The 42889-nt window shown below is 39.6% G+C and carries 37 protein-coding genes; 34 read left to right on the top strand and 3 right to left on the bottom strand.

Translation table 11 applies throughout. The features are described from left to right. Positions 1-170: 170 nt before the first annotated feature. The 33 genes from BM294_RS13540 to BM294_RS13380 all read left to right on the top strand — a co-directional run bounded on the left by BM294_RS13540 (position 171) and on the right by BM294_RS13380 (position 39688). Complete coding sequence (locus BM294_RS13540; RefSeq protein ID WP_091209360.1) at positions 171-365, top strand: hypothetical protein; 195 nt, start codon at positions 171-173, stop codon at positions 363-365. Between the two features lie 223 nt (positions 366-588). Next, positions 589-1125, top strand: coding sequence for a hypothetical protein (locus tag BM294_RS13535; protein ID WP_091209358.1), 537 nt, complete (start codon positions 589-591; stop codon positions 1123-1125). A gap of 105 nt (positions 1126-1230) precedes the next feature. Further along, on the top strand, positions 1231-2616 hold the full coding sequence (locus tag BM294_RS13530) for a S1C family serine protease (RefSeq protein WP_091209356.1): 1386 nt from the start codon (positions 1231-1233) through the stop codon (positions 2614-2616). A 404-nt stretch (positions 2617-3020) separates the two neighbouring features. Then, positions 3021-4517 (top strand): transglutaminase domain-containing protein, encoded by a 1497-nt coding sequence (locus tag BM294_RS13525; protein WP_091209354.1) that lies wholly within the window; start codon positions 3021-3023, stop codon positions 4515-4517. A gap of 48 nt (positions 4518-4565) precedes the next feature. Then, positions 4566-5162, top strand: a complete 597-nt coding sequence (locus tag BM294_RS13520; RefSeq protein ID WP_091209352.1) for a hypothetical protein — start codon at positions 4566-4568, stop codon at positions 5160-5162. A gap of 95 nt (positions 5163-5257) precedes the next feature. Further along, on the top strand, positions 5258-5890 hold the full coding sequence (locus BM294_RS13515; RefSeq protein WP_175494693.1) for a rhomboid family intramembrane serine protease: 633 nt from the start codon (positions 5258-5260) through the stop codon (positions 5888-5890). Positions 5891-6313: 423 nt separating this feature from the next. Next, a complete protein-coding gene (locus tag BM294_RS13510; protein WP_242944541.1) occupies positions 6314-7399 on the top strand; it encodes a sigma-70 family RNA polymerase sigma factor in 1086 nt (361 codons plus the stop codon). Between the two features lie 110 nt (positions 7400-7509). Next, positions 7510-7935 (top strand): hypothetical protein, encoded by a 426-nt coding sequence (locus BM294_RS13505; protein WP_091209346.1) that lies wholly within the window; start codon positions 7510-7512, stop codon positions 7933-7935. 166 nt (positions 7936-8101) lie between these two features. Further along, positions 8102-9586 carry a hypothetical protein gene (locus tag BM294_RS13500; protein WP_091209344.1) on the top strand — a complete coding sequence of 495 codons (1485 nt, stop codon included), beginning with the start codon at positions 8102-8104 and terminating at the stop codon, positions 9584-9586. A 1294-nt stretch (positions 9587-10880) separates the two neighbouring features. After that, positions 10881-11732, top strand: coding sequence for a replication initiation protein (locus BM294_RS13495; RefSeq protein ID WP_175494692.1), 852 nt, complete (start codon positions 10881-10883; stop codon positions 11730-11732). Positions 11733-11986: 254 nt separating this feature from the next. Further along, positions 11987-12937, top strand: a complete 951-nt coding sequence (locus tag BM294_RS13490) for a DNA-directed RNA polymerase subunit alpha (RefSeq protein WP_091209339.1) — start codon at positions 11987-11989, stop codon at positions 12935-12937. Between the two features lie 51 nt (positions 12938-12988). Then, the gene (locus BM294_RS13485; RefSeq protein ID WP_139225895.1) at positions 12989-14116 is read left to right on the top strand and encodes an O-methyltransferase; all 1128 of its coding nucleotides are present in this window, start codon (positions 12989-12991) and stop codon (positions 14114-14116) included. A 28-nt stretch (positions 14117-14144) separates the two neighbouring features. Beyond that, entirely contained in the window at positions 14145-14621 is a 477-nt protein-coding gene (locus tag BM294_RS13480) for an NUDIX hydrolase (protein WP_091209335.1), read from the top strand. Positions 14622-14761: 140 nt separating this feature from the next. Then, positions 14762-15310, top strand: a complete 549-nt coding sequence (locus BM294_RS13475; protein WP_091209334.1) for a histidine phosphatase family protein — start codon at positions 14762-14764, stop codon at positions 15308-15310. Positions 15311-15370: 60 nt separating this feature from the next. Continuing rightward, a complete protein-coding gene (locus BM294_RS13470) occupies positions 15371-17008 on the top strand; it encodes a cobalt-precorrin-5B (C(1))-methyltransferase (RefSeq protein WP_175494691.1) in 1638 nt (545 codons plus the stop codon). Positions 17009-17147: 139 nt separating this feature from the next. Continuing rightward, positions 17148-17927: a precorrin-4 C(11)-methyltransferase gene (gene cobM, locus BM294_RS13465; protein WP_091209329.1), complete on the top strand. Its 780-nt coding sequence runs from the start codon at positions 17148-17150 to the stop codon at positions 17925-17927. Between the two features lie 157 nt (positions 17928-18084). Next, the gene (locus BM294_RS13460) at positions 18085-19305 is read left to right on the top strand and encodes a cobalt-precorrin 5A hydrolase (RefSeq protein ID WP_175494690.1); all 1221 of its coding nucleotides are present in this window, start codon (positions 18085-18087) and stop codon (positions 19303-19305) included. Positions 19306-19452: 147 nt separating this feature from the next. After that, positions 19453-21435, top strand: a complete 1983-nt coding sequence (locus tag BM294_RS13455; RefSeq protein WP_091209325.1) for a zinc ribbon domain-containing protein — start codon at positions 19453-19455, stop codon at positions 21433-21435. Positions 21436-21613: 178 nt separating this feature from the next. After that, positions 21614-22228, top strand: a complete 615-nt coding sequence (locus BM294_RS13450; RefSeq protein ID WP_091209323.1) for an ABC transporter ATP-binding protein — start codon at positions 21614-21616, stop codon at positions 22226-22228. Then, the gene (locus BM294_RS13445) at positions 22225-23433 is read left to right on the top strand and encodes an ABC transporter permease (protein ID WP_091209321.1); all 1209 of its coding nucleotides are present in this window, start codon (positions 22225-22227) and stop codon (positions 23431-23433) included. Before BM294_RS13450 ends, BM294_RS13445 begins: the two co-directional genes overlap by 4 nt. Continuing rightward, positions 23430-24554: an ABC transporter permease gene (locus BM294_RS13440; RefSeq protein WP_091209319.1), complete on the top strand. Its 1125-nt coding sequence runs from the start codon at positions 23430-23432 to the stop codon at positions 24552-24554. The genes BM294_RS13445 and BM294_RS13440 overlap by 4 nt, the downstream gene beginning before the upstream one ends. 115 nt (positions 24555-24669) lie before the next feature. Next, entirely contained in the window at positions 24670-25335 is a 666-nt protein-coding gene (locus BM294_RS13435) for a CPBP family intramembrane glutamic endopeptidase (protein ID WP_091209317.1), read from the top strand. 124 nt (positions 25336-25459) lie between these two features. Then, entirely contained in the window at positions 25460-26221 is a 762-nt protein-coding gene (locus BM294_RS13430) for a DUF2238 domain-containing protein (protein WP_091209315.1), read from the top strand. A 42-nt stretch (positions 26222-26263) separates the two neighbouring features. Further along, the gene (locus BM294_RS13425) at positions 26264-27451 is read left to right on the top strand and encodes a hypothetical protein (protein ID WP_091209313.1); all 1188 of its coding nucleotides are present in this window, start codon (positions 26264-26266) and stop codon (positions 27449-27451) included. A 652-nt stretch (positions 27452-28103) separates the two neighbouring features. Continuing rightward, positions 28104-28292 carry a MerR family transcriptional regulator gene (locus BM294_RS13420; RefSeq protein WP_091209311.1) on the top strand — a complete coding sequence of 63 codons (189 nt, stop codon included), beginning with the start codon at positions 28104-28106 and terminating at the stop codon, positions 28290-28292. 63 nt (positions 28293-28355) lie between these two features. Further along, positions 28356-30254 (top strand): class I SAM-dependent DNA methyltransferase, encoded by a 1899-nt coding sequence (locus tag BM294_RS13415; protein ID WP_091209309.1) that lies wholly within the window; start codon positions 28356-28358, stop codon positions 30252-30254. Next, positions 30251-31318, top strand: coding sequence for a PDDEXK nuclease domain-containing protein (locus BM294_RS13410; protein WP_091209307.1), 1068 nt, complete (start codon positions 30251-30253; stop codon positions 31316-31318). The genes BM294_RS13415 and BM294_RS13410 overlap by 4 nt, the downstream gene beginning before the upstream one ends. Beyond that, positions 31315-32514 (top strand): restriction endonuclease subunit S, encoded by a 1200-nt coding sequence (locus BM294_RS13405; RefSeq protein WP_091209305.1) that lies wholly within the window; start codon positions 31315-31317, stop codon positions 32512-32514. The genes BM294_RS13410 and BM294_RS13405 overlap by 4 nt, the downstream gene beginning before the upstream one ends. 1 nt (position 32515) lies before the next feature. Beyond that, the gene (locus BM294_RS13400; RefSeq protein ID WP_175494689.1) at positions 32516-32782 is read left to right on the top strand and encodes a hypothetical protein; all 267 of its coding nucleotides are present in this window, start codon (positions 32516-32518) and stop codon (positions 32780-32782) included. Next, positions 32709-33866, top strand: coding sequence for an LPO_1073/Vpar_1526 family protein (locus BM294_RS13395; protein ID WP_175494688.1), 1158 nt, complete (start codon positions 32709-32711; stop codon positions 33864-33866). The genes BM294_RS13400 and BM294_RS13395 overlap by 74 nt, the downstream gene beginning before the upstream one ends. An 11-nt stretch (positions 33867-33877) precedes the next feature. Beyond that, positions 33878-37021 (top strand): type I restriction endonuclease subunit R, encoded by a 3144-nt coding sequence (locus tag BM294_RS13390; protein ID WP_091209301.1) that lies wholly within the window; start codon positions 33878-33880, stop codon positions 37019-37021. A gap of 12 nt (positions 37022-37033) precedes the next feature. Beyond that, positions 37034-38842 (top strand): GmrSD restriction endonuclease domain-containing protein, encoded by a 1809-nt coding sequence (locus BM294_RS13385; RefSeq protein ID WP_091209300.1) that lies wholly within the window; start codon positions 37034-37036, stop codon positions 38840-38842. A gap of 27 nt (positions 38843-38869) precedes the next feature. Further along, entirely contained in the window at positions 38870-39688 is an 819-nt protein-coding gene (locus BM294_RS13380; RefSeq protein ID WP_091209298.1) for a DUF2971 domain-containing protein, read from the top strand. 94 nt (positions 39689-39782) lie between these two features. Here BM294_RS13380 and tnpC read toward each other — a convergent pair whose 3' ends face one another. From tnpC to tnpA, 3 genes are all read right to left on the bottom strand, one after another. After that, the gene (tnpC, locus tag BM294_RS13375) at positions 39783-41462 is read right to left on the bottom strand and encodes an IS66 family transposase (protein ID WP_091209295.1); all 1680 of its coding nucleotides are present in this window, start codon (positions 41460-41462) and stop codon (positions 39783-39785) included. A 128-nt stretch (positions 41463-41590) separates the two neighbouring features. Continuing rightward, positions 41591-41962, bottom strand: coding sequence for an IS66 family insertion sequence element accessory protein TnpB (gene tnpB, locus BM294_RS13370; protein ID WP_091209293.1), 372 nt, complete (start codon positions 41960-41962; stop codon positions 41591-41593). After that, entirely contained in the window at positions 41956-42363 is a 408-nt protein-coding gene (gene tnpA, locus BM294_RS16885) for an IS66 family insertion sequence element accessory protein TnpA (protein ID WP_091209291.1), read from the bottom strand. The genes tnpB and tnpA overlap by 7 nt, the downstream gene beginning before the upstream one ends. 329 nt (positions 42364-42692) lie before the next feature. On the opposite strand from tnpA, the gene BM294_RS13360 reads away from it, so the two are divergent. Beyond that, on the top strand, positions 42693-42889 hold a 197-nt coding region (locus BM294_RS13360; protein ID WP_442950786.1), incomplete at its 3' end, for a transposase.

The raw sequence follows: 42889 nt of genomic DNA, 5'->3' as shown, positions 1-42889 counted from the left end.
TAGAATATATGTACGTGACACCTGATGAATCGTTTAATCGCATAAATAAGCTGTATTCATGGCAAAATGATATTCAGGATACTCAATTCATGCTGTTTTGGATTGGCATCTGTATATCTTCGATAAATATGAACACTCAGAAATACACGTTTAGAAACGGGGAGGTATAAATGTTTATACTGACAAATTTCATAGGTTTTATACTCTGTGGAATCATGCTTGTTTTTATTGTTTCATTTATCTTTTTCGGTATCGCTCTTTTCAGAAACCAGACTGATGTCCTTGATATCTCGCGTAAGACCATGATATTCAGTTTCGTGGTATTCGCAATAACTGTAATGGCCCTGCAGTTTATTTTCAGATAAATGATGATTTAATGTAAATATCCAAAAGCAGCATAGTCGAACCTACTGAAAAGATAATGAACGACTTTGACTCATTGAAATTCCATTAAATACGTTGTTGTACGAACATTCTTGTACAAACGCTGTTGTACGAACATTCTTGTACGAACGCTGTTGTACGACGTCCGGACAGAACATAATTTACTGATCACTTACTATTCGGTTTACTAACAGGAGAATATTTATGTTTGACCCAAATTACAGATTAGGTCTTGATACAGACTATATAAAAAGAAAAGATCTGGTTCGATTTTTCGACATTGACGGAGTTCTTGCAGTTTACGGCTATGGCTCAGACGGCATCAACGTCTGCAGTGATAAAGAATTTGATGAATTCGTTGAAAAGCATGACATTTATGAAACTGCAATGGGCGCTGATTTCATCAAAGATTATATAAAGACTTTCTCGGATGTCTCAAAAAATTACGTACTAAGCCTGTCCAGCACATCTACACAGGACGCACAAAAGGTTAAGTTCATCAATCGTATGTATCCGGGAATGTTTCTTCCCGAAAATATACTTTTCACAAGAGAGTCTGACAAATCTATAATAACCACTGAAATTCTGACAAAAAAATACAACGGTTTGTCTACTCCTCATCTGTTTATCGATGACGATACAAGAGTACTTTACAAGCTGCAGGTTGCAGGAATAACTGCAGTACACATCTCAAGTCTGCTTTTGTTGGCTAAGCTTCAACATCAGGACACAATTTCTTGACATTTACGACACAAAAAAGCCACAGAATCAACAAAATTAAGTCACACTTTTTCCTTAATATGCGTAGTGTAAAGAGAATTTACCAACTCTTAAGGAGGTTCACATATGCATAGAAATAATTTAGGAAAAAATGTTGCAGTAATAGCATTAAGTGCACTTTTGTTTGGATCAATCTCAGGCGTAGCTATGGTGGGAGTCGGCAGAGCAGCTCAGTTTGTAGAGCAGCAGAGTGTGGCATCAGCCGAAAACACTACACCGGGAGCATCTGTAAACGGACAGTCCTCTGACAATGTATCAGGTGGATCTTCGACGGCAAACAATAATTCCGGCAGCAATACAAATGGTTCCGCCATCAAAACAGCAGCTACAACCGGAGCGACGAAAAGCGTTTCTGAAATTGCCCAGTCTTCAATGCCTCAGGTTGTTTCAATTACCAACACAATCAGATATAAGCAGTACGGATACTCAATGTTTGGTAACGGCGGTGAAACCGAAGCCGCAGCCAGTGGTTCAGGAGTTATTGTCGGAAAAACCGATAGTGAGATCATCATTGCTACAAATCATCATGTAATTGAGGATTCAACTTCATTAAGCGTTCAGTTTGTAGACGGTACTTCTGCTGATGCAGAAATAAAGGGAGAGGATGCCGATGCAGATATCGCAGTAATTGCAGTTAAACTGAGTGATGTTTCATCAGATACATTATCATCCATAGAGATCGCAGAATTCGGTGATTCAGATGCACTTCAGGTCGGCGATCAGGTTGTGGCCATCGGTAATGCTCTCGGCTATGGTCAGTCAGTAACAACAGGAATCATTTCTGCAAAAGACAGAGATGTAGAAACCAGCACCGGCACAGAGACAGGACTTCTTCAGACAGATGCAGCCATTAACCCCGGAAATTCAGGTGGTGCACTTCTCAACATGGAAGGTCAGCTCATCGGAATAAATGTTGCCAAGTATTCAAGCACAGATGTTGAAGGTATGGGCTACTCGATTCCAAGTAATAAAGCCAAGGAAATCATCAATACTCTCGCAAGTAAGACAACCAGAAGCAAGGTTTCCCAGGATGTCCGCGGATATCTCGGCATTCAGGCAAAAACCATTGATTCGGCGACAGCTGAAGCCTACGGTATGGTTCAGGGCGTGTATGTATATAAGATAGTTGAGGGGTCTGCAGCAGCAAACTCAGATCTTCAGGAAAAGGATATCATCGTTAAATTTGATGATCAGAGTGTAACAAGTCTTGATGATATGCAGGAGCTCCTGGACAGATATGCGGCAGGAGAGACTATCAAGCTCACTGTTAAGCGTCCAAACGGCAGCACCTACGATGAAAAGGAGATAAACATTACCCTTACTTCAAATCCTGATAATTCTTCAAAGTCCAATTCTTCAGATTCTGATGTATTCGGCAATCAGAACAAAGATCAGGGTGCCATAGATTTCCGTGATTTCATTCAGGGACTCCCTCAGTTCTATATGAATTGATGAGTTAAGGATATGGCATGTAGCACCGTTTCCCTGGCCGGATTTTCGATGCGAAGCTCAACTTCCTATGAAAATCCGTGCCCTGACACCGGAGGCTCTAAGAAAACACCGATATAATCAGTGTTTCCTTAGAAACGGCATTCAATAGACCGTTGTTCCATGAGAGTAAGTAAGGACGATCTTTGCGGCGGAAAAGTGCAGAACGAAAGTTATAAATACAAGTACCCAAAGAGATGCTTTGTTAACGTCTAAACTATTATCTTAATCGCGTTGTAATGATGCTTTAATAATAGTGCGTTATCACTGCATCTCTTTTTATGCTAAAATACTCTAAATTCATATAGGGCACGTGACTAAAGTTAAGTACATCATAAAAGGATATATGTACAGGAAATCATCCCAGAATGACAGATTATCTTGAAGTCACGTTAATTATATATGAACCAGGAAAGGAATACCTGCTGATGCAAAATCCCAACAGGAATTATGATGATTACTATAGCGACTACAGACCTCGAAAACGACGTAGCTCCGGAGGCGGATGCTTATCTACGGTAATAGTCATTGCACTGATAATCTTTGGCATTTCTTTTGCAAAGGATGCTTTAAAGCCTTACTACAATGACCTGATAAATGCTGCTGTTGATATATGTGAAGATTATGGCTTTGATACACTGCTACCTGACGGAATTCCCGGAATAATTGATAAACACACAACTGAAACCGGAGCAGATTCTTCAAAAGAAAGTACTGAGGAATCACGGATACCATCTTCATATGATGCAGCCAATGAAAAAGACAGATCCGAATCCGATGTTTCCGCTGACACAGATGCAGATAAAGACTCTATAAAAGAAGGCATTGATAAATTCACAGGCAATAACTGCGATATAACTGATGAAAGTCAGGCGGGATATTACTGCTATAATCTGTTAAATGACGATTCCAAAACCCTTTATCGCGAGATTCTGGACTCTCTTATAAATTGGAAGAAGAGAAACGTGTCCACTGTTGATTCTTCTGAGTTAAACACTGTTTATAATTATGTGATAGCTGACCATCCTGAGATATTTTACACATCAGGTCTTAACTACACGCAGCATTTGGTAAATGGAGTAACTACGGGAATTTCTATCGAGGGAAAGTACACAATGTCGCATGAGGATGCATTGTCCTATGAATCAAGTCTGATTCCGGCCATACAGAATATCCTTGCAACCGTTCCGGGTTACCTGGACGGTAAAGAAACCGACGACTTCACCAAGATCAAATATATCTATGACTATATCATCAGCAATACGGACTACGTACTTGGAGCAGACGAAAACCAGAATATCATATCGGTTCTTCTCAATCACAGGTCCGTCTGTAACGGTTATGCAAAAACATTTCAATATCTGTCGCAGCTCCTTGGCATACCTTCGGTGCTGGTGTGCGGATATGCAGACGGTGGTCTGCACGCCTGGAATGTGGTGCTGATGGACGGGGCATGGTACCAGATGGATGTAACATTCGGAGAATATCAGACAACAAACGGAGGCAATGACTCATCCATCATAAGCTATGCATATTTCGGACTTACAGATACGGAAATGTATGCCAACCATTCGCTGTATAACACCATTCCTGTCCCGACATGTTCAGCAGCAGCTGACAACTACTATGTAAAAACCGGCACATACTTCACCTCTGCGGATATTTCAGAGATAGGAGAGTTGATTCGTAAAGCACAGTCAAATGGTGAACATGTATTCCAGTTAAGAACAGATACAGATGAAACCATGCAGACCATCATAGATAAGCTGTTTTCACAGCAGCTCATATATAACTACCTGACTAATGTCCGCAGCTGCTCATATGCACCGGTGCCGTCACAGAATACACTGATCATCACATTTTGACACTTACATCATTTAAATCAAAAAATGAATCCGACAGGAGGAAATAAAATGAAATTAACAAAGAAACTTATTGCATTTCTTGCAACTGTCACCACCGTATCAGCCTTTGGTTTCACCGGAATGGCAGGCAGCTGGGCATGGATCGATACCAATGGAGACGGTCTCGCCGAATGTTATTACTTCAATGACGACGGAACTCTTCATTCCGGTGGCCTGACAGACGACGGCTATACTGTTGATTCAACCGGAGCCTGGACTGTTAACGGAGAAGTGTGCCGGCGTTCGGTTCTCACCGATAAGTCACACGAAAATATTGCATTTTCAGGAACCACAGATACTACCAGCAGCTTCAACGGACGTTATAAATTCAAGTCTGCAGAGTCAATGAATATGAGTGTACCTTTTTCCGGCGTTGACATACTGACCCTTCAGGTAAACATTGACACGGCACAAAACCTTAATCTCTCTATCGCATATGAAGATGGTCAGATTGGTACCATAACACTTCCGATAGAGCAGGACGGCAGCTACATCATGACAACAACAGGCGGAAATGTTAAGATCAGCTTCACTGAAGACACAATGACCTGGAGCGGAGAGTACTACGGAATTCCGACAGTACTTACTGCTGTTAAAGAGAAGTAACTGATTTTAATGATATATATTTTTCTTGGGAGGTATGCAGAAAGCTATAACAAATTTACGGTCGTTGATAATGTAAATATGTTATAATGCCCTTCATGAACATATTAGAAAAAATCAAGACAAAAAAATGGATTCCATACATCACCTATATTCTTACAGGTATAAATGTGGTGATTTTCTTAATCGAAGAACTTTACGGTGGAAGTGAAAATATAGAAACCGCTCTGTCATTTGGAGCATTTTTCACACCTTACATCATCTTAAACGGAGAGCTTTACCGCTTAGTTGCATCAATGTTCCTTCATTTCGGTGCGGAGCACCTCGGTGCCAATATGATTTCACTTTGTGCTCTCGGCCCATATGTAGAACATTACTTCGGACATTTATACTTTCTGATTCTGTATTTTTTTTCCGGAATATGCGGTAATCTGGCGACTATGTTCTATGAATATCTGACGGGTTCCTTCAACATTTCTGCCGGAGCAAGCGGAGCGGTATTCGGACTTCTGTCGGTATTTCTGCTGTTTGCATTCAATAAGCGGTTGAGAAGAGTATTTCCTGTAAGAAGGGTTATGCTTTCCATACTTCTTTCCATGGCCTCGGGACTCATGGACACTTCGGTAAACTTCATTGCTCATCTGGGAGGATTTACAGGCGGATTGATTCTTTCTTTGATAATGCAGGAGATCATAAGATTTAACATAAGACACGGCGGAAAACGAAAATAAAATACCGTATTTATGTTATATGTATGCCAGAAGCTCTAAAAAATCATCTTAAGAAATTCATAATCTCTGATTTCGAATTTCTTCAATCACTATTTGAGGGAATTGTGTATATTATAGATAGTTAAGAAATTTAAATAAATGCACACTCCTTTAAATTATTTTAACTTTATAAATCTTCAATCCTTTTTAATCCCGGTTCGCCTACCGGGATTTTTTTTGACTTAATATATCAGAAGTGGAAAGACATTGTTCAAATCATCTATAAATTCATTTTATATATACGTATTATAACTTTTATCATAAATCGACTTGATTTTTGATAAATACATCTTGTCATAAACTTGTTTTCAAAATAAAATAGGAAAGTTGTCTATATTTAATGATTGGAAACAGGATAGTATGTCACAGGAAAATAGAGATATAATGGAAGAGTTAGATGCCGGAACGATGGATTCCGCTGATTATGTAAGTCTGAGTACCATGGAAGATAAAGAATCAGATGAAACATATTCAGACTCTTTAGTTATCAATAAAGAAGTAAAATCTGATATTAATATCAGTATCAATACAAACGGCGATGATTTCGCTGATGAAGATATATCCGAAGATGATCTTTCTGAAGAAGATAAAGAGGCCAGATCTCTTGATATGGAGGCTCTTTCAAATCTCGAGAATATTTCAGCAGATGATCCTGTTCGTATATATCTGAAAGAGATCGGAAGTTACCCGCTTCTTACCCCGGAACGTGAGCATGATCTTGCTGTTCGCTGCAAAAACGGAGATAAGCTGGCCAAGCAGGAACTTGTTGAGTGCAATCTTCGTCTGGTTGTTTCAATTGCAAAGAGATATACCGGAAGAGGCATGAACTTCCTTGACCTGATTCAGGAAGGAAATATCGGTCTTATGCGTGGAGTCGAGAAGTTTGAGCCGGACAGAGGTTTCAAGCTTTCAACCTACGCCACATGGTGGATTCGTCAGTCAATAGCAAGAGCCCTTGCAGACCAGTCAAGAACCATCCGTGTTCCGGTTCATATGGTTGAGCTTATCAATAAGATCAAAAAGACATCCAGACAGCTTGCTCTGGAGCTCGGACACGAGCCTACAACTCAGGATCTCAGTGTAGCACTTGATATACCTGAAGAACGTATACAGGAAGTCGTTAACTACGATGCAGGCCCGGCATCTCTCGACAGCAAGGTGGGCGAAGATGAGGATTCTGATCTTGGATCATTCATCGCTGACGATAAGATCACTTCACCTGAACAGAATATCAATAATGTTATGATGAAGCAGCAGCTGGATAAGATTCTCGTTAATCTCAGCGACAGAGAACGAGAGGTTCTCGAAATGCGTTATGGTCTTGTTGACGGACGTGAAAGAACTCTTGAAGAGATCGGTACCATGTATCATGTAACAAGAGAACGTATCCGCCAGATTGAAAACAAAGCTTTACATAAGCTTCAGAATCCGAAGTACAAACGTGAGCTTGATGGATTCCTTGAATCCTGAATATTCTGATGTGAATGTCAAAAAATGATTTATATTTGGGCTTTCTGTTATAAAATAGCAGAAAGCCTTTCTTTGTATCGTGATGAACAATTTAGAAAAAGAGGTAAACAATGAACGAAAAACAAACTCGCAAATTTGGCAGTTCAGGAGAAAAGAGAAACTCCGGAAGAAAACCTGATTTCAATAAAAATGGCCATGGAAAATCTTCAGGAAAAACAAAGCCATCTTCAAGGAAGACCAACTCATCTTCAAAGGGCTCCGGTTTCGGAGATAAAAAACCAAAGCCTTTCTACAACACAAAACTAAAGGGTAAAAAAGGTGCACAGCAGGGAGACTATGTGATGATCTCAGACGGCAAGAAAAAGGTCACTACCCGTATAAATCTTCCGAACCACCCATTTGCCAGGAAAGAAGTGGGAGATATGGTAATCATCAAGGGTGTGGAATGGTATCTCATAAGAATCTTCCAGCAGGGAACTGCAGCATATAATAAGATTTACGACGAAGATACGCAGCGTGAACACTTTGGATATTGAGAGGCAGCGCTACAATAGCCCTTATTAACGACACCGCTATTCAATAAACTGAAATGCTGTATTTCTGCTGTTTATTGAATAGTTTATTATGATGTAAGGGGCAAAAGTATTTGCCACTCACTGATTAACGTGAATACGGAATGACTTTGCAATTCAGGGAGGATTAATGTCAACATCATTATTTGAACTTATCAGCGATAACATACAATCTAACGACATGCTTCCGGAGGGTTTCCGCCTCCAGACGGGAACATTATCACCTTCTATATCCAGGGTGCGTCTGGTAGACGGAAGTCTGGATGGCATGTACCTTTACCATAATATGCCCGGAAATGATGATATAGATTCTCTTACCAATGTTATCGAGGAAGCATCCCGGCATGACTTTGAGTCAGCTGAGTATGATCTCATCGACTTCTTTTCAGACAACGATGTCCGTATGCTTCCATTAGTAGAGAAGCTGGAGAAATGGGTGAATGGGAACACCGATACCATTGATGCCGAGGCACTGTTTGAATTTGCAGCCAATATCATCATAAGGACAGATAATACCGAGTGCCTGAAATTTGCTCTTACAGTCCTTGAAATGATGGATACCGATGATAATGACGCCGTAAAGGATGTGGTACGCACACTTGCACGCTCCGATGAACTGACTCTATTTTCCATTTTCATTGCAGAAACCTGGAAAGACTCAACAGAAGCTATCCTTGATTTTGCAAAGCATGTAAAAGGCTGGGGACGCATTCACTGTGTTGAACATATACCGGCAGAGTCAGGAAAGGTTAAAGACTGGCTTTTCCGCGAAGGGGTTAAAAACAACATCGGTGCAGCTTACTCTGCCCGAACAGTGGCAGAGAAGATAAATCTCGCCAGGGTATTTTCAAACCCGAAATTTAACTCAGGAGATTATTATCTTTCAAGACCAATCATAGACGGTCTCCTCAATGAGGGCACCATTCAGGGTATGTCCTCCATGACTGATCGAACAGAGATCATTTCCGGCTATCTGAAGCAGTCAGAAAATGTTGAGCATACAAGCGAAAGCATTGAAACTCTGCTTAATCTTCGTGATTACCTGAGTAACAATATATTTACAGAAAGCGGAAAATTGAGTGAAAGACTTGAAAAGCTTCTGAATTCAAAACCTATAACAGAATATGTTCAGCTCATGATCACCGAGAAGAGAGGTTTCAGAATCGCCCGCCGTATGAGTATCGACTGCACGAATGAGATACTTGATGCGATGGGATCTGATTTTGATGCCAATGTTTCCCTTATTGATATTCTTCCAAAGGATGATGAAACTCTGAATAAGCTGTTCGATATCTTCAGAACTAAGCTGCCACTTCAGATGATGGCCAGCGGACCTAAAGATAATCTCGGTGTGGGAGAGGAGTATCGACCATACCACCAGCTTAGTTTCCTTGTTCAAAATCTGGCTGATACAGCGGGCGCAGGAGAGGAATTTATAATCAGTTCACTTAACTGTCCGATAAATGCCAACCGTCAGATGGCACTCAGCACACTTGAAGAATGGCTTAAGGATGAATATGTTCCATCAACGGCTGTAAAGAATGCTGTATGGAAGTTAAAGGAGACAGAGCCGGTAGAAGACATACAGAATCTGCTGGAAAAGATAAAAATATAAAACTTATAACAGATTAACGGTTTGCCCCACGGACTTTATAACAAATTGATGGTCTGAACTTATATCATATTTACGGTATTTCCTGAAAAGGAGATACCGTATTTTTGTTATATCTCTTTTACCGTATATTTGTTATGTTTTGAAATATTTGAATATGAAACGACACATCTAATACGTTTTTATACCGTAATAATGTTATATACAGGCTGTTTTTGCCTTGTTTAGCACTAAAATCACCTTTTATAAGTGTCGCAGGGGTAGTGGCGAAGAATATATAACAAAATTACGGCTTACATTTTTCTTACAATTGAGATTTGATTCATTTTGATATCAGATTAACGTGATAAATCCCGTTTAAAAGTTATGTTTTTTGCGATTAAATGTTATATGATTCATTTCCATAGAAGAATAAATACCTGAAATTCTGTCATTATATAATGGTTATGAATTCTTTCATTAAATACACGCTGTCATGCGTGTCTACCGTAAATCTGTTATAACATGCCTTATCACTTAACTTTATAACAAAATTACGGCTTAAATATTCTTTACAGGTTCACCGTCATAGTGTTACAGGTCATAAATTTTCACCGTAATTCTGTTATAAGACGATTTTTACAAAAAATCAGATCAGAAATAGTGCTTTTTTTCCAAATACCTGGTGATGACCACTAAAAATACACTCAACTTTCGTAAGATCAGGGCTGAAAAGCGACTCAACTTTCAGAAAATCCCCGGAAAATCCGTGTTTTTACGCTGAAAACCCGCCAAAAACACAGGCCTTAACTACCTCACTCAACTCTCAGATTTTCACACCGTTTATTTGTTATATGTTACCGTCTATTTGTTAGACCTCGCCGTAAATCTGTTATACCTTACCGTTGATTTGTTATCTATGTGGATAAAAAATGGCGTAATTCCGTGCTATTTTGCTATTAAATAATATAAATATATATAATATTAAATAAATCAAATAAAAAATAACGCTTAAAAAATACAAACATGCGCGCGAAAAAATACAGCCCCTTAAAGAGGTCATAAAAGCAGAATATTCGGGTAGAAACAGGTGGAATCCGGGCAGTATTCTGCGATAATAATGCAACTTTTCCTGCCGGAATTTCAAAAATCGGGTCAGAATAGAGATATAACATAATTACGGTCATTGATTTTTAGGGTAATGAGTTTTACTATATTGACATGTGATCGAGGGTTCGATGAAGACACGGATTTTTTTATTCTGACCCTCATTTTTGCGAAATACAGGAAAGATGTTTCAGGAGAGGTTGTTTTACAGATGGCTGCATATAAAACCCAGAAAGAAAAAGTGGATGATCAGCGTACATATCTTGTTGTTAAAGATAATGCATTAATCCAGAAAGCCAAATACAACCTTACCGCAAACGAACAGAAGCTTGTAAATTACGTTATCACCATGATAAAACCCGGTGAGGAAGAGTTCAAAAAGTATGAGATACGTGCATTGGACTTTGCGAGACTTTGCGGTATAGATCCAAAGAATGTTTATCGTGATTTCAGAAATATGATCGATTCCATCGATGAGAAAGCATTCTGGGTAAATATCGACAATCGTGTTATTAAGCTCCGTTGGTTCAATGAGCCTGAGTATAATGAAAGAAAGGGAACTATAAGTCTCATTCTTGACAGCCGTATCAAGACTTATCTTCTTGGTATCCAGAACAATTTTACAGAGTATGAGCTTTATAATATCCTTTCCATGACAAGCAAGTATTCACCTCGCTTATACGAGCTTGCCAAGTCCTATGCCTACAAAGGACATGTAGACATTTCCATTGATGCATTGAGAGAGAATCTTATGGCAGATGTGTACAGTGCTTTCGGAAACTTCAAGCAGAGAGTCCTTTCTCCGGCCATCAAGGAAATCAATGAATACACAGACATCACAGTTTCCTATGATTGTATAACCGATAAGGGTGAACTTGTTAAAGGCAGACTTCAGGGAAAGCGAATCACTCATATCAGATTGTATATAGAAAACAAGGATACTCTGGATCGTTTCGCTACATATAATAAGACTGTAAGTAAGATAGAAAAGCGTAATCTTCAGTTCAAGGGGCAGCTTAGTCTTAACTTTGATGATTCCGGAAAACTTGTTGAGATAGCTTAAGACAGTGGCATTGAGAATATGCCCGGATAAAAAGCTTATAAGGATATTATTTTACTACAAAATTAAGTGGATGCAATAAAATGCACCCACTTTTTTATACTTTTTTCCAAAAAATACTAGACATGCAATAAAAAAACGCTATAATAGAATAGCTTAGTTCTAAAAATAGAGGTAGTCTGTAAATCGATGAATTTGGTTTTTAGAACATGTGCTACTATGTTGTTTCAGCGATTCTAATATAAAGAGGTAGGGTAATGGCAGTAGAAATCAAACCGGTTCTCGAAGTTGAGGAAATCTCAGATGATAAAAAGTTTGGACGTTTTGTATGTGCTCCGCTTGCAAAGGGTGAGGGTACTGTTATAGGAAATTCTTTAAGACGTATCCTTCTTTCATCAATGCCTGGTGCCGCAGTAAGCGAGGTAAAGATTGATGGAGTATATCATGAGTTTTCATCCATCCCTGGCGTTAAGGAAGATGTTAGTGATATCATCCTTAATTTGAAAAAGCTTGCAATTAAAAATACATCATCAAGTGACGATCCTGTTATGGCATACATTGATTATGCCGGTGAGGGAATCGTTCGTGGCTCAGATATCAAAGTTACATCAGAAGTAGAGATCGTAAATCAGGATCAGGTTATCGCTACACTTTCAGGTAAGGAAGCGAGACTTTATATGGAGATAAAGATGACAAAGGGACGTGGTTATGATGGTGCCAACACCCGTGACCGCAGTGATCTTCCTATCGGAGTTATCGCTGTTGACTCTATCTATTGCCCTGTTGTAAGAGTAAATATGGTCATCGATCCTATCGAGGGAACAAATGAAGAGAAGCTCACTCTCGATGTTACCACAAACGGTACTATGGCTCCTGATGATGCAGTTTCTCTTTCTGCACGTATACTTGATTCACATCTTAAGCTTTTTGCTGATATGGATATCAATGCAGAGAGTGAAGTTAAGGTCGAGGATGCAGGAAGCGGAGATTCTAACGATCTTATGAATATGAACATTGATGAGCTTGAGCTCAGTGTTCGTTCTTATAATTGTCTTAAGAGAGCAGGCATCAATACGGTTGGCGATCTTTGCAACAAGAATCTTGAGGATCTCTCAAAGGTTCGTAACATGGGTCGCAAGTCTATCGATGAGATTCTCGGTAAGCTTGAGTCTATGGGACTTTCACTCAGCAGCAGAGACGTTGAGTAATTGAATTTTGAAACTTTTCCAAAAGCGGTTTTCCATTTAGGAAGACCGCTTTTGTGCTATAGTCGTATATATCAGAACTATAGGGAAATGCTGATTAAAGCATTTCCCCGACCGGGCACCATGTGCTGTTGGGAACGCCGTCCCATTGAAAGGTCGTTTCGCGAGGGCGTGCCTGCATGGCAGATTTCTATAGGAATCTGCTACAAGTCATGTTGGGCGTGTCATATTAAAGAAAAGATGGAAAAAACAGAAAAAGAAAGACATTATTCTACAATTAATGAAAACCGTATGAGCCGTATGATGAAAGAAATGAGGGCTGAGATTGCAAGGCTTAGGCCCGTGATTCCTTTCTCCGAGGGCGATATATCAATGGTCAGAAATCAGGCTAAGAAGACTATGAATACGAAAATTCTTTCTGATCCTGAGGGATGGTATGTGGCTATGGTTCTAAGCGGCTATCTGAGTGATGACAGAAGTGAGAGACTTAGGCTGTCAGACATTCTTCATGCACATATGACCGGGATTTCAGCTTCTCTTGTTTATACCAATCCTTATTATGAAAACATTTTTATACCTGAGGAACTGACATTCGGAAGTCATCATTATGAAAGACTTGGATATGAGCAGGGGGAGATAATTGAGTTAAATCCTGATCTGGTAGATGGAATGTATGTTCCGCACTATGGTTACATGAGGGATTATCTGGAAGTGCCATGCATCACAGAGGATAAACCTGAGGAGTCAGTCTGGATGAGCCTGTCTCCCGGTGAAATCATTACCATGAAAGAAGATATTGAGGCAGCAAAAGGAAGTATACTGACACTTGGCCTTGGGCTCGGGTACTATGCCTATATGACGGCCAGGAAGCCTGAGGTTACAGAGGTGACAGTCATTGAGAGAGATGCTGAAACCATAACCCTGTTTGAAAACTATATACGGATGCAGCTTGGCAAGGATCCCGGCGGGAGAGATATTGCCGAAAAAATCAGGATAGTTCAGACCGATGCATTTACATATATGAATAATGTAAAGGACGGGGAATATGACATGATTTTCGCTGATCTTTGGGAGGGTCCTTTCGATGGGAAGCCAATGTATCAGGAACTTCATCGGATGACTCAAGGTTTCAGGAAAACCGAAATGAGGTACTGGATACTGCCGCAGATGTTGTCGATATAAAACAGATGAACATAGGGAAAGGGAGAAAATGGCGATTTTAACAACGCTTTGCTATATTGAGAAAGAAAATGAATATCTGATGCTTCACCGGACAAAGAAGCAGAATGACCTGAATCATGCTAAATGGATAGGGGTTGGCGGCAAGTTTGAAAAGGATGAAAGTCCTGAAGAATGTCTGCTTCGGGAGGTTAAAGAAGAAACGGGCTATACATTAACATCCTGGAGATACAGAGGGATAGTTACATTTATTTCAGGCAGAGCTGAGTCGGAGTACATGCATCTCTTTACGGCTGACGGATTTACAGGAGAGCAGATAGAGTGTAATGAAGGTGAGTTAAAGTGGGTTTTGAAATCGGATGTTCCGAAGCTCAATGTATGGCCGGGAGACAGAATATTTCTGAAGCTTCTTTTGGAAAGAGATGATTTCTTCTCTCTGAAACTGATCTATGATGCGGAAGATAATCTGATTGAAGCGATGCTGGACGGAAAGAAATATGATGTCTGATTTTGGAATTAACTTTAGGGAAATGTTGATTAAAGTGGTTATCTGTCCGGAATGAGCAATGAGGCAGGATTTATCCGGTCTGTGATTCCGGAAGATAGCCTGGAATATACATGAATGATTGAAGAGAAGGGTGAAATGATATGGGAAAGTTTTATTTTGTCCGTCATGGACAGACTGTATGGAATGTTGAAAACAAGATCTGCGGAGCAACTGACAGTCCGCTGACTGAGAAAGGACATGAGCAGGCGAGAGAGACTGCCATGGAACTTAAGAAAAAGATAGATGCGGGAGAAGTCCATGTTGATGAGATTCTGACGTCACCTCTTTCAAGAGCGCATGATACAGCGCTGGAAATATCGAAAATCACCGGAATCCCGGTAAGAGTTGAGCAGCGTCTCATTGAACAGAATTTCGGAAAGTGGGAGTCTACTCCAAGGGATGGAGCTGATTTCAAGCTTGCAAAGCAGAACTTCATCGACAGTTATGAGGGTGGTGAGTCAATGTTCCGTGTGGCTCAGAGAATTTACAACCTTCTCGATGATATAAAGAAGGAGCCGGATAAGGTTTACCTTCTGGTGGCTCATAACGGGATCGCGAGATTTATAATGTCTTATTTTGAAAATATGACCAATGAGGAATTTGCGGCTTTCGGTGTAAAGAATGCAGAGCTGAGAGAGTTCGATTTCTGATACCGTAAAAATGTTATGATGCAAGGGTCAAAAGTCGCAGTATCAGTGAGTTATAAAAAAATGTTTAAAGATAATTATGTATTTAAAAATCAGAAGAAAATGAGGTGTGGACTTACTACCGGAACCTGTGCTGCCGCGTGTACAAAGGCGGCTATGGAAATGCTTTTGACGGGTCATGTTTCAAAAGAAGTAAGTATCGTGCTGCCGGGCGGGGAGAGAGTCTCTCTGGAGGTACATATTGCATCAGATATCGATGATACTTCATTGGACTCTGCAAACATAGATAAGATAAATGCGGCTTTCGGTGAAAGCAGTTCTGCTGAGCATGATGAGACATGTAAAAGATCCTGCTGTGAGCACTATGAGATTGAAGAAAATCCGTTTGATAATTCAAATGTAAAAGCACATAAAAGTTCAGCGTTTTATACCATCAAGGATGCAGGTGACGATCCGGATGTCACAAATGGAACAGAGATACATGTGGAAATTAAAGAAATTTTCCTTGAGGAAGTTCCGGCGAAGGCATTTAAATGTGCGGAAAATCCAAGGCTTTTCCTTATCGGGGGAAGAGGCGTTGGGACGGTTACAAAGCAGGGGCTTCAACAGGAAACCGGTGAAAGTGCTATAAATCCCGTTCCCAGAATGATGATATTCAGGGCGGCAATGGACATACTTGAAATGATAGCTGATGACACTGAAAGCGTCGGTGTAACTGAATTTCAGCTACCGTATAATCTTACGACTTCAGATTTCTCAAATGCAGCAGGTGGTGTCCGGGATAAAAAGCCGGAGGAGACATTCAAAGCAGCAGATAATGGATCAGAATCTGACTGTAAATCTGAATCTCATGATAAAAGAGATGGTTCAGAGGTATTTCTCATTACCGTTTCAGTGCCGGATGGGGTGGAACTTGCGAAGAAAACATTTAACCCGATGCTTGGAATCGAGGGAGGAATATCTATTCTTGGAACCACGGGCATAGTGGAGCCGATGTCGGAAGCCTCCATAGTGGCCACCATTGAGACTGAGATTCGGCAGAAAATGTTTTATCAGAGATCCGGAATAAAATCAGAAGATGAAACAGAAAAGAACTGCAGGATAGAGATATCAGATATTTCTGCATATGGAAATATGGAGGATAATGGGAACAGTGAAGTCTGTGGAAATGAAGATGTTCAGGACAAAACATCAGGTATAATCGCGGTTCCGGGAAATTATGGAAAGCGTTATGCTGAGAAGCTTGGAATTGATACAGAGCAGGTTGTCATGGTTTCCAACTACATTGGAGAGGCTATAGATCTTGCGATTTCCTATGGGTGCGGAAGTTTTCTTCTTCTTGGAAATATAGGAAAGCTTGTTAAGCTTGCAGCGGGAATTATGAATACCCACAGTAAGGTTGCAGACGGCAGGTGGGAGATATTTGCAGCACACCTTGCAATATGCGGTGGTTCCATAGAACAGGTAAGAGCTATAAAAGAGGCAGCCACCACGGAAGAAATGCTTACGCTTCTTGAAGGAATGGGGCTGAGAAATGAAGTCATGACTTCCATCATGAAAGAAATTGCGTTTCATATGGAGCATAGAATAAAGGATAAAATGCGTTTTGGAGTCATAGTCTATTCCGAGAGATTCGGGATAGTGGGCAAATGTGGAGAAGCTGGCAGGGTGATGAAGAGGTTCGATGGGGGAAGAGTTTGAAGGAATTAATCTCTGTATCGATTCTTTCAAACACTGATTTTATGGTTACTGAGGAAACACTATAATCAGCATTTACCTAAATTGTTCCGGGAATCTGTGTCGGCTTTTGACACTAATGTTATTTAATATAAGGGAAAAAATGGTTCATTTTGTAGGTGCGGGTCCGGGAGATCCGGAGTTGATAACAGTAAAGGGTTTGAGGCTTCTTAAGGAAGCGGATATCGTGATTTTTGCGGGTTCTCTGGTTAATGCAGAACTCTTGAAGAATTGTAGAAGTGATGCAGAGATATATGACTCAAAGGATATGAATCTTCAGGAAGTTCTGAAGGTTTTTCTTGATGCGGAGAATGCAGGGAAGAACGTCGTGAGACTTCATACAGGAGACCCGTCGTTGTATGGTGCAATCCGTGAGCAGATGGACTGGCTTAGGGAGAAAGGAATCGAATATGACATTTGTCCCGGAGTCAGTTCATTTTCAGGTGCGGCAGCGGCTCTTAGAAAGGAATACACACTCCCGGGAGTGACCCAGACTGTCATCATCACAAGAGCTGAGGGGAGAACTTTGGTTCCGGAGAAGGAAAAACTCAGGTCTTTGGCGGCTCATCAGGCAACTATGGTACTGTTTCTTTCGGCGACATTATCAGAGAAAGTCCGTGATGAACTGATAGCCGGTGGTTATGCTGAAGACACTCCGGCGGCAGTGGTATTCAGAGCCACATGGCCCGATGAAGAAGTGGTATGGACAACATTGGATGAGATTCCAAAGGCATTTCAGAGAGATGAAGCCAGAAGAGCTGACGGAAATATGAAGCAGGCGCTGATTATCATTGGACGGGCGATTGACGATAAGACAGTATATGAATACTCAAAACTATATGACCGTAATTTTGTTACATGTTATAGAGGAAAGGAATCGTAGCATCTTATGCGGGTAATGAAACAATGCGCGGGATTTGTACAGTTGGTGTAGCCATTAAAAGCATAGGTGCTTATCAGAGAAGTACCCGGTAAGATGATAAATTACGATGACAGTTGTATTTATAAACAGGCTAAGGAGCATCGGAAAGGAGAGGCATTTGAAAGTTCAGGTCATAGCATTTACCGAAAAGGGATATCGGCTTTCGGAAGAGTTGAAAAGCAGATGGCTGTATGCGGAGAAGGAAGGTCAGGGACTTTTCAAAAGAAGCGGAAGGTGGAATGCCGGGAATGACGGGGCGTATGATGGAAAGACAGAGATATGCCTTCATGCCAAAACAAAGGCGCTTCCTGATATTTCTGACCAACGGGAGCTTGGAAGTATGGTGGCATCATGGTTCGGTGTGTCTGTGACAGATTCGGGTGAAAGCGTATGTAATGATGAAAATGATAGGGATAAGTCGAAAGATCAAACCGGTGATAAGGCTTCGGTTATCATTTTCATAGGTTCAACCGGCATAGCAGTTCGCGCCATAGCACCGTTTCTTATTCATAAGTCAGAGGATCCGGCAGTGCTTGTCATTGATGAAGCCGGCCACTTTGTCATATCACTTCTCAGCGGTCATATTGGGGGTGCCAATGAATTTACTGCTTTCATTTCAGAACTTATAAAGGCACAGCCTGTGATCACCACAGCTTCTGATATAGAGGGTGCCTTTTCTGTAGATGTTTTTGCAAAGGAAAATGGCTTTATCATTTCTGATTTCGGAAAGGCAAAGGAAGTTGCGGCGAAAGTGCTGAGAGGCGAGAAATTGCGGATATACAGTGATATCGGCATGGAAAATCTGGTGAAGAGACCGGGAATCGTGGAAGCCGAAATGCTTTCATCGAAAGAAATCGATAGGGCTGATATAGTCATCAGTTACCGTACTAAATATCTTCAATATGAGGAGCCGGTTATCAGACCTTTCGATGCCATCGGACTCAGACTTGCGGCGAAGCGGGTATACGTCGGAATAGGAGCAAGAAAGGGTGTTTCGGAAGAGGATGTGATGAAGGCTTATGATAACTGCCTTAAGTCTTCCGGTATCGATTCGTCATCGGTGGCGGCGCTTGTAAGCATTGACATAAAAAAGAATGAACAGGGCATACTGACTTTCAGTTATAAGAGAGAAATACCTTTCATCACTTATACCCCTGAGGAGCTTAGTTCGGTTATAGGTGACTTTGCGGCAAGTGCATTCGTTCAGAGTGTTACCGGTGTTTCCAATGTTTGTGAAAGGGCAGCAGCCTATGCTGCGTCAAGAAACGGTCGGGAAAAGGTTTTAGTGCATAAACAGATTTACGGAAATGTGACGCTGGCGGTGGCAGTGGCAATGTAAGCGGGAGAAATTAATAAAAGATTAGACTGTTGACGACATAAAAAATAGACACGGGTGATTGTACGGTTTAATTACATAAAATTGAGCTGTTTAGATAGACGTCTGTATCAGATGTAAAAGGAAGACGGCTTTTTAAAGGAGGATATTATGCAGATTACTTGTCCAAAATGCGGCACTGTTGTTGACAGTAGTAAGAAGTTTTGTCGTAAATGCGGTTTTCCTATTCATACTCTGATGCAGGAGCAAAACACAGAAAATGCTCAGCAGACTCAGAATCAGGAGGATATATCGAGTCAATCCAGTGCATACGGTCAGTCGAATATGCAAGGTCAGCCCAATGCATACGGCCAGCCCAATATGCAAGGTCAGCCCAATGCATACGGCCAGCCCAATATGGCGGGGCAGTCGAATGCATACGGCCAGCCTAATATGGCGGGGCAGTCGAATACATACGGCCAGCCTAATATGGCGGGGCAGTCGAATACATACGGCCAGCCTAATATGCCGGGGCAGCCGAATACATACGGTCAGCCCAATATGGCGGGGCAGCCGAATGCATACGGCCAGCCCAATATGGCGGGGCAGCCGAATACATACGGTCAGCCCAATATGTACGGTCAATCACAGATGCAGTACGGTAATGTTCTGCCGAAAAAGAAAGGCTCCCCCATAGTGGTAGTCGGAGCGGCTATTGCTGTGCTTGCTGTTTTGGGCGCAGGTGCATTTTTCGCAATCAGGTTACTGCCCGGGATGTTTAAAGATTCGAAGACATTGTTTGCAGAAAATACGGTTTCGGTTACCAGAAATTTCAGTGAAGAGTTTACAGATTTCGGATCAAAACCAATTGAAGCAATGGTACATCTCGGAATGGATGACACAAGAGATTCACATACTACAACCAAGATCACCACTATAGAATCGGATGCTTCCGGTAAAGATCAGGAATATTCTCTGGAGCAGTCATACAGTTATGATTCGGGAAGCGGAGATTCCGCATATACATTATCCGTAAATATGGGAGATACATCCCTTGGAACCGGGGGAGTATACTACAATGGAAATGAGTTTATTTATTCTCCCGCAAATACAACTTCTCCTATGGTCAGATACGAGTTGGATGAAAGCGCTGCAAAGTCACTGGGAGCTTATCAGGCAATCGACAGATATACGCTTATGTTGAAGGGAATGTCTTCGGAAAATGAAGTCGACTGGGACAGGCAGTTGGAAGATTTTCTTGAGGTTTCACTTGCAGGAATAGAAAAAGAAGAATTCGAAAAATCCAGGGAAGACTATACTGTTTTCGGGAAGACACAGAAATGTGATACAGTGAGCGTTACTGTATCGGGACAGGAAGCTATAGACCTTATGGAGGGGATGACAAAACTCATTACTGTCGGTATTTCTAACGGTGATGATATTGATATGAATGATGTTTTCGGAGAAAATGAAACGGATGACAGCATTAGTCTGACAGCAACTACGTATTCCTACAAGAACAGTCCTGTAGGAGTTGTTATAAGTTATACAAAAGATTCGGAGTCGTATAGTATCAATTTAAGCGGTTATAGTAACGGTAAGGAAAAGCAGACTATTCTAGATGTTCCGTCTGAGAAGGGAAAAGGCTTTTATTATGAGGATGGAGTTTATTCCATTGATTCGGGATATGAAGTTTTAAACAAAATAAATTTCGGTGAATTTTCAATTGTTGTTGATGAAACCGGAAAAATAAACGGTCTGGATCGTGATCTTAGCGGAAGCTTTACAATTAAAACAGGGAAAAAGACCGGAAAGATCCATCTTGAGGAAGACAGTTTCACAGGTTCCATCAGTCAGGTAATAACTGATGGAAAAGGTCAATTTGTGACTGAATTACAAACCAAGGAAGGGTATGCAAAAATAACTACAAACTATGAGAGAGGAAAACTTCAGGAAGACAAGATCAATGCACCTGTATTTCTTTCAGAATCGGGTATTGATTGCGGAAGTGATCTCGATATGCTGAAAGAAACCATTCATGCCAAAATGCTGGGAGATAAAGGTAAAACCGGTTCAGGTTTTGCAAACATGGGAAACAGTAATTCTGTTGTGCGTCTGGGATATATTATTTCACTGATGGTCAGAAACAGATAATGCGTCTCGTTTTGAACAGTAAGTAACTGGTGCTTTGTGTCAGGCTCAAGGGTCTGAAGTGTGGTATTAGTCCTTCGTGAAGCAGTCCGATATCAGATTTTATACTTGATAATGATACGAAGTGGGAACATTGGCACGTGTATATGTCGCGACATCAAACAGATAACAGGTATCATATATGATTGAAGCAAAAGGTCTCGTAAAAAGATATGGCAGGTATACGGCAGTGGATGATGCGTCATTATCCCTCGAAAAAGGAGAGATAATAGCATTACTTGGATCCAATGGAAGCGGTAAGAGCACACTTCTCTCTATGCTTGCCATGGTTCTCAAACCGGATTCCGGGGAAGTGACTGTGGACGGACTCAAAGGCAGACAGGCTAAGGAAAAGGTTGCTTATGTGCCTCAGGAAATCGTTCTTTTTGAGGAGTTGACCGTTATGGAAAATCTATATGCATGGTCATCTCTTAAAGGAAAAGAAAATATAGAACGTGCCGAATATCTTGTTAATGAACTTGAAATGGGGGATTTCAAAAGTAAACGTGTTGACAGACTTTCCGGCGGACAGAGAAGAAGAGTTAATCTGGCGGTTGCGTTGATGGGAAAATATGATTATCTGTTACTGGATGAGCCTCTTGCGGGAATAGATGCTCACGGTGGAGAATGCATCGAACATCTTTTAAGAAAAGAAAAAGACAAGGGATGCGCAATGATCATAACAGAGCATAATCCTACGATTCTTTTACCGCTTACGGATCGTTCATTGAGAATTGAAAGGGGACATATCGAATGAATCCTTTCATGTTCATACTTTATGATATCAAAAGACTGTTCGGTCGTGGAAAAACGGCCTATCTGGCTATGCTTTCACCCATCCCCGTCATTCTGATGTTTGCATTATTTCTGGCTCCTGTGCTTACTCAGGGAAACGGAGTTTTCTTTTCCGGTGCGATTCTGAATGAAGATAACAGCGAAAGCGTTGAGCAGTTGATGAATATAATCGTCAACTATGAGGTTAAGAAGGGAAATGTGGCTGTTTATCCCGTAAAGGAGAAAGAAACGGGAGAACGTATGGTGGACGAGGGAAAAGTTGCCGTGTTTATGTATATCCCTCCCGACACCTATACAGATTCCATGAGCGGGAAAAGAGCGGTTATGGAGTTTTATTATTCACCTTCCCGTGCATTTGATGCCCTGACTTTTTATACAGGAATAAAAAGCAGCTTATCGGTTTTCGGTCAGGGGATACGGCTTGTGAATATCGCTGTAGGCATTGCAGAGAAACTGGGATTAAGTGAGGAAGAGATATTCAGAATCTGGGATGAGGGAGTTATAGATTTACAGAATGTTTTCATTCACAGAGGCAGAGTCATAGGTAAAAACGGTATTTTTCTTTTTGGAGCCGATTATCATTTCAGATTTGCCATTGCGCTTCTTTTTGCCACATGTGCATATATGTCTTCATTTCCCATCATTTACCTCACCAGTCTCGATTTATCGGAAATCTTTAATAAGAGAAGTATTCCGAAGAGAAGGCTTTTTTGGTACTTTATGGCCAGAATTATTTCGGGAGCGATTCTGATACTGTCTTCATTTCTGATAATGTTTCCGGTTGCGCGCCTATTAAGACAGATACAGCTTGATTTTGCCTTGTCTGTTATTCCGGGAATTATACTAACTTCTCTGGTGTTTTCAGCTTTGGGAGTTCTGACAGGTTCAATGTTTAAACGCGGACAGTCTGCGCTTTGGGCCGGACTGTATTTCGGAACTGCATCCATAGCGGGGGTGGCATTTTTATCCGATAAGACAGAGCTTCCGGAAGCAATAGCTTTCCTGATGAGGATTTCTCCATTCAGAGCAAGTGTGAGTATCTTTTCCAATGGTATGTTTAACCTTCTGGTTGAACGTTATGCATTTGATATGTTTGTTTTGTTTTCGGCATTTGTGATTTTCTCTGTTGCCGGATTTGTTCTATACATGAAAAGGAGTGCCCTATGAATTATTATGCATTGCTTAAGGGCAGAGCAAGGGCACTGCTTATGGATTTTTCTTCATTGGCTGTGATCATCATAGCTGTGGCGGTTTCCATATATATTTCAAAATACAGTGGTAACGAAAATGCCAGGGGCATCATCATAGAAATCGTTAACGAAGATAAAGGTATGCTTGGCAGTCGTCTCATAGAGATTCTCTCTTTAGAAGAAACTTTTAAATATAATGTAACAACTTATGACGAAGCTATAAAAGAAGTTGCCGGCAATAAAGCTCAGGGTATAATTGAAATTGTTCCTGATTTTTCGGAAAAAATCGGGAGAGGTGAATATGAATCGCTGGTTCACATTACAGTTATGGCGGATTCATATGATATGACAACATTTACCGAAATGGTGATAAATGATGTCATTAAAGTCTGGTCGGAAAAGCTTGTTGAAAAGAGGATAGGAGAAATTGATGGTGTCGGGCAGGATGATCTTACGGAATTCAGAGAACAGATAAAGGATGTCTGGAACAGAGAGTCTCTCCTCGATGTAGAGAGCGTTATGGGTAAGGAAGAGAAAACAGAAGAGGAAGAAAACTATTTCGGCATACGGTGGTATGCGGTTTTGTCCATGTTTTATCTTTGTATAAGCGGTACATGGATGTGCAATTATTCAAGTACCGGACTTTTGAGAAGAGTTTCAGGGCAAGGAGGTAATATCGCATCACTCTTTATTTTTCAGTCCCTTCCCGGAATTGTTATATCATTTTTGGGATTTATTCCGGTCATTATAACAAGCGGTCACCCTGACCCGGTCAATGTTTTTATTTCTTTTGGAATTTATATATGCTCATCGGCAGCTATAGCCTTGATAATTTGTTGCATATCCGGAAAATTTTCAAATCTTGTTTTAATTTCTCCCGTCAGCACCATGGTTGTTTCACTTTTCTCGGGGCTTCTGTGCGAACTGCCTGATTGGGCAAGGCTATGGGACATAACATCCGTGATCATCCCGGGACACTGGTTGTACAATGCCATATTTGAAAAGAGATTTTTCTTAGGTTCCATACTGGTGCTTGCCGGGTGGTTTATGATTGGGATATGTATATCATGGATTTTCAGTAAAAAGAAAAATCATTAGGGAAATGTTCATTAAAGCGTTTTCCTGGCAGGATTTCAAAGACTAAAACTATCATAATACCACGACTGAGCAGGTGTGAGTTACCTGAAACTGGGGATTATAAAGGAAGACATAATTGGAAAAATTAGAGAACAAGAGCAGATCTGTTTTTGCATTAAGTCTCGTAAGTATTCTTATACTTATTGTTACGAATAAGATCTGCGAAAAGATTCTGCCCGGATATACGATACCGGGAAGTGAGAATTTACTTATCAAAATATTTATGGTCATCATATCCGTGATAGCGGTGATTCTGGTTTTATGCGGTAAACTGTCTTTTTCTTTTTCGTGTTTCAGAATCTCAAAGGACTGTAATTTCAAACGTGAGATGATGGAAGCGGTGACGATAATACTTATATATGCCGCAGTTTTGTTTGGTTACAGACTTTATAAGAATTCAACAGATCCCGTTTTTTCGGCACGACCACTGTTTGCTCTTTATCTGAATATCAATTTCAGGTGGTTTTATCCGTTAAGTGCATTGTGGCAGGAGCTTTTGATAAAGCCGCTGTGGCAGGATAATGTAAAACAGGCCATGGGAGGAAAAAAGTGGAGTACACTGATTTATATCGGATTATTGTTTTGCATCTATCACATGCATTTTCCGTTGTACTATTTATCGGCTGCCGGGGTTCTGTGCATGCTTACAGGAATTCTGTATGAAAGAGATAAGAATATCTGGGGAGTATGGGCGCTTCATTTCTGTTTGGGATTTTTACCGAGAGCCGTGGGGCTGGCCTGAAGTTTCGAAGACTTGAAGGTATGAGTATTTATCAGCATGTCTGCATATGACATTAAACTGAAGGAGCTGTGGGGCAGGATTTAAAGGAATACGAAGGGATTCCGGCTTTATATCAGGGGTGTTTATGGTGGAATATGTAATGTTCATGGAAAAACAAATGAGGAATACATTGTCTCAAAGGCTGAAAAAGAGAAGAGGTAAAACTATATTTCTGCTTTTTATTGAGGCGGTTTTGTCGTTTTTGATTATATATTATCTGACTCTTGGAAATGATACGGGAAATGCATTAAGAGTGGGCATTACTCTGTTTTTGGTCATGATTCCCATAGGAATGGAACTTCTTTTTAATATGACTATCCCATGGACTGTGTATGTTTTTTCTGTGTTCTACACATTGGGACATGCCATGGGTTATTGCTTCGGATTATATATGCGTTTTCCCTGGTGGGATAATATGATGCATTGTACCGAAGGATTTCTGTTTACACTGTTTGGATACTATTATCTGTCCATCGGAGATGAGGGGAGTAAAAAAGCGCGAATCAGAAATATTGTTTTTGCAATTTCCCTTTCGATTTTCATCGCGGTTCTTTGGGAAATAACAGAGTATATGGTTGATAAAGTATGGCTTCTCGATATGCAGAAAGATGTGTTTGTTTCCCGGATAGATTCATATCTTCTTGCGGGAAATACGGGAGCTATAGAATCCATAGAAAATATAGGTGAAGTTACGGTGGGAGGTCAGATTCTACCGGGATATATCGACATCGGACTTATCGATACTATGGATGATCTGATCATGGCTTTGGTTGGTTCAGTAGTATTTTCCGTATATGCACTTATCGATCAGGATAAACATCCGATATTGAAGTTTGGAATTGATTAGTGGGCAAAGTGATAAATCTATCAATGAGGGAGGAAGTCGTAAATGAAAAAGAAATTGATACTTATGGCAGCAGCCTGCATTTTGGCTTTTGGGATGATCGGTTGCGGAAATTCTTCAAATGATCCGGTTCCTGAGATTGAAACAAGCCCGGAAGCAGAATCAACGGTGGAGGAAAGCAAACAGACCATAGAAGAGAGTAAAGAGGATCCTCAGGAGTCTGAGGCGGAATCAAAAGATACTTCGGTGGATGAGGTAGATTATCCGAGGTTACCGCTGCCGGAATATCATTACTATGGAACGGAAGACTGGGCTGAGTATGCAGACAGTGTTTGTCATTTCCTTGTAGAAAACAGTTTTGGAGATGAAGCGGCGGATCTCAATATTTGCGTGCCAATCGTCCTTAAGATGGATGACAGTGATCCAAAGGATGTGAAGCTTTGGGGCGAATACATGATTTATAAGTATCAACTGATGAAGACTTCTCTTATCGAGGAAGGCGGAGGTTCCTTCGGTGGCGTGGCGCATCTTGATACAACAGGCGGTAGTCCTATCGTTAGTGACTTTGATTTCCTTGAGGACGGATCTGGATTTGATGCTTCTCTTGATAAGCTTTTCGGGAAAGAGGGGTTGAAGGATGCATATCTGAAAGCCTGCGATGACCGTGATAAGTATCTTGCTGAGTCATTGGCAAATTATATCAATACAAACGGGTTGTATATCACGCAGTATCAGGAGTTTGGATGGGCGCCTGTTCCTGTTCTGAATGCACCTCCTACAAGAGAGGAAGATCAGATAGTTGATTACGTAGGTAATTTCGCCTATACCACTCAGTTTGATATGAGAAAAATCTGCGCCTTTGAGACGGAAGATACAGATGCCTTCGGTAATGTTGACAGTGATGACTGGAATGAATTCCTGATCGAAATATATAGAAAAGAAGGTTCCGATATGGACAGCGTCATCAAGGATCTCCGTTCTAATCTGATTGATGAAGATGTAAAGCTCGAAAGGACAGAGGATGTGACATTTAAGGATATCGAAGGGTGCACAGTACTTATGAGTGAGGGGCCTTATGAAGATGATGATATGGTCTATGTGAACTACTTTGTTCCGAGAGATGACGGAATCTTTGTTGTAAAAATATGTTCAAATTACAGTACTGATGAGAAAAAGCAGATGGCTACCGATGCGATCATAGAGGACTTTTTGGGAAAGATGGAATTGAAGTAATCAATAGGCGATAAAGAATCAAAAACTAAAAATCCATTTCTTAAATCCGTAGAAGAAAATACCATTAGTATAGTAGAACATTTTAGGAAAAAGGGCATCGAAACAGCCTATGAGATTAATCCGGGTAATCATTTTAAAGATGCGGACTTAAGGATGGCTAAATGTACGAGGCGTATTATGGAGACAGATGTCGAAATTGTGGTATGCGGCCGGTATGCAATGGATGTTCGAGATACGGGAAGTGTGATTGATACAATAAGGCTGGCAAGAGATTGCCAGCCTCACTTTCAGTCATAGCTTATGATAAAAATTCTCTTCGTTTGTCACGGCATGGTATTAACCAATAGCTAGAAATCCTTTATTTTCAAGCATTTGATGGAATAAAGAAATGAATTTACAACTAGTTTACAATTTTTAAAATTGCTACGATACGAATTATAAAAGTGAATATGAAGGGCACTTAACCTTAAGTGGCCTTGGCTATAAATAAACGAACCCGTCCTAGGGTGTCAAAAGCAGAAAAATGATTCTGTTGATTGACACTCTGGGGCGGGTTTTTTATTGATTAGAAACTATGGGTTCGATTGAAACTATTCCTCGCAAGGAATATAATAAAAGAGCCAGTTTTTCGACTTTTTATGGAGGATTTGATATGGAGTATGTATCTACATCGGAAATTGCAAAAATCTGGGATATTTCACGTCGTCGAGTTACGACATTGTGCAGAGAAGGTAGGATTGAAGGCGCAGTTTTTGCTGCCAATACATGGCTCGTGCCTAAAGATGCAAAAAAACCGGAAGATCCAAGAAGAGTCCGTAAAATGGGACAGGATAAAGATTAAAATTGAAAATAGGATGGGACAATTATATGCCCACAGCAAAATATAGAAAGTTAGGATAATGATATGGATAACAGAAGTATAAAAAAACTTGAATCAGACTTATGGGAATCTGCAGACTTACTCCGTGCAGGTTCAAAATTAACATCAAATCAGTATTGCATGCCTGTGCTTGGATTGCTGTTCCTTAGATATGCATATAGCCGATTTAAGATGGTTGAAGAGGAAATATTAAAGACAAGACCCGTTAGAAACGGAAGACAAATGCCTGTTGAAGCTAGCGACTTTGTAGCCAAAAGCGCACTATATCTTCCTAAAGAGGCTCAGTTTAGTTATCTTGTTAATTTGCCTTCAAATGTTTCATCAATGGGATTAGTAAATGTTGATGGACAGCCTATGGCAAGTCTTGGTGAAGTAGTAAACAATGCAATGAATTTGGTTGAGCAGCAGAGTGAGCAACTTACAGGTGTTCTGCCAAAAAGCTATACAGATTTCTCAGATGAGTTGCTTGGAGAGCTTTTAAGAATATTCAATAACAATGCACTAGATGAGGTTGGTGGTGATGTTATTGGACGTATTTATGAGTATTTCCTAAATAAATTCGCTAAGAATATTGCATCTGATGACGGTGTTTTCTTTACACCAAAGTCACTTGTAAAAATGATTGTTAATATTCTTGAACCTAAGCAGGGTGTTCTTCTTGATCCGGCATGTGGTTCAGGTGGGATGTTTGTTCAGACTGGTGATTTTGTAAATGAAGCAGGATTACAGGCTAATTCAAGCATGACTTTTTATGGTCAGGAAAAGGTTAAGTATAATGCCCAGCTTTGCTTGATGAATATGGCTGTGCATGGACTTACGGGCGTGATTAAGTCTGGAGACGAAGCAAACAGTTTTTATCATGATGCACATAACCTAGAAGGACAGTGTAATTATGTCATGGCAAATCCACCGTTTAACGTTGATAAGGTTAAAGCAGAATCAGCTACAAATGCAGGAAGGTTACCATTTGGTGTTCCAAAAGAGAATAAAAAGAAAGAAATCGGAAATGCAAATTATCTATGGATTTCTTATTTCTATGCATATTTGAATGAAACGGGACGTGCCGGCTTTGTTATGGCTTCATCTGCTACAGATAGCCAGGGAAGTGACAAGGATATTAGAGAGAAACTTGTTAAGACCGGACATGTGGATGTCATGATTTCTGTTGGAAATAATTTCTTTTACACGAAGAGTTTGCCTTGCTCATTATGGTTCTATGATAAAGGCAAATCTGATGCTATTAAGGATAAGGTCTTATTTATTGATGCCAGAAATTATTATACAGTTGTCGATCGTACATTAAATGAATGGAGTGAATGGCAGCTTAAGAATCTAAATGCAATTGTATGGCTTTATAGGGGTGAGCCAGAGAAGTATCAGGCATTGCTTGAAGAATATAAAACTACAATTGCTACTTTGGTTTCTGAAACTGGAGAAGCCGGATTAAATGATGTCAATGATGATGTGTTTGGGGAGGGAATAGAGGTTGTAAAAAAGCAACTAAAAGCATTAAAAGAGAACTCTAAAAAAGCAGTCGAGGCTGCAGATAGAAAAGATAAGAAGCGTGTTCAGACAGAATGGGATGAAAAGATAGCAGACATTACAGAAATTGCAAAAATAGTAAAAGAGGCACATTGGCTTTATAGCAAATTTGGTGATGGCGAATATCAGGATATCCCAGGACTTTGTAAGATTGCATATACAACGAGTGATAAGAAAGCAGATGAAAATGATATCAGCATAGAAGATAAAGGCTGGTCATTAACTCCTGGAGCATATGTAGGTGTTGCGCCGGTAGAAGATGATGGGGTGGACTTTGAAGAAAGAATGGCAGAGATTCATCAGGAGTTACTTTCGCTTCAAGCTGAAAGTAATGAATTGATGGATGCCATCTCACAGAATATGAAGGAGATGGGACTATGAAAGATAGACAAGATTTAGAAGTAATCAAATACGAAAAAACAGCTGACATAGTCTCTGATGTAAAAAGTATTATTGATTCTGCTCAAAAGAGAGCTTTTCAATCAGTGAATGCTGTGTTGGTAATGAGAAACTGGTTCCTTGGTAAAAGAATAGTAGAAGAGGAATTAAGTGGTGAACGTACGGACAGATATGGTAAAGAAATCATTGCATCTTTGTCAGATGAATTGACAAAGGAATATGGAAAAGGGTTTGATAAGAGCTCTTTATATAAGTTTGCGAAATTTTATCAGAAGTATCCTCAGATTGTGGACTCAGTGAGTCCACAATCTAAGTTGCTGTCATGGACGCACTACAGAGTCCTGTTACAAGTAGAAGATACAGATGCCAGAGAATGGTATGAAAATGAAGCATACAATCAGGCTTGGAGTGTACGTACATTACAGAGAAATATTTCTACACAGTATTACTATAGAATGTTAAAAACACAAAATCCAATCGCAGTAGAGCAGGAAATGAAGGAGCTTACAAGTCAGTATCAGAATAAACTTGAATTTATAAAAAATCCGGTGATTGCAGAGTTCCTTGGTATGCAGGAAGATACGTCATATCTGGAATCGGATTTAGAACAGTGCATCATTGATAATCTTCAAAAGTTTCTTATGGAACTTGGCAAAGGCTATGCTTTTGTTGCGAGACAGCAGCATATCCATACAGAAAAAGAAGATTATTATATTGACTTAGTATTCTATAACTATATCCTGAAGTGTTTTGTGTTGATTGATTTGAAAACTAAGAAAATCACACATCAGGACGTAGGACAGATGGATATGTACATCCGTATGTATGATGAATTGAAGAAATCAGAAGATGATAATCCAACTCTTGGTATCGTTTTATGTTCTGATACAGATGAAGATATCGCAAGATATTCGGTTCTTCATGATAATGAACAGCTTTTTGCATCAAAATACAAGCTATATCTTCCATCAGAAGAAGAATTGAAAGCGGAAATAGAAGCACAGAAGGAGATGTTCTATCTCCAGAAGAAGGAGATGGAAGAATGAGTTGGGAATATAAAACACTAGATGAACTTGGTACAATATCAAGAGGAAAATCAAAACACAGGCCAAGGAATGATGCATCGTTGTTTGGTGGAAAATATCCTTTTGTTCAAACTGCTGATGTTAAAGCTGCTAATCTATATTTGACAGAGTATGAAAGTACATATAATGATAAGGGATTATCACAAAGTAAGCTATGGGAAGTGGGAACTTTATGTATAACCATAGCTGCCAATATTGCGGACACAGCAATATTAGGAATAGACGCTTGCTTTCCAGACAGTATTATGGGGTTTCAGCCATATGAGGGTATATCGAATGTTAAATTTATCAAATACTCTTTTGACATGTTACAGAAGGATTGTAAGCAGATCTCGCAGGGGGCAGCACAAGATAATCTGTCATGGAACAAACTATCAACAATAAAGTTTCCTGCACCTGATATAGCAATTCAAAATAAAATTGCGGATATGCTATCAGTATATGATGATCTCATTGAAAACAACCAAAAACAAATCAAACTATTAGAAGAGGCTGCACAGCGACTTTACAAGGAATGGTTTGTTGATATGAGATTTCCTGGGTATAAGGATTGTAAAATTGTTGATGGTGTTCCGGAAGGATGGGAAAGAAAAAAGATCTCTGATTTAGGAGAAATTGTAACGGGAAAAACGCCGTCCACATCGAAGGAGCAGTATTATGGAGGAGATATACCTTTTGTAAAAATACCAGATATGCATGGTTGTGTTTATCCGATAGCCACAGAATCAACACTAACAAAAGAAGGTGCCGATACCCAAAAGAATAAATTTATTCCTAAGAATGGAATAATGGTTTCCTGTATTGCAACAGTTGGTCTCGTGAATATAGCTGTTGAACCATGTCAGACGAACCAGCAGATAAATAGTATCATTTTGAGTAATGAGGATGATGTATATTATGTATATTCTACTATGAGAAGGTTGAAAACTATGTTAGATGGTGTTGGAAGTAATGGTGCTACTATGACAAATGTTAATAAGACAAAATTTGGAAATATAAAAATATTTTATCCGGATGAGCAGTTGAGAAAAGCATATTACGTTTTTTGTAAGCCTATTTTTGAGAAAATATTTGCTCTTAGTATGAGTAATAACAAGTTGGCTGGTGTTCGTGATAGACTTCTTCCAAAGCTTATGAACGGAGAAATAGAGGTGTGATATGTGGTATGAATGGTTTTTTCAAGGAATTGGTACTGAGATTGTAATGCTAATTGTGGGTATTATATTTGGCGGCTTTGTTGGTTATAAGATAGGTATAAAGAAGAATGGATTGCAAAAGCAGATTGCAAAAGATAAAGCAAAACAGGAACAAGAACTCGAAATAGATAACAATATTGAAGGGGATGGTATAAATGGGAATCTTAGACAGGTTCAAAAAGCTGGTTCAAAGGCTGAACAGTCACAAGTTGGAAAAATCAGAAGATAATACTTTTCAGCGACAGGTTGCAGGAAAAGACTCTATGCAGACTCAGGTTGGTACAATGATTATAAATCAAGGAATCAGCGAAGAGAGGGTAAGAAGTGTTTTTGCTGAAATGATTCCTCAAGCGTTAGACCAATATACGAAAGAAGCATATGCTGTTTCGAATTCGAGACTAGAAAAACTGGAAATGGCAGTTATTCCTAGAGTAATGCAAGTTGAAGCGGCAGTAAATGCGTTTGGTGATCCGGCATTTCAGATTTTGCTTAGGAAAGCCCAACAAACGGCTGCTGCGACTGAAAGACAAGATGATTATGAGTTGTTATCAGAACTACTTATGTGCCATGTTCAAAAAGGAGCAGATCGAAAAAATCGCGTAGGAATTGCAAAAGCAGTTGAAATCGTTGATGATATTGATAATGATGCACTTTGCGGTTTGACAGTAGCTCATGCAATTAATAGGTATTCTCCAGTTAGCGGAAATATAAATGAAGGATTAAATGTGCTTGAAGGATTATTTTCAAAGTTATTATATATAAATCTTCCAAGTGATAGAGACTGGATTGATCATTTAGATGTTCTTGGAGCAGTTAGAATGACTTCATTTAGTACTTTCAAGAAATTTAGAGATTATTATTGTGAGAAATTAAATGGATATGCGTGTCTTGGAATAAAAATAGATTCTGAGGAGTATAAGCAAGCAATTGAATTAATCACAAAGGTTGGATTATCTACTAATATTTTAGTTAGAAATGAATTTATCGATGGATTTGTTAGGTTGGAGATAGTTACAAAAGATTCTATAAAAAATCTATTTATATCAAACGACATCACCTCGGATTTGAGACCTTTAACTGAAACTGAGACAAAAGCATTAGAGGAAGTTTGGAAATTGTATTCTAAAGATGAAATGATGCTAAATAACGTAAAAGATGAGTTTATTAAGAAATGGGATTCGTTTGAATCGCTTAAAAAGATTAGAAATTGGTGGGAAGGAATACCTTGTTCATTTGAAATCACAAGAGTGGGAACTGTTTTAGCACACACAAATGCTAAAAGATGCGATCCAACTTTGCCAGATTTGTTATAGGAGGAATGACGTTGAGCTACGATTATTCTGAAAATATATTAGTACAAGAAAGTGCCGGACATCTGCTAGAAGAAGAGTTAGGGTGGCAGGTAGAGATGGCATATAACCAAGAAGTCCTTGGAAAGAATGGAACTTTTGGAAGAAGTTCTTACAAGGATATCCTTTTAGTGCGATATTTTCAGAAGGCACTTCGTACGCTCAATCCGTGGATTACAGATGCACAGGTAATAGAAGCTCAGAACACTTTTGAAAAACATCTATCAACTTCATCTTTAATGCAGATAAACGAAGAAAAGTATTCCCTTATTCGAGATGGTATTCCGGTTACGGAAAAGAAACCAAATGGGCAGACGGAAGAAAAGAGAGCCATGGTTATTGACTTCCAGCATCCGGATGATATGGAACGAAATCATTTTCTGGCAGTAAAGGAAATGAAAATTCATGGTGATTTGTACCGTCGTAGAACAGACATTGTAGGCTTTGTTAATGGTATCCCGCTATTATTTGTGGAACTTAAGAAGAATTCCGTAGATGTTCAGAATGCATATACTGACAACTACACAGATTATTTGGATACAATTCCGCATCTGTTCTATTACAACGCTTTTTTGATGCTTTCTAATGGAGTGGAAGCAAAGATAGGTACTCTTGGAAGTAAATATGAGTTTTTCCATGAATGGAAGAGATTAAATGAGAGCGACGAAGGAAACGTGGTTCTTGAAACTATGCTTAGAGGTATATGTAAGAAGGACAATTTCCTTGATTTGTTGGAGAATTTTATCCTCTATGATCATTCTGGTGGAAAGACTATTAAGATTCTTGCAAGGAATCATCAGTATTTGGGTGTTAATGAAGCTATAAAGGCTTATGAAGCACGTAAGCTTAATGATGGTAAACTGGGCGTTTTTTGGCATACTCAGGGCTCGGGAAAGAGTTATTCGATGCTTTTCTTATCGCAGAAAATACGTAGGAAGTTTACCGGTTCCCCTACGATAGTTGTTTTAACAGATCGAGAAGAATTAAATACACAGATTAGTGATACTTTTGAGAATTGTGGCCTTTTAGGGAAAACAAAGGCATCGCAGTTTACTGCAACAAGTGGAGATGACTTAGTACAAAAACTAAAAGGGAATCCAAGTTTTATTTTCACTCTTATTCAGAAGTTTAATAAAAAGCCTACAGAACCTGTATATCCTGACCATGACATTATAATCATGTCTGATGAGGCGCATAGAAGTCAGTATGGTATATTTGCGGATAATATGGTTGGGTTACTACCTACAGCTTCAAGAATTGGATTTACAGGTACACCATTGTTATCAAGTGACAATATTACTGAGCGTACATTTGGTGGTTATATTTCGATCTATGACTTTAAGCGTGCTGTAGAAGATAAGGCAACAGTTCCTTTATATTATGAAAATCGCGGTGAGAAGATTCTTGATATCCATAATCCTGAGATTACGGATGAAATACTGGATGCGATTGAAGCTGCCGATTTAGATGCAGAACAGCAGGAAAAATTAGAACATGAATTTGAGAAAGAAATTCATCTTTTAACTGCGGAGCCACGACTTCGTTCGGTTGCAAAGGATTTTGTACAGCATTATACAGACCTTTGGACGAGCGGAAAAGCGATGTTTGTATGCCTTAATAAAGTTACATGTGTACGTATGTATAATTTCGTTCAGGAATACTGGAAAGATGAAATTGAAAGATTAGAGGAAGAAAGAAGAACTGCATCTCAGCAAGAAGTGCTTGAATTAGATCGAAAGATTAAGTGGATGAAAGAAACCGAGATGGCGGTTGTGATTTCACAGGAACAAAACGAAATCCAGACATTCAAAAAATGGGATTTAGATATTAAGGTTCACAGAGCAAAGATGGAAAAGCGTGAGTTGGATAAGGAATTTAAAGATTCCGATAATCCATTACGCGTGGTCTTCGTTTGCGCAATGTGGCTTACCGGCTTTGATGTAAAGTGTTTGTCTTGCTTGTATTTGGATAAGCCACTAAAAGCACATACCTTGATGCAGACTATAGCTCGTGCTAATCGTGTGAATGAAGGAAAAAGCAATGGCTTGATAATAGATTATATTGGTATTGTTAAAGCGTTAAGAAAAGCTCTTGCGGATTATACTGCAAATATAGGTGGAAGAAACACTGATCCTACAGTAGACAAAGCGGAACTTATTACACGAGTGCTTGAAGTGATATCTTCTGCTGAAGAGTTTTTAGAAGAAAAAGATTTCGAGTTAAATGATTTGATATATGCTAAAGACTTTACAAAGCTTGGTATGTTACAAACGGCGGCAAATGCTGTATCTGACAGTAAGGAGTCAGCAAAACGTTTTGCGACCTACGCGACTGAACTTACACGTATGATGAAGTATTTGGATAGAGATGATATATCACAAGCTGATCGTGAACGCAAGGATGCGATAATTGCTATATTTGATGAACTTAAGAAAAAGAAAAAGCATGTAGATACCGTTGATTTGATGGTTCAGATTAATGGGATTTTAAGTGATTATATTGAAATTGATACTCATACAGTGGAAGATAAACAGGCAAAACGTTTTGATATATCGAAGATTGACTTTGATTTGTTACGTAGAGAGTTTGCGAAAGTTAAACAAAAGAATCTTGTCTTAAAAGATTTGGATGAGCTTATTCAAATTCGAATAGATGTAATGCTGAAAGAAAATCCTTCACGTGTAGATTATTATGAAAGATATCAAAAGATTATCGAAGAGTATAATCAGGAGCAGGACAGAGCAAATATCGAAAAGACTTTCATGGACTTAATGGATTTGGCAAATTCCATGAACGAAGAGGAGCAACGTTATGTTCGTGAGGGATTTTCAAGTGACGAAGAACTGTCTTTGTATGATTTGTTGTTTAATGAGAATCTTTCAAAGGAAGACATCAAAGCTATTAAAAAGGTAGCTGTAGATTTACTTGAGAAGATTAAAGGCAGAATTGCAGAATTGGATCACTGGACGGATAAGCAAGAAACAAAAGCAGAGATTGATAATCTTATAAGAGATACTCTTTGGATGGAACTTCCGGAGTGTTATGATGAAATACGTATATCTGAATATAGGCAGAAGATATATGAGTATGTTTATATGAGGTATAAAGAAGTGGCATAAGGGGAAAATAAAATGGCAAAGTATGACGTGAATAATATTGCGGTAAGTTCATTGTTGGCAAGTATTAAAAATGGTGAAATAGCAATCCCGGAGATACAAAGACCGTTTGTATGGGACAGCACAAAAGTAAGAGATCTTATTGATTCTTTGTACCAGAATTATCCAGTTGGATATATTATTGTTTGGCAGAATCCAGATGTAAAGCTTAAAGATGGCACAATGTCGATAGGAAAGAAGGTTCTTATTGATGGACAGCAAAGAATTACAGCTTTAACGGCTGCTATTGTAGGGCAGGAAGTTGTGGATTCTGATTATAAAAAGAAACGCATTAAGATTGCGTTTAATCCTCTTGAAGAGAAGTTTGATGTTGCTACACCAGCGACAACTAATGATGTAAAGTACATAAGTGATATATCAGAGATATTTAACCCATCATTTGATGTTTTCAGCTTTGTAATGGAATACTGCGATAAAAATGGACTTGCTGCAAATGAAGATAAATCTAAAGTATCAAGGATAATTACGAATCTTAAAAGCATAGAAAATAATAATCTTGGAGTAATTAATCTTTCTCATGAATTAGATATTGAACAAGTTACAGATATCTTCATTCGAATAAATTCAAAAGGAGTTGTTTTATCTCAGGCTGATTTTGCTATGAGTAAGATTTCAAGTAATGAGATTTATGGCGGAAACATAACAAGAAAAATTATTGATTATTTTTGTCATTTTATGCAATCTCCGGCTGATTATGAACTTATTAAGAACAATGATATGGAGTTTGCTGAAAAACCTGAATTTGATAAAATTAAATGGGTAGTTAAAGAAAATGAGGATATATATGTTCCTGATTATACGGATGTACTTCGAGTGGCTTTTACCTATAAATTTGTAAGAGGCCGTCTGTCTGATTTAGTTGCATTATTATCAGGGCGTGATTTTGAAACTCGTGAATATAAGGATGAAATAGCGGAAGCATCGTTTAAAGATTTGCATGATGCTGTCCTTTCGGTGGTAAACGAGACGAATTTCAAGCGTTACTTGATGATTCTAAAATCAATTGGAATTGAAAAGGCATCACTTGTAAGATCACAGAATGTACTTAACTTTGGATACACGTTATTTATTGGATTAAGAAACCGTGGAATAGATTCAAATATTATTGAAAAAACTGTACGCAGATGGGTTGTTGCGACAATGCTTACCGGAAGATATTCTGGATCTCCGGAATCGTCGTTTGATTATGATATTAAGCGATTTATGTCTTATGAGAATCCGATTGAGTATTTGGAACAATTTGAGGCAGGGGCTTTATCGGATGCGTTTTGGAATCATGCTCTGGTAGACCATCTTAATACATCGGTGGCTAGTAGCCCGTATTATAATGTATTCCTCATGGCTCAAGTTAATGCGCATGATAAGGGATTCTTATCTGAACAAATTGAAATAAAAACAATGCTTGAAGAGCGTGGAGATATTCATCACTTGTTCCCGAAGAAGTACTTGATGAAAAATGGTGTTACAAATAAAAGTATGTATAACCAGATAGCTAATTATACATATTTGCAAACTGAGATAAATATTAAAATCAGTGATGATGCTCCAAAGAAATATATGTCTGTGGTAATGAATCAACTTGAAACCGGAAAGGGTATTTATGGAGGGATTACAGACAAAGAGGAATTGAAGAAGAATCTTGAAATGAATTGTATTCCGGAAGGGTTTGAGAATATGACAGTAGATGACTATCTTCAATTTTTAGAGCAAAGAAGAAAGCTAATGGCAAAGAAGATAAAAACATATTATGAATCACTTAAATAAAAGAAATAATTGGAGATAGATGGAAAAATGACAAGCGAAAAGTGGAAGGGTGATTATATTGGATGCTTACACGATGGAAAGTTGTCTGAAGCAAATAAAATAAAAAGAGACAATATTCCGAAAAAGCTATATCGATTTGAAAGAGTTGCTGATAATAGAATAAAAACATTAAGGAATAATCAATTATATGTATCTCATATAAAAGGATTTGATGATCCATACGATGCAAAAGGCTACTACTGGAACCGAGATGAGTTACTGAAAACGTTTGATTTAAAGCAATATGATGTAACTGTAGATAAATATCTTGATGAAATTGAAAAACAAATTCTTTTTTGGTTTGAAAATTGTTTTGTTGGTTGTTTTACAGAAGATATAAATAATTTTCCGATGTGGTATTATTATGCAGATAAATACCAAGGCTTTTGTGTAGAATATGATTTTTCTAATCTTACAGAAGATGATGAGTTTCAACAGGCTCTAAAGCCTGTGGTTTACTTGGAAAGAAAATTTGATTTAACTAATACTATAAAAACAGTATTTAAACCTGAAAATATTATAGCTGATAAGACGAATGCCTTTTATTGGTTACATTGTATTGGAAATATTATAAAAGATGAATCATGGGAATTTGAAAGGGAATGGAGATATATTACATTTGATGATGATTTTATGCTATCAGGAAAGAATGTTAAGATTCCTGTAAAGCCTTCGCATATCTACTGTGGAAATAAAATGAATAGTAATGACTTTGATGAAATGAGAAAAATATCAAATGAATTAGGTTGTGGATGTTCAAAGATTTCAATTGGAGATAATTTTGTTAAAGAATTTGTTGTTTTATAATCATTAATAACAGTAATTGTTAACTTCTGGTCCGCTGGACCAGAAGTTTCTTTTTATGAACTGTAAGCGCCAAGTGATAGCGCGTGTACTCTAACTAGACGAAGAGTGCCGGGTTGCCCGATTCATCTTCGACCGTTGGTTTTTTGTTTATGGCACAAAGCTTCTTCATTTTATCTGACCATGGCATCAGTTCCTCAATGCCCTCGGGCTCATTGATGTAGTCCGGCATGTAAAGAAGTACCGTTTGCAGATACTTGAAGACGCTTATGTTGTTTAACTTCGCTGTCTGCGCAAGGCTATATATAATGGAGCTTGCTTCAGCACCATCAGGCGTATCGTGGAAATAGAAGTTTTTCCTTCCCACTGCGTATGGTCTTGCACCACAGCTTTCTGTGAAATTGTTTGAAACCGGAACACCGCCATCCAGGAAATAATTCTCCATGTATGGTTTCTGGTTTCGGGCATAGGTCAGCGCTTTCCCCAACTGGCTCCCTGAGCTGGCTGAGATGTTATCCAATGCAGTCCAGATCATTTTCCAGATCTCGCGCTCCTTGGATTTTTCACGCTGTATTTTTCGCTCTGCCGGTGTCAGTTCGATGAATCCTCGCTCGATCTCAAAGATCTTGTCACAGAGATTCACGATCAGGGCTGCAGGAGATTTGGACTTGCCTGCTTTCCTGTCGGCTGCCGGCAATGCCTCATAGAACTTTCGACGGAAATGCGCCAGGCATCCACAACGTACAGTTCCTTTGGGCAGTTTATTGTAGCCCTGGTATCCGTCAGCTATGACGTACTTCCCTTTGTACTCTTTATAAAAGTTCTCAGGGACAGAACCTGATCTCGACGGATTGTACTCATAGAGCATAATCGGCGGAAGCCCATCCAGGTTTGTGGAACAATGAATCCACATGTAAGACTTCTGCTGGGCTGTCCTGCCATCTTCTTTGAGTACCTGGCAGGGTGTTTCATCACCCGCCGTACAATTCCTTTCAAGGAGGTGACCTGCCATTACCTGATAAACAGGTTTAAAGTACTTAAGACCACAATAAATGCACCAGTTTGCCAGGGTTGTGCGGCTGATCTTTACTCCCATCTGTAACAGGGCTTTTTCCTGACGGTACAGTGGCATGGAGTTGATGTACTTCTCATACATGACGTAAGCAACTGTAGTCGGAGACGCAAAGCTCTTGGGTATCAGAACGGATGGGATCTCGGCTTCTACGAAATATGCCTCGCCAAATCTTTCGGCACATTTCCTGCAGGCTACCTTTTCCTGATAGATAACGACCTTTCGTACCTGGGCCGGGATGATCTCCAGTTCGGTACGAACATAGTCCCAGCCTATGCGTTCCATTTCGGCACCGCAGTCCGGGCAGATCCTGTCTTCGGGAGCCACAGAACATCTGAGTTCCCTTGAAGGAAGAGAATCAAACATTTCTTCGTAGGTTGACTTCTTTTTTTTATCGTCTGCCTTTTTACGAAGATAGCCTTCAACGACCTGCTCGATCGGAAGTTCTTCTGCAGACGGGTCAGATGCAAACTCGGCCTCGTTGAAAAGATCCATCAGAGTCATCTGGTTCGGATCATCGAATCCGACATGCTTTTTCTCTGACCTTGAAGCAAAGATCATGCGCTTGAATTCTTCGATGGTCTCCTTTGCATCAGCGAGTTCCTGACGAAGTTCAGCCACTTCAGCCTCTTTGGAATTGACCTCATTAATCAGGTATTCGATTTTTTCTTCTGAGTTCTTTTCTGAGAGATCTGCCTTTGACATAGCCTAAATCCGTCCTTTCAAAACTGGTATAATTATACCGCTGAAAGCACGTTTTTCCTAGGTTCTAGGGCTTCTGCCGGAGGACAGCTTTGTGCAATTTCGGAAAGTTTGTGCAACCTGACTATAGCTCAGAAGTCTCGTTTTTCTGTCGTGGGTTTTATTGCTTTTGGCTGATCGATCGACAGACCTTCGAGCAGCCAGCGGAACTCCTGCCTGGTCAGATTTCTGACCTCGGATGCATGCCTTGGCCACTGAAAACGGAATGCTTCACCGTAGGTTCTTTCGAGCCTTTTGTATAACAAGCAGAACCCGTCTTTTTCGTAGTGCAAGGCCTTGATGCGGTCGGCACGTCTTCCGCAGAACAGGAATACGGCGTTACTGTACGGATCAAGGTTATACGCATCGCGGACTATAGCCATGAGACCATCTATGCTCTTCCTCATGTCGGTGTACCCAGTGACAAGATAAATCTTGTTTGCGCTGGAGATATCGCCTAGCATGAGCTGTTCAGCATCCTTATTACCGAACCAATGAGCCTTGGATCTGCATTGTTTGATAGTTCGAGGGTGCTGCCTCCTATGGTGATCCGCATTGTTGTCTCAAGAGGACCAGACATACTGTCGCAGACAACTCCTGGGACCGGTTGTATCTGATCTGTCTTTGTTAACGGCAGATCGGAAAGATTTATTGGAACGACTTCCTGCTTTTGCCTGTCCTGAGTTACTACTCCGGCAGGGATATCACAGGATAGCCGGCGCAATCTTTTGATTGCTCTATAAAATGTACTTGGTGGGATTGTGTTTATGCGACAATACTCATAATCACTCAACCCGCTATTACGTGCATCGAGGATGATCTGGCGCCACTCCTCGTTAGTGCGTTTCTTCGCTCTCGTATTCATAGTTGTGTTACTATTTCTCCTTCTCTAGTAGAGTAAAATAGTCTACTTCTATGAACCGGTAGTGTAGTAAAATGATCTACTATTGTGAATACCTTAGAAAGACATGAGACTATAGTACTCAATATGTCCTTCTATTATTCCACTAATAGCCGGCGGATGAAATCCGCCCTATCACTTGGCGCTTACTATGAACTAGTCAACAAAAAGTAGACACAAGTTACAAAAACTATACACAAGTAAGACTGTAATTTATTCTGTGTAAACCTAAAGAAGGATATAATCCTCTTGGATTGATGTTAGAATTAATATTAATCCAGGAGGATATTTTTATGTCACGTAGAAGAAAAATGGATCCCGAAAGAAAAGCTTTCATCACAAGTCTGCTTGAGCACTATCAGCCTAAGGATGCTCAGGACATACAGGATATGCTCAAAGACCTTTTAGGCGATACTCTTCAGGGGATGCTTGAAGCTGAGATGGACGACCATCTTGGATATTCTAAGTATGATTATAAAAATAAGGAAAC

The sequence above is a fragment of the Oribacterium sp. WCC10 genome, from assembly GCF_900113415.1.
GTDB lineage: Bacteria > Bacillota > Clostridia > Lachnospirales > Lachnospiraceae > Oribacterium.
Note: the sequence above shows the minus strand (reverse complement) of the source record. Positions and strands in the feature narration are given on the sequence as shown.

Bases quoted from the DNA above. Each gene is read 5' to 3' on its own strand.
- BM294_RS13480 (WP_091209335.1), top strand. From the start codon at position 14,145: ATGGCGATTTTAACAACGCTTTGCTATATTGAGAAAGAAAATGAATAT.
- BM294_RS13525 (WP_091209354.1), top strand. From the start codon at position 3,021: ATGACAGATTATCTTGAAGTCACGTTAATTATATATGAACCAGGAAAG.
- BM294_RS13425 (WP_091209313.1), top strand. From the start codon at position 26,264: ATGAAAAAGAAATTGATACTTATGGCAGCAGCCTGCATTTTGGCTTTT.
- BM294_RS13405 (WP_091209305.1), top strand. From the start codon at position 31,315: ATGAGTTGGGAATATAAAACACTAGATGAACTTGGTACAATATCAAGA.
- BM294_RS13520 (WP_091209352.1), top strand. From the start codon at position 4,566: ATGAAATTAACAAAGAAACTTATTGCATTTCTTGCAACTGTCACCACC.
- BM294_RS13475 (WP_091209334.1), top strand. From the start codon at position 14,762: ATGGGAAAGTTTTATTTTGTCCGTCATGGACAGACTGTATGGAATGTT.
- BM294_RS13530 (WP_091209356.1), top strand. From the start codon at position 1,231: ATGCATAGAAATAATTTAGGAAAAAATGTTGCAGTAATAGCATTAAGT.
- tnpC (WP_091209295.1), bottom strand. From the start codon at position 41,462: ATGTCAAAGGCAGATCTCTCAGAAAAGAACTCAGAAGAAAAAATCGAA.
- BM294_RS13510 (WP_242944541.1), top strand. From the start codon at position 6,314: ATGGAAGAGTTAGATGCCGGAACGATGGATTCCGCTGATTATGTAAGT.
- tnpB (WP_091209293.1), bottom strand. From the start codon at position 41,962: ATGCTAGGCGATATCTCCAGCGCAAACAAGATTTATCTTGTCACTGGG.
- BM294_RS13515 (WP_175494693.1), top strand. From the start codon at position 5,258: ATGAACATATTAGAAAAAATCAAGACAAAAAAATGGATTCCATACATC.
- BM294_RS13440 (WP_091209319.1), top strand. From the start codon at position 23,430: ATGAATTATTATGCATTGCTTAAGGGCAGAGCAAGGGCACTGCTTATG.
- BM294_RS13500 (WP_091209344.1), top strand. From the start codon at position 8,102: ATGTCAACATCATTATTTGAACTTATCAGCGATAACATACAATCTAAC.
- BM294_RS13450 (WP_091209323.1), top strand. From the start codon at position 21,614: ATGATTGAAGCAAAAGGTCTCGTAAAAAGATATGGCAGGTATACGGCA.
- BM294_RS13380 (WP_091209298.1), top strand. From the start codon at position 38,870: ATGACAAGCGAAAAGTGGAAGGGTGATTATATTGGATGCTTACACGAT.
- tnpA (WP_091209291.1), bottom strand. From the start codon at position 42,363: ATGAATACGAGAGCGAAGAAACGCACTAACGAGGAGTGGCGCCAGATC.
- BM294_RS13385 (WP_091209300.1), top strand. From the start codon at position 37,034: ATGGCAAAGTATGACGTGAATAATATTGCGGTAAGTTCATTGTTGGCA.
- BM294_RS13410 (WP_091209307.1), top strand. From the start codon at position 30,251: ATGAAAGATAGACAAGATTTAGAAGTAATCAAATACGAAAAAACAGCT.
- cobM (WP_091209329.1), top strand. From the start codon at position 17,148: ATGGTTCATTTTGTAGGTGCGGGTCCGGGAGATCCGGAGTTGATAACA.
- BM294_RS13505 (WP_091209346.1), top strand. From the start codon at position 7,510: ATGAACGAAAAACAAACTCGCAAATTTGGCAGTTCAGGAGAAAAGAGA.
- BM294_RS13415 (WP_091209309.1), top strand. From the start codon at position 28,356: ATGGATAACAGAAGTATAAAAAAACTTGAATCAGACTTATGGGAATCT.
- BM294_RS13535 (WP_091209358.1), top strand. From the start codon at position 589: ATGTTTGACCCAAATTACAGATTAGGTCTTGATACAGACTATATAAAA.
- BM294_RS13430 (WP_091209315.1), top strand. From the start codon at position 25,460: ATGGTGGAATATGTAATGTTCATGGAAAAACAAATGAGGAATACATTG.
- BM294_RS13445 (WP_091209321.1), top strand. From the start codon at position 22,225: ATGAATCCTTTCATGTTCATACTTTATGATATCAAAAGACTGTTCGGT.
- BM294_RS13495 (WP_175494692.1), top strand. From the start codon at position 10,881: ATGGCTGCATATAAAACCCAGAAAGAAAAAGTGGATGATCAGCGTACA.
- BM294_RS13470 (WP_175494691.1), top strand. From the start codon at position 15,371: ATGTTTAAAGATAATTATGTATTTAAAAATCAGAAGAAAATGAGGTGT.
- BM294_RS13540 (WP_091209360.1), top strand. From the start codon at position 171: ATGTTTATACTGACAAATTTCATAGGTTTTATACTCTGTGGAATCATG.
- BM294_RS13455 (WP_091209325.1), top strand. From the start codon at position 19,453: ATGCAGATTACTTGTCCAAAATGCGGCACTGTTGTTGACAGTAGTAAG.
- BM294_RS13395 (WP_175494688.1), top strand. From the start codon at position 32,709: ATGGGAATCTTAGACAGGTTCAAAAAGCTGGTTCAAAGGCTGAACAGT.
- BM294_RS13400 (WP_175494689.1), top strand. From the start codon at position 32,516: ATGTGGTATGAATGGTTTTTTCAAGGAATTGGTACTGAGATTGTAATG.
- BM294_RS13420 (WP_091209311.1), top strand. From the start codon at position 28,104: ATGGAGTATGTATCTACATCGGAAATTGCAAAAATCTGGGATATTTCA.
- BM294_RS13490 (WP_091209339.1), top strand. From the start codon at position 11,987: ATGGCAGTAGAAATCAAACCGGTTCTCGAAGTTGAGGAAATCTCAGAT.